The following is a 54662-nucleotide window of genomic DNA, read 5'->3' on the forward strand; positions in this document are numbered from 1 at the left end:
AACTATGGCTGCGTACCCTCGAAATCGCTGCTGGCTGCGGGGCACTACGCCAGCGCCTGGAAGGGCAGCGCGCGGTTCGGTGTCGAGATGGGTGAGCCGAAGGTCGATTTTGCCCGCGTCAACGACCACGTTCGGGACGTGATCGCCGGGATCGAGCCCCACGACAGCCAGGAGCGGTTCGAGGGCTTTGGCGTGAAGGTCTTCCGCGACAAGGCGCGCTTCGTGTCCGCCAACGAAGTCCAGACCGGCGACACCGTCATCAAGGCGCGCCGCATCGTGGTTGCGACAGGCTCCTCGCCCGTCGCCCCGGCGATCCCCGGGCTGGACCAGGTCGATTATCTGACCAACGAAACCCTGTTCGACAACCGCGAACTGCCCGGTCACCTGATCATCATCGGCGGCGGCCCGATCGGCATGGAAATGGCTCAGGCACACGCAAACCTGGGCGCGCGGGTCACGGTTCTGGAAGCCCGCAAGGCCTTTAGCAAGGACGACCCCGAGCTGGCATCCATCGCCCTGGATGGCGTACGCGAAAGCGGTGTCGTCATCCGCGAAGGCGTTTCCATCGCGCGGGTCGAACCCGGTCCCGCCGTCGTGCTCGAAGACGCGGGCGGCACCGAGGAGCGCATCGAAGGCACGCACCTGCTGGTCGCCGCCGGTCGCAAGGCGAACGTGGAAGGCCTGGATCTGGCGAAGGCCGGAATTGATTTCACCGACCGCGGCATCAAGGTGGACAAGGGCCTGCGCACGACGAACCGGAAGGTCTATGCCATCGGCGATGTCGCGGGCGGGCTGCAGTTCACCCATGTCGCGGGCTATCACGCCGGACTGGTGATCCGCAGCGCCCTGTTCCGCCTGCCGGTCAGCAACGACACCAGCGCCACCCCGTGGGTCACCTACACCGATCCCGAACTGGCGTGGGTCGGAATGCAGGAAGACGACGCCCGCAAGCAACATGGCGACAGCATCGAGACCCTGACATGGGGCTTCGACGAGAACGACCGCGCGCGCGCCGAACGCCGCACCGAGGGCCGCGTGAAGGTCGTCGTCCACAAGGGCAAGCCGATCGGCGCAGGCATCGTCGGCGTACATGCGGGCGAACTGATCGGCCCCTGGGTGCTGGCCATCAGCAAGGGGCTGAAGCTGTCGGACATGGCCGGGTTCATCGCCCCCTACCCCACGCTGGGCGAGGTCAACAAGCGCGCCGCCGGGAGCTACTACACACCGAAACTGTTCTCCGACCGCACCCGCATGGTCGTCAAGTTCCTGCGCATGTTTGGCTAGCCGGTGGCGGTGGCCTATTCTGCCCGAAAGGGGAGACTGAAGCATGGCACTGTCACAGGAACACATCAGCTATGAGACGGAAGACGGGCGGGCGCGGATCACGCTGAACCGGCCCGAGAAACGCAATGCCCTGTCGATCGCGCTGCTGAAGGAGATGCATGACGCGCTCTGGGAAGCCGACAACGACAAGGACGTGCACTGCGTGATCCTGCGCGGGGCGGGCAAGTCTTTCTCCGCCGGCTACGACCTGACGCCCGGGTACAACGCCACGGCTGCGGGCGCGGACGAGGGCAAGACCTATCGCAACGGCGGGATCTATGCGAACCCGACCATCGACGACGACATCTGGCGGCTGGAACAGGGCCAGCGGCTGCGCATGGCGCTGTTCGACATGCACAAGCCGTCCATCGCCCAGGTCCACGGATACTGCCTGGCAGGCGGCACCGACATCGCCCTGCTCTGCGACATGGTGATCGCCGCCGACGACGCGACCATCGGCTTTCCGCCCGCCCGCGACCTAGGCTCCCTGCCCAACCAGATGTGGCTCTACAACTGTGGGCCCCAGTGGGCCAAGCGCCTGCTGCTGACGGGCGACACGGTGACCGGCGAGGAAGCCGCCCTGATCGGACTGGTGCTGAAATCGGTGCCTGCCGACCTGCTGGAGGCAGAGGTCGAGGGACTGGCGACACGCATGTCGAAGATCGATCCGGACCTGCTGGCCGCCAACAAGCGCATCGTCAACCTGGGGATCGAACTGATGGGCGGACGCACCCTGCAGCGCATCGCCGCCGAGAACGATGCACGCGGGCACCTGGCGCCCGGCACGCTGGCGTTCCGCAAGAATGCCCAGGAAAAGGGTCTGAAGGCGGCCCTGAAGGAACGCGATGGCGACTTCGGCGACGGCCGTGCCCGTGTCCGCGGCCCAGAAACCCGCGATGAGAACGGCAAGCTGATCTAGACGCTCCCGGCGAACGGTGCCATGCGGACCGGCCGATGAGGCCCATGGACCGCAGCAACTGTTTGAGCGGTCCCGCATCTGATCGAAACGACCAGACGCACAGAGAGTCACCCCCGCCGTGCGGGGGCAGCGGACGACCCGGCGAACGGCGCGCGGGCCGAATACGCAGCAAGGCCCCGGGATAAACCGGGGGTGACGGTCCGGGAGTCGGCGATTCAGTCAGGGAAGAGGCTGCTCCAGTACGGCGGGCATGGTCAAAGCCGATCAGGCCCGGTTGAGCAGCAGGCTGGTTTCGCTGTTCAGCACGCCGGGCGTATCCCTGATCTGGCGCAGCACGCGGTCGAACGCGGGCAGTGAATCCGCACTGATCTCGGCAACCAGATCCCAGGATCCGTTGGTCGCGTAGAGCTGCTCGATTTCGGGAATGGCCTGCAGGGCGCGCGTCACCTGCCGGGACATGGAACCCTGCAATTCGATGGTCGAGATCGCGCGGATCGACTGCCGGTCTTCCAGATCGGTTTCGATGGTGAAGCGCCGGATGGTTCCGCTCTCGACCAGACGTTCCAGCCGCGCTTTGGCCGTGGCTCTGGATACGCCGACGGCAGCAGCGAGTTCCGTGATCGACGCGCGGGCATTGTGCTTCAGTTCCGCCAGCAGCTTCCGGTCTGTCTGTGTCAGTTCGATTCCCGCATCCCTCAAATTGCTTTCTTGATTGATCAAAATGATAAGTGATCTGACGAGTTTGCACAATATTACCCCTCCCACGGATCAGGAAAAGGCCCGACATTGAACGACAGATACATGGGAGCGCATCAGATGAGTCGAACCTGTCACCTTCTCGGTGCCCCGGTCCAGTCCGGGGCCGGCCTGCCGGGCTGCCAGATGGGGCCGGAAGCCCTGCGGACGGCCGGGCTTGAGGAAGTCCTGCAGCAGCTGGAATGGGAGGTCACCGATCTGGGGGACATCGGTCCCGACCGCGGACCGGAACCCAGCAGCCCGAACCCGGTGCTGCACAACCTCGCCGAGACCGTGGACTGGATCAGGACCCTGTCGGAGGCGGCCTATCGTGTCGGCAGCAATTGCGACGTGCCGATCTTTCTGGGCGGCGATCACAGCCTGTCGGGCGGCACCGTGCCGGCCATGGCGCGACGTGCGGCGGACAATGGCCAGCCCCTGTTCGTGCTCTGGCTGGACGCGCACCCCGACCTGCACACGCTGGGATCGACCACCAGCGGCAACCTGCACGGCACCCCCGTTGCCTATTTCACCGGCGCCGAAGGCTTCGAATCCTTCCCGCCCCTGACGGCAACCGTCGATCCGAAACACATCATGATGATGGGCATCCGTTCGGTCGATCCGGCGGAGTCCCGGCGCATTCAGGAACTGGGCATGGATGTGATCGACATGCGTGCCATCGATGAACGGGGCGTCGTCGCGCCGTTGCGCCACTTCCTCGAACGGGTTGCCGCGGAGAACGGCCAGCTTCACGTCAGCTTCGACGTGGACTTCCTGGACCCCGCCATCGCCCCCGCCGTGGGCACGACCGTGCCCGGCGGACCGACCTTCCGCGAGGCGCATCTGATTACCGAGATGCTGGCCGACAGCGGCCTTGTCACCTCCCTCGATCTGGTTGAACTGAATCCGTTCCTGGACGAGCGCGGACGCACGGCGATGCTGATGACCGACCTGACCGCCAGCCTGTTCGGGCGGCGCATTCTGGATGGCCGCAGCCGCGATCTCACTTTCCGCCCTGAATACGGGAGCCACCGCTGATGTCCCATCCTGCCCCCTCCGATCTCGCCTTCGTGCCCTTCGTGTCGGTCGACAACATGATGCGGCTGGTCAACACGCTGGGCATCGAGAACGTCATTCGCGACCTGGCCAGTTACATCGAGGCCGATTTCCTGCGCTGGGAGGAGTTCGACAAGACGCCCCGCGTCGCCTCCCATTCCGCCGAGGGCGTGATCGAACTGATGCCGACGGCAGACGCCGAGCGCTATGGTTTCAAGTACGTGAACGGTCATCCGAAGAACACCAGGCAGGGCTTCCAGACCGTGACGGCGTTTGGCGTGCTGGCCGATGTAGGCAACGGCTATCCGCTGCTGCTGACCGAGATGACGGTGCTGACGGCGCTCAGGACCGCCGCGACCTCGGCACTGGTCGGGAAATATCTGGCACCGCAGAACGCGCGCGCCATGGCCATGATCGGCAACGGTGCGCAGTGCGAATTCCAGGCCCTCGCCTTCAAGGCGATCTGTGGGATCGAGAACGTCCGCCTGTACGACGTCGATCCGGCGGCCACCGCGAAAGCCGTCAGGAACCTCAGGTCGAGCGGCCTGAAGGTGACGGCCTGCGATTCATCCATGGAATGCGTGGAAGGCGCGCAGATCATCACCACCTGTACCGCCGACAAGCAGTACGCCACGATCCTGACCGACAACATGGTCGGCAGCGGGATCCATATCAACGCCATCGGCGGCGACTGCCCAGGGAAGACGGAACTGCACCGTGATATCCTGTCGCGTTCGGACGTCTTCGTGGAATACCCGCCCCAGACCCGCATCGAGGGCGAGATCCAGCAGATGCCGGACGATTTCGCCGTGACGGAACTCTGGCAGGTGATGCGCGGCGAGGCACATGGCCGACGGTCGGACGATCAGATCACCCTGTTCGACAGCGTCGGATTCGCCATCGAGGATTTCTCGGCGCTGCGCTTCATCCACAACACGATCGCCCGGCATCCTGCCTTCAGCGAACAGCTGGACATGCTGGCCGACCCGGACGATCCGCGCGACCTGTTCGGCATGGTGGAGCGCCGGCGCGTCGGCGAGGCCGCCTGATCAGGGCAGCCCGGCCCCGGCGACATCCACCTCGACGACCTCGATCGCACCGACACCGGCATCGGCTGCGGCCTGACCGCTGTCGATGTTGGTGATGATGAACAGGTGTTTCCGGTCCGGGCCGCCCAGCATGCAGGCATAGGCACCCCGGTCACCGAAGCCGATCTCGTCGGTAACGCGACCGCCTTCCAGAAGCCGCACCACCCGGTTGCCGCGCGGGTCCGCGACCCAGATCGCGCCTTCGGCGTCCAGACAGATTCCGTCGGGCACGCCGCCCTCCATTTCAGCCCAGAGACGCCGGTTCGACAGGCTGCCGTCCCCGGCAATATCGAAGGCCGTCAGCCGCGCGGCGAAGGTCTCGCCGACGACCAGCGCCCTTCCGTCCGGCGTGATCACGGTGCCGTTCGGGAACATCAGATCGTCGGCAGCACGGTGCACCGCGCCGTCCGGATCGACCCGCCACATGCTGGTGGTTTTCGGATCCTGGCCCTTGTGCCGCTCGAACCCGAAATTGCCGATATATGCCCGCCCCTTGGCGTCCACGACCATGTCGTTGCAGGGCGCCGAGACCCGGTCGGACAGATCAGCAACCTCGCTCAGGCTTCCATCGTCGAAACGGAGCAGCCGCCGGTCCAGCATGGACACGATCAGCAGCCGTCCCTCCGCATCCCAGCCCAGTCCGGATGGCTGGCCGGGTACCTCGACAATCGTTTCGACGGCCCCGTCAAGATCGACGGCGCGCACGTGATGGGCATAGAAGTCCGAATACCAGAGCCGGCCGTCACGCCAGCGTGGCCCTTCCCCGAACTTCAGACCTTCGACCAGCGTTTCCGGCTTGCGTTGCATGATGTTCCCGCCCTCCCTATTGCCGGGTCATGGCGGCGCGCGCCTGGGCCCTGATATCGGCTTTCCGATCCTTCTTCGTCGCAACCTCCGGCAACTGGAAGACGACCCGCGCGATCTCGCCCGAATAGATGAACGGTGCCTGATAGTCGTCCGTGACCGGCGCGTTGGACCGTCCAAAATCCATGCCCGTCGAGGAGATGATCCTGAGCAGCAGCGGAACGTGCGCGGTTCCCGCCGGCGCCCCGTCGATCTTCATCTCGACGTCGGCGGACTGGTCCTGATTGCGGGTGACCTCGACCAGAATTTCCCGGCGACCTGACGGCAACGCCCCTGACGCCTCGATCCGGCTGTGACTGCGGAAACAGTTGTAGTCGAAGACCAGTCGGCCATCCTTCACGAACAGCGCGAAGCCGGAGTTCGGGGTGCCGCGCGCAAGAATCGCTCCGTCGTTTCCATCGTGGACGATTTCCGCGGTGATCGTGAAGCTGCGCGCCGGGCTGGGACAGGCGTCGGCGACGATGTGCGCGATGGGCGGCAGATATTCATAGCGGCGGCGCGCCGTCGGCGAACCCGGCAGGCGCGAGGCCCGGAACAGCATTCCGGCGCCCCGGTCGTCGAGCGGCAGCGCACCGTGTTTCTCCGCCTCTTCCCACCAGAGTGCCTTCATCTCCGCCAGCTTCTCCGGCATCTCAGCGGCCAGATCGGTACATTCGGAGAAATCCTCGCTGAGATGATAGAGTTCCCATACGTCGTCATCGAAAGGTGTGCCGCGACGGTGCCGTGTGACCGCCTTCCAGCCATCCTTCCAGATCCCGCGATGGCCCAGCATTTCGAAATACTGTACCGAGCGCGCTGGGGAGGCGTCGGCATCGGTGAACGTCTCCGCGATGCTGCTGCCGTGCAGCGGCATCTGATCGACGCCATTGACCTGTTCGGGCATGCCGACGCCGGCGACGTCGAGAATGGTCGCCGCGATGTCTGTGGCATAACAGAACGGTCGGCGGATCCCGCCCTCCTGCCCCTTCAGGTGGTCTGGCCAATGTACGATCAGCGGGTCGCGCACACCGCCGCCGTGGGTGTTCTGCTTGTACCATTTCAGCGGCGTGTTTCCGACCTGCGCCCAGCCCCAGGGAATGTTGGAATGGCTCTTCGGACCGCCGATCAGATGCAGGTGGTCCATCACCTCATCGACGTTCTCGGGCAGCGCATTGAAATGCCGCATCTCGTCGAAAACGCCGGTCGACTGTCCTTCCTGGCTCGCGCCATTGTCCGACATCACGATCAGCAGCGTGTTGTCCAGCTTGCCGATCTGCCTCAGGAATTCGACAAACCGCCCGATCTGGACGTCGGTGTGATCCAGCATCCCCGCAAAGGCTTCCTGCAGCCGGTTGGCGAAAGCCTTGTGATTGTCGGACAGATCGTTCCAGGGCTCCACGCCGGGATTGCGCGGTGCAAGCTGCGTATCTTTCGGCACGACCCCGCTTTCAAGCTGACGGGCAAACCATGCCTCGCGCACGTCGTCCCAGCCATCGTCGAAGCGCCCACGGTACTTGTCCAGATAGTCCTGCGGCGCGTGATGCGGCGAATGGGTCGAACCGAACGCCATGTACATGAAGAAGGGACGTTCCGGCACCAGACTGTGCAGGTTGCGGATCATGCCGATCGACTGATCGACCATGTCTTCCGAGAAGTGATAGCCGTCCTGCGGCGTGCCCGGCGGATTGATGATCTGGTTGTCGCAGGTGATCTCGGGGCTGAAGTGGTCGGTCTCGCCCTGCATGAAGCCGTAATAACGGTCGAAGCCCTTCTGCAGCGGCCAGTTGTGATAGGGTCCGGCGGCCGAACACTGGCTCATCGGAGCCAGATGCCATTTACCCGTGCAGAAGGTCGCATAGCCGCTCTCCCGCAGGACCTCGGCCACGGTCGCGGCCGATCGCGGCAGCGCGCCGCGCATGTTCGGATAGCCCGAGTCCATGTTGGAGATCGCGCGCATCCGCACCGCGTGATGGTTCCGCCCCGTCATGATACAGGCGCGGGTGGGCGAGCAGAGCGCCGTCGTGTGGAAGCTGGAATAGCGCAATCCGTTGGCCGCCAGCGCATCCGTCACCGGGGTCTCGATGGTCGAACCGTAGCTTCCGAAGTGAGAGAAGCCCGTGTCGTCGAGACAGATCAGAACGACGTTGGGCTTGCCTTCCGGCAGCACCGGGTCGGGCCACCACGGCTTTGAATCGGCCTCGAACTTCTCGATAGTGCCACCGAAATCGGGCTCTGCCGGATGTTTGTAGGTCATGCACAATCCTCCCCAGAACGCATGCCGGGTCGATTGTGCAGGCTCGGTCGCGGAACCGCAAAGGTCTTGTCAGCCGCTCTCGTCCGTCGGCCGGTTCGTGCGTGCCTCGACGAAGGCCTCAAGGTCTTTCTGGGCCACACGCCAGTCGCGCCCGAACTTGACCGCGCGCAGGGATCCATCATTGATCCAGCCGCGCACGGTCGTTTCCTTCATTTTCAGAAGGTCCGCCACCTCATGGACGGTGAGCATGGGTCGGGACAGCATTTGTCACTCCTTCATGGAGATCGTTTGTTTTTGTCATCTGATATAATTTAATATCAGTTTATTGATGTTTTCAAGCTTATTACTATGTAACTGCGAATATAAATTGTTTCTGAGGGTTTTGAGATGGTTGCGCGCACTCTGGAGAGGTTCATAAATCACGAGGCGTCCAGCGGCATATTCCTGCTGATCGCCGCCGCTCTTGCGCTGATGCTGGACAATTCTCCGCTGGCCTGGCTCTACGATTCGCTTCTGACGACGCCGCTGGCCGTTCAGGTCGGAAGCTTCGCCATCGACAAGCCGCTGCTCCTCTGGATCAACGACGGCCTGATGGCTGTATTCTTCTTTCTGGTGGGGCTGGAGATCAAGCGCGAAGTCATGCGCGGCGAGCTTTCCAGCCGTGACCGCATCGCCCTGCCCGGCGTCGCCGCGCTGGGCGGCATGGTCGTGCCCGCCCTGATCTACATCCTGCTGACCCGGAACAATCCCGAGCTTCTGAACGGCTGGGCGATCCCGGCGGCGACCGACATCGCCTTCGCGCTCGGCATTCTGGCACTGCTGGGATCGCGTGTGCCGATCGCGCTGAAGATATTCCTGCTCGCCCTCGCGATCATCGACGATCTGGGTGCGATCGTGATCATCGCCCTCTTCTATACGGCAGACCTCTCCACCTCCATGCTGCTGGGCGGCGGCCTCGCGCTGGCTGGCCTCGTGATCCTGAACCTGATCGGCGTGAAGAAGACCGCGCCCTACATCCTGATCGGCATCATCATGTGGGTGTTCGTGCTGAAGTCCGGCGTTCACGCCACGCTTGCCGGCGTCGCCCTCGCGCTGACGATACCGATGGGCGACGACAGGGATCACTCACCGCTGGAGCACCTTGAGCATGGCCTGCAGCCATGGGTTGCCTTCATGGTGATGCCGATCTTCGCCTTCGCCAATGCCGGGGTCTCACTGGCGGGCCTGAACATCGACATGCTGCTGCAGCCGCTGACGCTGGGCATCGCGCTCGGCCTGTGCATCGGCAAGCCCGTCGGTATCTTCGCCTTTGTCTGGGTTGCCGTGAAAGCCCGGATCACCCGGCTGCCCGATGGCGTGACCTGGGCGCAGATATTCGGTGTCTCGGCTCTGGCCGGCATCGGCTTCACCATGAGCCTGTTCATCGGCACGCTGGCGTTCGAGGAAGATCCCGCCGCCGCTGCCGGGGTCCGGCTCGGGGTGCTCGGCGGCTCGTTCATCTCCGCGATCGTCGGGCTGGCGATTCTCTGGCGGGCGATCCCGGGAAAGCTTGTCCCGCCGCCAAGTCCGGTCAATTCCTCGACCTGAGGGCATCGAAGATCTGAGCCTTGCGAACGTGGCCAAATCCGCTTCCCTCTGTCAGAAACGTTACGACTGACAGAGGGGAGTTTCGCGCATGAAGATCGCAGTCATCGGGACAGGGGCCATGGGCTCGGTATACGCAGCCCTGCTGGCGGATGCCGGCAACGACGTCCGGGCAATTGACGTCTGGCAGGCGCATGTCGATGCCATCAATGCCGACGGGCTGACCGTCGGAGGCGCGAGCGGTTCACGCACGGTCAGGACGGTTTCGGCATCGACCGACATTGCGGACGCCGGGCAGTGCGATCTCTACATCATCGCGACCAAGGCGTCGGGAGTCGGCGATGCGGCCAGATCGGTTGCCGGCGTCATGGGACCGGACTCCATCGTGCTCACCATCCAGAACGGTCTGGGTGCCGGTGAGCGTATCGCGCGGTACATGCCGACGGACCGGGTGCTGCTGGGCGTCGCCGCAGGTTTCGGCGCATCCATGAAGGGACCCGGTCACGCACATCACAACGCCATGAGCCTGATCCGCATCGGCGAGATCAATGGCGGGCTGTCGGAGCGGGTCGAGAAAATCGCGTCCGTCTGGCGGGACGCGGGATTCAACGTGAAGGCCTATGCCGATATCGAACAGCTCGTCTGGGAGAAATACATCTGCAACAGCACCTTCAGCGCGCCCTGCACGGTTTTCGACTGCACCATCGGCGAACTGATGGCCGCGCCGGACCTCTGGGCCATCGGGAAAGGCTGCGCGCTGGAGATCCACGCGCTGGGTCTGGCGAAAGGCGTGAACTTCAGCTTCGACGATCCCATCGCCTATGTGACCGCCTTCGGCGAAAACATGCCCGATGCCCGTCCATCGATGCTGCTGGATCATCATGCACGGCGGCCGTCGGAAATCGACGCGATCAACGGCATGGCCGAAGTGCTGGGCGCACAGTTCGATATCGCGACGCCCTTCAATCAGGCGATGACCGCCGTGGTTCGCCATCGCGAGAAGGCATTCCGGACGCCCTGAGCGATCAGTCGCCAAAGCACTCGAACGTACGGCGCATGGCGTCTGCATCGGGGCTGAGGCCTGTGAAATGCTCGAAGGCGCGCGCGGCCTGAAGCACGGCCATGCCGGACCCGTTCGATGCGCGGCAGCCCATCGCGCGCGCGGCGCGGAGGAACTCGGTTTCCATCGGGAAGTAGATGATGTCGACGACCCAGTGCGCCGGTTTCAGCCATCGGACCGGGATCGGCGTGCCGGGCAGCTTCGCCATGCCGACCGGCGTCGCGTTGACGATGCCGTCCGCGCACGCCGCAGCCTCTTCGACGTCTGCCGCGTCCAGAACCTGACGGCCCGGGAAACGTGCGTTGAGCGTGTCGGCAAGGGCACGGGCGCGAGCTGCGTCAGTGTCGGCGAGCATCAGCCGCTGAACGCCGACGTCCAGCAGCGCCTGCGCCACGGCCGCACCCGCCCCGCCTGCGCCGATCAGCAGCACATTCTCCCTCAGTTCGCCGCGCATCCCGACCTGAAAGCTTTCGCGAAAACCCCAGTAGTCGGTGTTGTAGCCGGCCAGCCGTCCACCCTTCATGACCACGGTATTGACGGCCCCGAGCGTGCGCGCGATGTCGGAAAGCTCATCGAGCAGCGGCACAACGGCCTGCTTGAACGGATAGGTGATGTTCAGGCCCGCATATCCAAGATGCCGGGCGTATTCCAGCAGATCGGCGAGTTCGGGCGCACGCGGTGTCATCCGTGCCGTATCGAGCAGCTTGTAGACCAGGGTCTGTCCCTGCCGGGCCGCTTCAGCCTCATGCATGGCGGGTGTCCGCGACAGCGCGATGCCTTCGCCGATCAGCCCGACCAGTATCGATCCCTGCCCTGGAGGCATTGCGGAATTCCGTTTGCTGTTCATGCCATTGAGCATGTGACCACGACGATGGTGCCTGTCTATAGTGCTCTGCATCAACTCGGGAGGAGCACCACATGGATCTGGGTCTTGAAGGCAAGGTCGCCATCGTCACCGGCGGCAGCGACGGACTGGGCCGCGCGACCGCGCACCGGCTGGCCACGGAAGGCGCAAAGGTCGTCATCTGCGGACGGCGCGAGGATCACCTGAAGCAGGTCGCCGCCGATCTGGAGAAGGACACCGGCGGCACGGTCGTTGCCGTCCGGGCGGACGTCTCGGATGCCGGCGACTGCGAGAACCTGGTCAAGGCGACCGTCGAGAAATTCGGCGGCATCGATATTCTGGTCAACAATGCCGGTGCGTCAGCCGCCGCCAGCTTCGAGACCGTCTCCGACGAGGCCTGGCAGGCCGACTTCAACCTGAAGGTCATGGGCGCGGTGCGTGTCACCCGCGCGGCCCTGCCCCACATCAAGAAGCGCGGCGGCGGTTCGATCGTCAATGCCGCCATTTCCGGCGGCAAGGCACCGCTGGCGAAATCGCTGCCGACCACCCTGTCACGGGCAGCCGGACTGAACCTGACGAAATCGCTGGCCAATGAATACGCCGCCGACAACATCCGCGTGAACGCGATCTGCATCGGGCTGATCAAGTCGGCGCAGTGGGACCGGCGCGCGACCGACAAGCCCGTCGACGAACTCTACACCGACATGGGACCGCGCATCCCCCTCGGACGTGTCGGCGAAGCCGAGGATTACGGCGATCTGGTCGCCTTCCTGTGCTCCGAACGCGCCACCTACATCACCGGCACGGCGATCAATCTGGACGGCGGCATGTGCGCGGTCCTCTGACCCGATGACAACCGCGATCAGTCCACCGTGTGACGAGACGCCCACGAACACCGGCGAGACAGTGCCGTGCCGAAGCAGGCGCGGCACCCTGATCGCAACCGTTCTGGGATCCAGTCTCGCCTTCGTGGTCGGCTCCATTGTGAATGTCGCCCTGCCCGCCATGCAACGGGGTCTGGAAACCGACGCCGCAGGGGCGCAATGGATTATCAACGCCTACCTTCTGCCGGTCGGCGCGCTGGTCCTGATCGGCGGGGCGCTGGGGGATCGCTACGGGCGCAAGCGCATTTTCTCGCTGGGGCTGATCATCTTTGCGCTCGCAACGGCGGCCTGCGCGGCCGCGCCCGACATGACATGGCTGCTGACTGCACGCGCCACGCAGGGCGTCGGAGCTGCGCTGCTCGCACCGAACAGCCTCGCCATTCTCTCGGCGACATTCTCGGGGGAAGAACGCGGCCGGGCCATTGGCACCTGGGCGGCCAGCGGCGCGATCGCGGGCGCCATTGCGCCGGTGCTGGGCGGTTGGCTGGTAGATATAGCCGGGTGGCGATGGGCATTCATCGTCGTCGCACCGCCGGCGATCGGTACCCTGTTGCTGGCGCGCTGGGCCATGGCGGAGAGCCGCGATACGCAGGATGCAGCACCGCTCGACTGGAAGGGCGCAGGTCTGATCACCCTTTCACTGTCCGCACTGGTCTGGGGTCTGATCGCCCTGCCGGAGCGCAGCCTGACCGACCCCTTCGTATTACTGGCCGGGTCGGGCGCACTTGGCCTGATGATCCTGTTTCTGATCGTGGAGAAGCGGCGCGGTGACGCGGCAATGATGCCGCTGGACCTTTTCGGCACCGCAAGCTTTACCGGCGTGTCTCTGCTGACCCTGTGCCTCTATGCGGCCATGGGCGGGCTGCTGGTGCTGCTGCCCTATACGCTGATCCAGTCGGCCGGTTACAGCGCGACCGCGGCAGGCGCGGCCATGCTGCCGATACCCATTCTGATCTCGCTTCTGTCCCGGACCACAGGCGGACTGGCCGAGCGCATCGGACCGCGCATCGTGTTGACAATCGGGCCTCTGATCGTGGCCGTCGGGTTTCTGCTGCTGACCCGTATCGGCCCCGGCAACACGGCCTACTGGCCGGACATCTTTCCGGGACTGGCTGCGATCGCAGTCGGCATGGCCATCAGTGTGGCCCCGCTGACCACGACAGTGATGAACAGCGTCGACGAGGACCATGCCGGCGTCGCCTCTGGCGTCAACAATGCCATCTCGCGCGGGGCAGGACTGATCGCAACTGCCATGCTGGGTTTTGTCCTGCTGGACGGGGTGGCATCGGGCGGACCGGTGGACCGGTTCTGGGCGGCAGCGCTGGCCGGCGCTGCTCTGGCGGCCCTGAGCGCGGTCGCCGCCGCCATCCTGATCCGTGTCACGGTCGCCGATGTAACCGAGAAATAACGCAAGACCGGCGTCGGTCGGGAAAGGAGTATGGAATGCAACTGGACGGCAAGGTCGCGTTGATCGTGGGCGCGGGACAGACGAGCGGCGACGGGATTGGCAACGGACGTGCGACCGCGCTGGCCTTCGCGCGGGAAGGCGCCCGCCTGATGCTGGCCAGCCGCTCGACAGGATCACTGGAGGAAACCCGCGACATGGTCCGGGCCGAAGGCTTCGAGGCCGAGATGATCGCCGCGGACATCACCGACATGGATGCCTGCCACGCCATGGTGAAGGCCACGACGGACGCATACGGACGCGTCGATGTCATGCACAACAATGCCGCCGTGGGATCGCACGAGGGCGACAGCGCGAACATCGATCCCGGTCAGTGGCGCGAGGTCATGGACATCAATCTGAACGGGGCGGTGTTTGCCAGCAAGGCTGTGCTGCCTGCCATGCGCGCGCAGAATTCGGGATGTATCACGCACGTCGGATCCATCGCCGCCGTCGCGAGCTATCCGATCATCGCCTACAAGGCGTCAAAGGCGGCACTGAACGAGTTCACACGCTGGCTGGCCTTCGAGAACGCGAAGTACAACATTCGCTGCAACGTGCTGCAGCTCGGCCTGATGGACACGCCGCTCGCCATCGAGGGGTATCACAGGGCCAGCGGCACGGATCGCGGCGTCCTGCGCGAGCAGCGCGCGGCCCAGGTGCCGATGGGACGGATGGGAACCGCATGGGAAGCCGCGTCGGCCGCCGTGTTTCTGGCATCCGACGCGGCATCCTATGTCAGTGGTGCCATCCTGCCGGTCGATGGCGCGATTGCGACAAGGATCGGCTGAGGCAGGCTCGGACGGCTATGCCGCCCGGCGCTGGCCGCCACGGCCTGAACGACCGCTGCCCTCGGAGGAGCGTTTGCCGCCGCCGTTGCCCTTGAAGCCGGGCTTGCCGCGGTGCGGCTTGTTCTGGGGCCGTCCGCCGCCGCCGTTCGGCTTGCGCTGACGCGGGGCGTCCATGCCGGGCAGACCGAAGGACTTGCCGATGGTGCGTTCGATATCGCGCAGCAGCGGCTTTTCATCCGGCGCACAGAGCGAAATCGCGACGCCGGACTTGCCGGCGCGCGCCGTCCGTCCAATGCGATGCACATAGGATTCGGGCACGTTCGGCAGCTCGAAATTGAACACATGGCTGACATCGGGAATATCGATGCCGCGTGCGGCGACATCGGTCGCTACCAGGATCTGGACCTTGCCTTCCTTGAAGCCGTTCAGCGTCCGCTGACGCTGGTTCTGGCTCTTGTTGCCATGGATGGCTTCGGCCTTCAGGCCCGCCTGCACCAGATGTTTGGTCACACGGTCGGCCCCGTGCTTGGTGCGCGTGAAGACAATCGCGCGATCCACGCTGTCATCCTCGACGATCAGCTTGGTCAGCACGTGACGCTTGTCGGCCATGGCAACCGCCATGACCTTCTGTTCGATCAGTTCGATCGGAGTGGCCGTCGGCGCAACTGAAATCTCGACCGGATCGGTCAGGAAGTCGGCGGCCAGTGCCCGGATCGGCTTCGGCATGGTGGCCGACAGCAGCGCCGTCTGGCGGTCTTTCGGCACCTTCGCCATGATCTTCCGGATCGCGGGAATGAAGCCCATGTCCAGCATCTGGTCGGCCTCGTCCAGGATCACAATCCCGGTCGATGACAGGTTCAGCGCGCCCGTGCTCATGTGGTCGAGCAGACGGCCCGGTGTCGCCACCAGGATATCGACACCGCGCGACAGGCCCTTGATCTGCGGGCCGGGCTTCACACCGCCCATGACGACGGTGCAGGAGATGCGCATGTGCTTCGAATACTTGCGGACGTTGTCGGCGATCTGCACGGCCAGTTCGCGGGTCGGCGCGACGATCAGGCTGCGGCAGGTCTTCGGGGCCGGACGGCCGCCTTCCTGCGCGAGATAATTCAGGATCGGCAGCACGAAGGCGGCCGTCTTGCCGGTGCCCGTCTGGGCGATGCCGACGATGTCGTGTCCGTCCAGCATGGCAGGAATGACCTGCGTCTGGATCGGTGTGGGTTCGGTGTATTTCTGGTCGGTCAGAGCACGGAGAATAGGCTCGGCCAGACCGAGTTCATTGAACTGTTTCAAGTGATATCTTTCATTGGCCGTCCGCCACGGGAACGCATCCGGTGTGGCGCGGCTGTCTTTCAGTTTTGGAGGCTTGCGCAGAACAGCGCCCCATGGGTTCAGCGATGCACCCCAATAGTCCGGTGCATCAGGTTCCGGCAGCGGTCCGAAGTTTCGTCTGGAAACCCTGTCGCGGAACTGCCCATCTGCATGCCCGCCAACGACCGTTTGGAAGCGGCGTGTTTCCTACGCGCGGGCTGCGATGTCCCCTAGATAAACGGAAATACTTGAAACGCAAGCACTTTGTGCAGCGCACAACATCTGATCGTACCAATACAGATGTTTTGATGGATCTTACATTGATCCAGAATATCCCTTATATTCCGGATCAGGAGCATATGACGATGAAAACCATGAACCTGTCTGTTCGACTGACCGCACCGCTGACAGCATTCGTCAGCCAGAGGGTCGGCGTCGAGGGCGACTATGACAACGCGTCCGAATATGTTCGGGATCTGATACGTCGGGACCGTGACCGGACTGAGGAGGTCGCTTTTCGGCGTCTGAAATCCACTCTGCGCGACGCCCATGCTGCCCCCGATGCCGACTATGTTCAGGTGTCCGCTGCGGAGGTTGTTGCACGAAACCGTTCGGAATGACCGACTACGCGCTCGGCCCTCATGCAAATGCGGCGCTGGACGACATCTTTCTGTACACGCGCGAACATTGGGGAGAGGCGCGGGCCGAACGATATATCGACGGCCTGTTCGGCAAATTCGAAGACATTGCCAACAATCGCATCATTTCTCAGAAGGTGCCGGAGGAGCTTGTGCCGGACTCATGGCGTTGCCGACACGAGCGCCATGTCATCTACTGGAAGCACCTGGCCGATGGCCGCGTGGGCATTTTCGCAATTCTGCATGAACGCATGCATCAGGCCGAACGTCTCGCCAAAAGCTTGTAGACTCCGTACCTGCGCTACTTGCGTTGCGGTCCCCGGACCAGCGCACCGGGCATCGCACCCGTCGGCTCGCCGCTCTCGAAGATCGGCTGGCCGGACTTGATGGTCATGCGGTAGCCGGTCGCCTTCTGGATCAGGCGGCGTGCGCCGGTGGGCAGGTCGAAAGCCATGCGCGGCGCGTCGATCCCCAGCGCGTCATAGTCGATCAGGTTGATATCGGCCCTGTAGCCCGGCGCGATGACGCCCCGATCGTTCAGACCGTGCAGTTGCGCGGTGCCCTGTGTCTGCTTGTGGACCAGCCATTCCAATGGCATCAGCCCGCCCTTCTTCCGGTCACGGCCCCAGTACGCCATGTTGAATGTCGGCAGGCTGACGTCGCAGATCACGCCGCAATGCGCGCCGCCGTCGGAGCCGCTGAAATGCGTGTGCGGCGCTTCCAGCATCTCGCGGATGGCGTCAAAGCCGTAGTCCGCGTAGTTCAGCAACGGGAAATAGATCAGCCCCCGCCCGTCGAATTCCAGCAGCGTGTCGTAGGCGATGTCCTCGGGCCGGCGGTTCTCGGTCTTCGCCCGTTCGGCGAAACATTCGGACCGGTCCGGCTCATAGCTCGGCGGATCGCCGAGGCGGAACATCTTGTGCCAGCCCTTCAGGAAGAAATCGGCCATCTCGCCGCCCTTGCCACCGGACTCCTCGGTGATGATCGCCTCGCGCACCGCCGGATCCTTCATGCGCGCGATGCGTTCCTCGCGGGACAGGTTCCGCAGCGCCCGGAACGAAGGCTTGCCCTGGAACGGATGCAGGCTGCCGTCCAGGCACAGCAGCAGCCCCGCCGTACGGCCCGAAACCTGCGCATAGACCTTGCCGCCGTCGGCGTTGGCGTCGGCGATGCCCTTCAGAAGCTCGCGGTACTTGCCCGGCGCCTCATCGTTCTGGAACAGCAGCAGGCTGACCGGCACGCCATAGCGGATCGACAACTCCCGGATCCAGCCCAGGTCCGGCTCCCCTTCCTTCAGGGCGAGGTCGGTCGCCATTTCCAGCACGCCGTGCCCGGCCCTGCGCATGCCGTCGGCTATGCCAAACATCTCGGCGGCGCCCGCCCACGTGCCGGGCACATATTCGCCCGTATTGGTCTTGTGAAAGATCGTCCGAGAGGTCGAGAATCCGAGCGCGCCCGCCTCCAGCCCTTCCTGCACGATGTCCACCATCTTCCGGATGTCTTCGTCGTTGGCGGTTTCCTCGGCGATGCAGCGGTCGCCCATGACATAGGCCCGCACCGCGCAGTGCGGCACCTGCGTGCCGATGTCGATCGCGCGCGCCTTCCGGTCCAGCGCATTCAGATAGCCGGGGAAGCTTTCCCACTCCCATTCGATACCGTCAGCCAGCGCAGCGCCGGGAATGTCCTCGACCGATTCCATCAGACCGATCAGCCAGTCTTCCTGATTGGGACGCACGGGCGCGAAGCCGACACCGCAATTGCCCATGACGACGGTCGTGCAGCCATGCCAGGACGAGGGCGTCAGATAGGGATCCCACAGTGCCTGACCGTCATAGTGCGTGTGGATGTCGACCCAGCCGGGCGCGACCATCAGGCCGTCGGCGTCGATCTCCCGCCGCGCAGGACCCTCGACCCGGCCGACCTCGACGATCCGGTCGCCTTCGATGGCGATATCGCCTGTGAAAGCTTCCGAGCCGGTGCCATCGTGGATCCGACCGCCGCGAATGATGATGTCATGCATGTGCTGCCTCCCCAGACAGAAGGGTGCAAAGGTATCATGCCGGTCGGCAAACGGTCCAGTTGCGCGGCGGCAGACCTGCCCCGCTTCGCCGGGCAGCCGCATTGCGCTAGACTGTCCGCAACCGCACCATCCGAGGGGGAGCAAGCCGATGGAACCCGTGAAATATGTCGACCGCCTGAACGAGAAATATCAGTCGCTCGGCTTCCCGCCGTATGAATGGACCGTTCTTGACGATGCACCGCTGACGCCGCTGACGAAGCCGCTCAGCGCATGCCGCGTGTCGATGCTGACGACCTCGGGCGCGTCCTGCCGCGGCGTGCCGGGGTTCGATCCGGACGCGCGCAACGACCTGAGGCTGGACGCGATCGCCAGCGACTGGCCGGAGGACGGCTTCGAGATCAACGACAACTATTACGATCACGCGGATGCCAGCGCCGACATCAACTGCCAGTTCCCGATTGCCCGGCTGCGTGAACTGGCCGCCGACGGGGTGATCGGAAGCGTCGCACCGCGTCTGTGGAGCGGCTTCATGGGCCGGATCTACAAGCGAACGGCAACGCTGGAGAAGGCAGCCGAGTTCGCTGCGGAACTGAAGAAGGATGGTGTGGACCTGCTGGTCCTCGTGCCGGCCTGCCCGCTGGATCACCAGACCGCCGGTCTGGTCGCGCGCACCGTCGAGGAGGCCGGCATTCCGACCGTGCTGGTCTCGACCGGACGCGATCTGTCGGCGCAGGTAAAGCCGCCGCGCACAGTCTTCGTCAACTTTCCCATGGGCAATGCCTTCGGGCGTCCCGACGACGCGGTCCAGCAGCGGCAGATACTGGAAGATGCCCTGAACCTGGCCGCCAACGGCACCACGCCCGGTGAACTGGTCGACCTGCCCTACGACTGGGGCGAGGAGGTCCGGGTCTTCTTCAAGCAGACCACCCGGGACTACCAGCTGAAGAAATAGCGTCCACCAGACTTTGTGCGGAACTCAGGGCTTCCCGGTTTCCTCTTCACCTTCCCGGACCGGCAGTCTCTCCGCGAGGCGTGCAACGTCCGCACGAAGGCCGACGAGTTCATCCAGCATGCGTGCACGCTCATCGTGGGCCACGGTTTCAGCTTCGCGGATGTCCGCTTCGTGCTGCGATTGCATGGCGTTGACGATCACTGCGATGAAAAGGTTCAGCACCGTAAAGCTGGTGAGCAGGATGAAGGTCACGAAGAAGATCCACGCGAACGGATAGACGTCCATCACGGGGCGCACGATGCCCATCGACCAGCTTTCCAGTGTCATGATCTGGAAGAGGCTGTAGGCGGACTCGCCAAGATTGCCGAACCAGTTCGGGAAGCTTTCCTTGAACAGTTTGGTGGCAATCACAGCGCAGATATAGAAAACCAGCGCCAGCAGCGCGATGATCGATCCCATGCCCGGTATCGCCTTCAACAGGCCGTGCACCACCTTGCGCATGCTTTCGACGCCAGAGATCAGGCGCAGCGCGCGGAGGATGCGCAGCGCCCGGAGCACCGACAGTCCGCCCTCGGACGGCAACAGGGCCACAGCAACGATGGCGAAGTCGAAGACATTCCAGCCGCTGCGGAAAAAGCCGCGCCCGTAGGCAAGAAGTTTCAGCGCAATCTCGATCACGAAGATCGCAAGCGCGGCCCTGTCCAGCATAAGGATGAGCGGCCCCGCAGCCGCCATCGCGGTCGACGAGGTCTCCAGACCGAGCGTCACCGCGTTCAGACAGATGACGGCCAGGATGGCACGTTCGAACGTCTTGTGTTCGACCAGCGCCTTGACCTTCATGCGTATGCGGGACAGACCGCCAGGCTCTGCGGCGCGCTGATCTTCAACGCTCATGATTGCTCCTCTGAGCACAGATTCGATGAAACTCCAGAATAGCTGGCTGCACCCGATGCACCAGCGGTTCGCAGAGCAACGGCCCATGCGGCTATTGCCGGGCCAGCACACCGTCAAGAAACGTATCGGCCGCCTGTTGAGCGTACAGATCGGGACCGACCGGACCATCGGGATCATACCAGACATAGGTGTAGTTGAGCATGCCGACGCACATCATGGTGCGGGCTGTCAGTTCATCGTCCGACACACCGGCCCCCATCAGATCCGCGATCAGGTTCCGCAGGATCTGCAGGATCTTGCGCTGCTTGGTGATGATAACGCGGCGACGGTCGGCATCCAGGTTCTGCAGATCGTGCAGCAGGACAATCTGCAGCGACTGGGACCTGGCATTGATGCGGACGAACTCGGTCACCGTGTTGCGGAAGCGTGCCTCGACGTCGCTGTCGATCGCCGCCGCCGCCCGCACGGACGCGGCCATCATGTCCAGATGCGCATTCAGCATCTCGTCCAGCAGCGCATCCTTGGAAGCGAAGTAATGGTACAGCAGGCCGCGCGAGATACCGTTCGCCTTTGCCAGGTCGCCGATAGAGGTGCTCGCGAAGCCCTGTGTCGCGAAAAGGTCGGCAGACCGGGTCAGGATGGCCTGCCGTACTTCGTCGTAATTCTTCGCCTGCGTGCGTGCCATGTGCTCCCGGTCTGCTCCTGCTCTATTCGTCGCGCACCAGTACCCGCTGCGCCTTGGCCTCGTAGCGGGGCAGCGTGCCTTCCGGATGGCATTCCACCGGCACCTTCAGCCCCAGCCGGCTGGTCAGGCTGCGCCCGACGGTCTCGGCGAGATCATCCGGTTTGCCGTTGTAGCCCTTCTCGTGCTCGATCGCGACCGTGAGGTGCTTCGGTGAACTGCCAGGCTGGTCGACATAGATCTGCCACGCCTCCTTCACGGTACCCGGCGTCGCGGCAACGACGTCTTCTACCTGTGACGGATAGACGATGACGCCACGTACCTTCAGCATGTCATCCGAACGTCCGATGATCCGCCCGATGGTCGGCAGGCCCCTGCGTCCGCACGGACAGTCATAGGGGTGCGCGGCCATGCGCACCAGGTCGCGGGTCCGCCAGCGCACGACCGGTGAGGCCTGCTTGTCCAGCGTCGTGACCACGATCTCGCCGATCTCCCCCGGGCCGACCGGCTTGAAGGTCTCCGGATCAAGAATTTCGGTCAGCACGGTGTCTTCGTTCAGCAGATGCATCTCGTCGCGGGCGTGGCTTTGGGGACAACTTGCGGCGATGATCGGCCCGCCCGCCTCGGTCGTGCCATAGGTGTTGAAGGTCATGAATCCCTCCGGCAGATCGGCTTCCAGTTCATCGCGGAAGGCGCGGCTGACCGACTGCCCGCCGATGACGGCGTGCTTCAGCTTCCAGTCCCGTTTCGGATCGATGCCCCTGTCGCGGGCCGTGCGGATCAGCGTCGCCAGAAAGACCGGCGAGACCGTCGCCAGCGTCCATGCCATGTCGCGCATCCATTCGACCACCAGATCGCTGCGCCCCGGCCCCACCGGGAAGTTGGTCATGCCCAGTTCCGCCATACCCAGGTCATAGGCCAGCCCCCCGACCCACAGGCCGAACCCGAAACCGTTGTAGCCCCGGTCGCCGGGCCGGACACCATGGCAGTGCAACTGCCGCGCAACCTGCCGCGCGAGCAGCCTGTGCAGATCGTCCGCCGTATAGCCGAACAGGACCGGCAGGCCGGTCGTCCCGGACGTCGCGCAGAATTTCTCGACCTGCGCCGCCTCGGTGCCCAACATCGGGAACGGATAGCGCTCCCGCAACTGGCTCTTCTCCAGAAACGGCAGACTGTCGAGCGCCTGCCTGTCAGCAAGGTCAGCGGGCTGCATGCCCGCCTGTCGGAAGTGCTCGACCCATTCCGCAGAACCGCCGAGCCGTTTGCCCAGCGCCGCCAGCTTTCGGTTCTGCAAGGCGATCAGGTCGTCGCGATCAAGTTGCTCGATTTCCGGATGCAGCATGTCTTCGGTCATTCTGATCTTCTCCCGTTGCGTCATGGGATCTCTCGTATTATAAACCGGACGATCATTCAATTATTAATCCTGTGAGTGAGCCATGACCATCGCCGCGCCCCGGACATCGATACCGGCATCGACCCAGACCGACTTCGGCAACCTGATCCGTGACGATCACGTGCATGGATCGCTCTATACGGATGTCGCGATCTTTCGGGAGGAACTAGCGAAAATCTGGTACCGGACCTGGGTCTATGTCGGGCATGAAAGCGAAGTGCCGGACCCGCATGACTTCGTGATGAAGGCCATCGGACCGCAGCCGGTGATCATGACCCGCGACTCGGACGGGAAGGTTCACCTGATCCAGAACCGCTGCCCCCACCGCGGCAATCAGGTCTGCACGCAAGCACGGGGCAACGCGCGCAGCTTCACCTGCCCGTTCCACAACTGGACGTTCGGCATAGACGGCGCGTTGCAGGCGTTTGCCTTCGCCGACGGTTATGAAACATCACAGATGGAAGGGTTGGGCATGGCCCCGGTTCCCCGTGTGGCAAGCTATCGCGGGTTTGTCTTCGGCTCCTTCGCCGCGGACGGACCCAGTCTGGAGGAACATCTGGGCGGCGCGGCGCAGACGCTCGACCGACTGTGCGATCACTCCCCCGAGGGCGAGGTCGAGATCACCGCCGGATTCCTGCAGCATCGCGTGAAGGCGAACTGGAAGTTCGTGCTTGAGAACGAAACCGATGGCTATCACCCCGCCTTCGTCCACGCCTCCATCTTCAAGGTCGCCGAAAGCGGCATCGGCAATCTGTACGGCTCTAGATCCACGGCCCTGACCCGCGATTTCGGTGGCGGACATACGGAACTGGACCTCAGACCCGAGTTCCGCAAGCTGGACCGGCCCATGGGCTGGTTCGGCACGACGCCCGAACGACTGCCCGAATACACGGCGGCCATGAACGGCAGCTACGGTGAGGCAAAGGCGCGGGAGATCATGGTGGACGGCACCCCGCACGTGATGATCTTTCCCAACCTGTTCGTGGCCGAAATCCAGATCTTCGTGCTGCAGCCCCGCGCCGTCGATGACACGATCCAGCATGTGACCGCCCTGCAGTTCAAGGGCGCGAAGGAGCTGAACCGGCGGTTGCGGCAGCAGACCATGGGCTCGGTCGGGCCCGCCGGGTTCCTGCTGGCCGACGATTCCGAGATGTACGAACGCACCCACCGCGGTGTGCAGTCGCTCGATCCGGAGTGGCTGTTCCTGGGTCGGGGCCGCCACCGCGAACGCCGCGATGACGACGGCTACATGGTCGGTCATGCAACCGACGAGGTGCCGTCGCGCGGGATCTGGCAGCATTATCGGTCGCTGATGGAGGCCGGGTGATGGACGACCGTCTGCTGCGTCGCGTGGAGCAGTTCATCTATGCGGAAGCCCGGCTTCAAGACGAACACGACTATGAAGCCTGGGAAGCGCTCTGGACCGACGACGCGATCTACTGGGTGCCGGCCAACGGCGGCGACATCGATCCGGAAGCGCAGATGTCGATCATCTACGACAACCGCAGCCGCATCGGCGTGCGTGTGCGGCAACTGATGACCGGCAAGCGCTACACACAGGAGCCGAAGTCCAACATTCGTCACTTCATCACCAATATCGAACTGCTCGACCCCGCGGACGATGATCTCACCGTTGGCTGCAACGTGATGGTCTACGAATCGAGCCTGCGCGGCGAGACCGTCTGGGCGGCCCGCACCACCTATCGGCTGCGCGACGAAGACGGGCACCTGCGCATGGCCCGCAAGAAGGTCGCGCTGGTCAACAGTGACCAGCCGCTCTTCACCCTGTCCTTCCTGATCTGACCGGAGACCGAACGATGTCCGAACCGAACGTCCTGCTGACCATCGAAGACCGCATCGCCCACATCCGGATGAACCGCCCGAAGGCGGCCAACGGCATGTCGGTGGAGATGCTGCGCGACTTCTACAATGCGGTCATGACCGTCCACGGCAGCGACGATGTCCGGGCCGTGGTCATCACCGGCGCGGGAAAGAATTTCTCAGCGGGCGGCGACATCCATGCCTTCCATTCGAAAGGCAAGGATCTGCCGGCCTATATCCGGCAGGCGACGGCCTATCTGCAGGACGCCATGCAGGCGCTGATGCGGCTGGATGCGCCGGTCATTGCCGCCGTGCAGGGCTATGCCACTGGCGGCGGCGGGTTCGGTATGGTGTGCGCGGTCGACATCGTCATCGCGGCCGACAGCGCCAGGTTCCTCGCGGGAGCCACCAAGGTCGGCATGGCCCCGGACGCGGGCACCACGGCCACCCTGCCCGCCATCGTCGGCCAGCGCCGCGCGATGGAGATCCTGCTGCTGAATCCGACCATGTCGGCAGCCGAGGCGAAGGACATCGGGATCGTCAATCAGGTGGTCGCCGAAGATGCGCTGCTCGATACGGCGATGACCCTCGCCCGCACCCTGGCGGACGGCCCGCCGCTGGCCCAGGCGGCGGTGAAGCGCGAGGTCCGCAACCATGCGAAACTGCCCGTCGAGGCCGTCTTGACCGAGGAGGCCCGCACGGTTTCGGAACTCTCCGGCACCGATGATGCGCTGGAAGGGCTGGCCTCCATGATCGAACGACGCCCGCCAGCGTTCACCGGCAGATAGCCGTCGTCTCCGTACGCCGGACTGGCGAGACATCGGCCGCCGTGCGAGGCTGATCGTCGTGCATCGGGAGGTTCAAATGAGCATTCGGAAGACCCTGATCCTGACCGAACGGGTTCTGGCCGAGGGTGGCATGGTGGCGGCCGCGCCGGTCACCCGTGTGGCCGGTATTGCGATCATCGCCAATCCTTTCGCCGGTGAGCCCGTCGAGGATCTGTCCAGCCTGTTCGATCTGGGCCACGATCTCGCCGGGCATCTGATGACCATGATGCTGCCGGCGCTGCCCGGTCCGGCCGTCAGCTACGGCAAGGCGGCGCTGGTCGGCGTGCATGGCGATATCGAGCACGGCCATGCGATGCTGCACCCGAAGCTCGGCAGGGCCATGCGGGAACCGATCGGTGGCGGCGAGGCCCTGATACCTTCGTCAGCGAAGGTCGGCGCGGCAGGTGCGACGCTGGATGTGCCGCTTGGCCACAAGGACGACGCCTGGTCGCGCGATCATTTCGACGCCATGCCGGTCTGCGTGCCGGACAGCCCGCGTCCCGACGAAATCATGCTGGTCATCGTGATCGCCGACGGCGGACGTCCCGCCCCGCGGACGGGTACCACAAGATAGCCGCCGATCAGGAAGCCGATGCGAGACGCGCTTCGGTCAGATTCATCGCCTTCCGGCACCGCACGAACCTGTCTTCGGGAAAGCGGACCTCGACTGTCGTGCCGACGCCGGGCTGGCTCTGCAGGTCCAGGCTACCGTCGTGCAGTTCGGCCATGCGGATGCACAACGGCAGTCCGAGGCCGGTGCCTTCATGTTCCCGGCTGAGCGAGTTGTCGACCTGACCGAAGACCTCCGTCGCCAGGGCGATGTTCTCAGGTTCGATCCCGACACCGGTATCGGCCACGCGAATGACAAAACCATCGCTGTTGACCAGCGCGCTCAGTGTCACACTTCCTCCCGGCCTGGTGAACTTGATCGCGTTGGAAACCAGGTTCAGCACGATCTGCCGCATCTTCGAGCGGTCGGCCCGCAGCAACGGCAGGCCGGCCTCGAAATCCGACTGCAACGTCAGGTCATTGTTGCTCGCCTGCTGATCCATCATGCGGCAGCATTCGGCGAGAAGCTCGGCGACGTCGATTTCCTCGTCATCGATCTTCATCTGTCCGGCTTCGATCTTCGAGAAATCCAGCACCGCGTTGATCAGCTGTAGCAGGTGCTTGCCGCTGTTCAGGATATCGGACAGGTATTCGTTGTAACTGGGATGGCCCAGCGGTCCCTTCGGCTCCATCTGCATCAGTTCGCTGAAACCGATGATCGCATTCAACGGCGTGCGCAACTCGTGCGACATGATTGCGAGAAACTGCGATTTGGACTGGCTGAGCGCCGCCGTTTCATCAAGCGCCTTGCGCAGGTCGCTGGACCGGGCCTCAAGCGCAGCCTGTGTCGTCTCCAGTTCCTCGACATAATGCCTCAGCCGGTCCTGTTCGCGCTGGTCGCGCAGATTGGCGAACTGGTCGATGAAGGCGAGCATCAGTGCGATGCAAAGCGTGACCGACGTCAGCGCGGCCACCGCAACCGCGAAGACAGTCCGTTCCAGTGTGGCCCAGCCCTGCAGGTCGGCCAGGGGATTGATCCTGATCTCGACGGCCGCCATGGCGATGAAATGCAGCGCACAGATGGCAAGCACCATCAGCCCGGTGAAGGCGGTCTCGTCGCGCCAGCCGGAACTCTTGCCCGCCAGGAAAAACGCGACAACCGACAACGAGATGCCAAGCACCAGGGCAGCGACGATATAGTTGGAATCCCAGACGATATGCACAGGTCCCTGCAGCGCATACATGCCGACGAAATGCATCGAAGTCACCGCGAGGCCCGCCGTCAGCCCCGCGAACAGAGGCTCGCCCTGTCTCAACAGCCAGAGCGCCGACGCGATGAAGACGATCGCAATCAGCGCGGACAGCAGGGTGACAGGCAGGTCGAACCCGATGGGAAGCGACGACCGGTAGGCCAGCATGCCGATGAAGTGCGTGGCCCAGACACCGACGCCGAGCGATACGGCAGCCGCGAGGAGCCAGAGATTGCTCCGGAAGCCGGCACCTCCGATTCGTCCGAAGAGGCGATATCCGGTATAGCAGGCGAGCAGACAGACCGTGGCGGCCAGCGCGACCAGAGCCAGATCATGCTCCACTGTCAAACATTCGATGATCCTGTTCATGGGCCGAACGTCCCACAGTCAGACTAATACGAGGTTAATCCGAACGCAGCGCCCGCCGGTTGCATCAGACACCAACCGCGGAACGTCACCCCCGGTTTATCCGGGGGCCGTCCTGAATATCCGATCCGCGCGGCGTTCGTTCACTCGTCCGCTGGCCCTCGCACGGAGGCGCAGCGAAATCCTGTGCGTTGGCCGTTTCAATCAAAGACCGGGACGCTTCAGTTGATCGCGCTCAGGGGTTTTTCACGCAGCCGTTCCCGGTATGACGCCATGAAGGCCTCGAAGCGGTCGACCTGCGCGATCTCGGCGGCGAGGTTGCGGAACTCCGCCGTATCCCGCTGATCTTCCGCCGTCACGATCTTGAAGGCCGGCCATTCGGGTTGGCCCTCCATGCGCTCGGCGAAGTCCTCTCTCAGGTTGCCCAGCGCCGCGCGGTCATCGGCCAGCGAACTGGCGATGGCGAATCTGAGAATATCGCGGCGCTGTTCCTTGGCGAGCGGGCGGGAACTGCCGCGGATATCGACCAGACGGGCGCTGAGGGAAGCGGCAGCGCGCTGCCATTTGCGTGCGCGCCAGAGAATCTCGGTGCGCACGTCGCCAACATCGGCTCCTTCCAGCCCGTTCAACAGCATCAGGGCACGATCGTAATTGCCGAGTTCGGTGAGTCCCCGGGCCTCCAGCAGGCGGCGCTCTCGCACCAGTTCCTCGGGGATCGACAGATCGCGGGAGCGCCTGAGCGCGTTGATGGCTTCGCGCGGCTTGCCGTCCAGCAGGTACAGGACCGAAAGCCGGGTTGCGACGCGCGAGCGCTCAATGCCTTTCAGACGGTGACTGACCTGATGTTCCAACAACTTCGCCGCCTCGTCGAGCAGTTCCACCGCCGCCAGCCGGTCGGCAAGACGCCGGATCATGCGGTCGCCGCGGTCCCCCTCCGGCGTCAGCTCGCGAAAATCGTAATACAGCCCCATGGCCGTCACCGGCGACATCTTCTCGGCATAGGTGCCCTCGAACAGGCGGGCGAACACGTCGTTCATGTCCGCCGCCAGCCGCTGCGCCTCCGGCAGGTCGGGAAAATCGTCCACCGTACGGCGCATCGTGACCATGCCGTCGCGATAGGCACCCGTCTCGATGTACAGCTCACCCAGTCGCTTCAGCAGATCGAACTCGAACACGTCACCGCGCCAGGCGAACCGGAGCCGCTCCAGACGCTCGATGGCCTCCTCGGCGGTGATGCGGTCCTCGCGCAGCAGCAGGTTGGTTTCGGCAAAGGTCGCGCGGGCGCGCACGTCGCGATGCGTACTCCGGCTCAGCGATCCGAACGCCACCTCGGCCTCCTCCACATCCCCGATCAGATCGTGAATACGGGCTGCGATCAGCGCGGCGTCCTCCTTTCGTTGATCGGCTCCGCCGAACTGGACGAGTTTCGAGACCTGTTCCTGGGCGGCCTTGGGATCGTTCAGTTCCAGGGCCGTATTCGCCATCGCAATCCGGAACATGGGGTGCATTTCGACCGGTAATTGGTCCAGGGCCTGCCAGCCGGCGCGCAGTTCCCGCCGCGCTTCGCCGAACTCGCGTCGCTTGAACGCCAGAAGACCGCGGAAAAGCGCAACATCGCCGGCGTCCAGAACGCTCGGGTGTTTCAGGTCGGCATTGGCGTCACCCAGTTGTCCAGTCATCAGACGCGAAATCCCCCGGATCGCCCGAAAGCCGGGATCAAGGTCCGCGCGACGATCCTCCTCCTCGATCCGTGCCATCACGCCCAGGGCCTCGGCCCCCAGTCCGTGCGCCACCAGGAAGCGCGCATAGGCCTTTCGCTCGGCATTGCGCGCCGCCGGCTTGGCCAGCGCGATCCGCTGCAGATGACGCTGACGGTTCGTGGTCATGTCGCCCTCGCCCTGCCATTCCTTCAGGTCCAGCAGGGTCCGGCCCGTCGCCGCCAGCGACGTACCGGAAAGCGCCGGAAGCGCGTCGTCGGATGCAACGGCATCATCAGCCTCGGCGGTCAGATGAAGCGTTTTGGGACCCGAGATCGACAGGCCCGTATCGTCCGCAGTCACCCGCAGGTCGAGTGACTTGAAGCGTATGGCCACGCCCTGCGGCGTCTCCGGCAGATCCAGTTTCACGAATTCCCGTGCCGGTCGCACGCCGACACCGGCATCCATCAGCGGCACCAGCACGATGCGGTCGCCGATCTGAGGGTCATCGACGATCACAGGCTCCGAGTGAGCGGCGATTGCGCCGAAAATCCTGGGACCGCCCTGCGCGTCCGCCTGGCTCTCGAAGTCAATGGCCGTTTCTGCCCGGCCACGCGCGCCGCCGACATCGATGATCCAGTCATCGCCATCCAGCGTGACGTCCAGCGGGACGCCCGTCGCGACATCGATCCTGACCAGCGTTCCGGACGATGCAAACTCGCGAACCACACGTTCGACTGGCCCCAGGGCCTCCGCGGGCTGATCGCCGAAACTCAGTTCCGCATCGCCGCCGAACGCGAGCCAGATGTGCTCACCGCGATGCAGCACCGCCGCAGCCGTCGGTTCCGGCCAGTCAAAACGCAGGATCGTGCGACCGGGCCGCAATTCGTAGGTGACCGGGATGAAATTCCCGTCGCCCGCTACCGTCCGGGCTGCCGGTTCCGGTGACTTGTGCGCGACCGGCTTCTTCGCCTTTGCGACCGGCGCAGTGGCCTTGGCCTTGGCCCGCACCGGCTGGGGGGCGGCAGGAGCGATGGTCTTCTGCGGCTTGCCGGCTGGTTTCGGGCTGCTGGCGGAACCGGATTTCGCACGCGGATCGACCGCCACGTCGATCACGATCCTGCTGCCGATCCGGAATTTCTTGAGCACGGACCCGGACGGCGCGGAAAGCTGCACCGTGCGGCCCTGGTCCAGCACCCGGACCGCAGAGATCGCGCGCGGTCCCCGTGCCTTGAAGTTCGACAGATCGAATTCCGCCGGTCGATCGAAATGAATCAGAATGCCGTCCGGCTTTTCTTCCAGACGGAACCCCACCTGATCGGGCCAGTCGAAGACCGCGCGGCTGAAACCCTTGTGGTCCCCGAACCGGACATCCACGGTTTCGGCTGCGGATGCTCCGATGCCCGCGCTCAGAACCAGCGCAAGTGCGGTTGCCATCATGACAAGGAAAGAACGCGGCATCACTGGCCCTCCTGGCCCGCATCAAGCAGGATCTCGATGGTCATTGGCGACCGGTCGCCGGAAAATCTTGTGGAAACGGGCACTTCATCGGCCACGCCCAGCATCACCAGCCGGTCCGCCAGTGCCTGTGCCGCGCGCAGCCCGTCATCGAACGCACCGACCGACCGCGCGCGCTGAGCGCCATCGCCGCCGATCAGGGCGGATACGCGGATCGGATAACCTGCCGACCGCAGATAGCTGGCCATCTCGTCGGGGATACGCGCACCGCCGGGTTGCAGGGTCTGGTGCAGGGCCACACCGTCGGCCTGGCGCTGCACGGTCCAGGGCCAGTCGCCGCGCCGCAGCCGTCCCTCGACGACCGTTGCCAGATAGTCATGCGCCTGCTCCCCATCCACCGCCGTGCGTCTTACAGCGCCAACCGGCTGAACGGCCTCGGGACGCTGCCGTGCCCATTCACCCTCGTTCTTGCCGAACACGGTCGCGATGCGGTCCAGCGCCGGGGCGTCGAAGTCCGACATGGCCAGCATCAGCACGAAGAACGCGCACAGGACGGCGCTGAGATCGGCAAACGCGATGAGCCAGGAACTGCGCGGCATCTCAGGACCCTTCCGCTGCGGCGGGCATCAGATGCATCACGACGTCATCATCCGCGCCCCGTTTGATCACCAGTCTGAAGCGTTCATGCGAGATACCGTTGCGCACCAGGTCACGCGCCAGCGCCGCGGCGCGGCGTCGTGCCAGAGCCCGATCATGTTCGAAGAACAGGGTCAGCGACAGGTTCAGATCGTTCGACTTCTGGGCTTCGCCCAGCAGCGCCGAAAGTCTCTGCACCATCGAAATCCGGCCCGGCTGAAGCACGGCGCTGTCTTCGGTAAAGGCACGGCGTTGCGGCATCCTGACGATCACGGTGCCCTCGCGCGTTTCCAGCTGCCAGCCGCCGTCCGGCAGTTCGTGCCGGAACAGGTCGGCCAGCCGCTGCTCCAGCGGATCGGCGACCAGCGCCATCGCGCCCTCAGGCTGAGGCACGGGCGGGACAAAATCCAGCCGCAGGCCGTCCACCATGGCACGGGTCTTGGCTTCGGAAAGCGAGGCGTGTGCGTTCAACAGGATGAAGAACCCGAGCAGGATCAGATAGAGCGCCAGGAAAACCGTCGAATTCGCGAGGCCGCCCTCGTCGGGCGCGTCGGTTTCTTCTTCCGGATCAGCGGTATGATGCAGGTCTGCCAACATGGGCCGATCATGCCGTCATGTTGGTTAAGACCGCGTAAACCCGCGCCCGGGAAAGCGCCTGAATCACCCGGGACATCCCGGCATCTGATCGAAGAAGACGGAACTGCCCTAGGGTTTGATGCGGCTTTCCAGATCGTCGCGGGTCGCCAGGGCGATCGTGAGCTCCTGCGCGCGCTGCGGGCTCATTTCGGCCAGCACCTCGGCGACCTTGGATTCCTTCATGCGCGCGGTCACGTCCAGCAGGATATCCAGCTCGATCTCCTCAAAGATCCGGGCGGCGTCCTTGGCCTTCATCTTCTCGTAGACGGTGACCAGCCGGGCCATCCGCTTTTCCTCGGCCTCGTCATGCTGCTCGACCAGCGTGTCGATGCGCTGCTCCAGAGCCTTCAGCGTATCGATCTTTTCGTCGATCCGGCTTTCCGTCGCTGCCAGCAGGTTCTCGCGGACGTCGAGGGCGCTCGCACGTTTCTCGATTTCGTCGCGGCGTCGCGCCAGATTCTCCAGCAACGCAATCTCGGAAGGCGAGAAGGTCGTGGGATCGCGACCGGCCAGAGTCCCGGTCACGGCCTCCGTTTTCTCTGCCGCGGCAAGCTTCTCCACCTCGGTGCCATCTGCTTCAGCGCGCGCGTCGGCTTCATCCGGTTCGGTTTCGGCGGCGGCGAACGCCTGCGGCACGGCGACAAGTCCCGGACCGTCCTGTTCAAAAATTGTCGTCAGACTGGAGACCCGCACGCCAAGAACCATCACCAGGGCAAGCAGGGTTACCGGCAGCAGCCGTATCTGGAAAATCTTCAACTCAACGCACCTTTCTCAGGGCCTGAAGCAGGTCGCGTTCGGCATGCGAACGGCCTTCCGTCTGTGTCTCTGGGGCCGCTGCCGACCGTTGGTCCTGTACGGGGCGTGCGTGCTCGACGCCCTTCTCGATCCGGTCGGCAACGCGGCTGGCGCTGCTGGTCACCAGATCCAGTTCTTCCAGCATCTCGCGGCTGCGGGAAAGCTGTTCCTGAAGGTCGCGGCCGATGGCGTCGGACGCCTGTTTCAGTTCGGCAACGCTGCCGCGTGCGGCTTCGGTCGCCTGATGGAACGACCGTACCATCTCGGCCATGTCGCCCTTGGCATTGCGCAGTCGCGACAGACGCCGGTTCAGCACGAAACAATAGACCAGCGTCGCCAGCAGCAGTCCGGCCAGCAGGATGTCGAGCAACAGATCAACGCGCATGTCCATCAGCTACTCCCCAGCTTGCGGTAGGTCTTGTCGATCCGCACCGCGATGTTCTGTCCGCGCCGGCCCATGCGCCCCGAGCCCATCGGAATGCCGCCACAGTTCAGTTCGATCGTGCTCTCGGGCGATGCGTTCAGCAGCAGGGTCTCGCCCTCCTGCATCTGCATGACCTTGCTGAGCGGCATGGTCTGTTCGTCCAGCACCGCCACCAGATCGACGTCGGTCTGCCACAGTTCCGTTGCCAGATGGTTTTCCCAGATCGAGTCACGGCCGAATTTCTCGCCCATGAACATCTGCAGCAGCAGTTCCCGGATCGGTTCCAGCGTCGCATAGGGCAGCAGCACATCCAGCCGCCCGCCGCGATCTTCCATATCGATCCGCAGCTTGATCAGGATGGCGGCATTTGCAGGCCGGGCGATCGTGGCAAAACGCGGGTTGGTCTCGACACGGTCGAAGTTGAAGGAGACCGGCGAAAGCGGCTCGAACGCGGCGGCCATGTCGGCCAGCACGACGGCGACCATGCGCTCGACGAGATTGCGTTCGATGGTGGTGTACGGGCGGCCCTCGATCCGCATGGCCGCCGTGCCACGGCGCCCGCCCAGCAGGACATCCACGATCGAATAGATCAGCGACGAATCCACCGTGATGAGGCCGAAATTGTCCCATTCGACGGCACGGAATACCGACAGGATCGCGGGCAGCGGGATCGAGTTCAGATAGTCGCCGAACCGTATCGAGGTGATGTTGTCCAGCGTCACCTCGACATTATCCGAGGTGAAGTTGCGCAGCGACGTCGTCATCATCCGGACCAGCCGGTCGAAGACGACTTCCAGCATCGGCAGACGTTCATAGTTGACCAGCGCCGAGTTGATGATGGCCTTGATGCCTGACCGGTCGGCGTCTTCTTCCTCGCTGGCGTCAAAGCCGAGGAGATTGTCGATTTCGTCCTGATTCAGGATGCGATTGGTCTGGCCACCGCCGGATTCGCCGGTCAGCTGGTCCCAGGCCTCGGTCATGTCCTCGTCGCCGGCACCCTTCTTGGCGGCATCGGCCTCGTTCGCGTCGGACCACTCCTCGGCAAGCTTCTCCTGATCGACCGAATCGCTCATGAGCGGGTCCTCACTTCAAAATCGCGGCGCATCACTGGACCAGCATTTCCTTGAACAACACGTCGCGGATTCGCGAGGGCTGCACGGACTGGTTCACACGGATCATCAGCTCTTCCTTCAGGCGGTACATGCCGGCCGAGCCACGCAGGTCCTCGCGCCGCAGCTCGCGCAGATAGACCTGAAAGTGGTCGATGATCCGGGGCATGATCCGGCGGACCTTGCCCACGATCTCCTCGTCGCCGAACTCCAGCGCCACCTTGATCTTGAGAAAGCGCGGCTGGCTGCCGGACGTGTTCAAGTTCACCAGCATGTCAGGCAGCTCGAAGAAGATGAGGTCCGAGCCCGCGTACTTGACGGTGCCGACCAGCGCCGGATCGCCGCCACCGTGATCGCCTCCACCGCCGCCATGACCGTCATCCTTGCCGCCACCATGACCGTCATCGTCCGCCTTCTTCTCAGATGCGTGACTGTCACCGTCACCGGAGTCTTTTCCGTGATCATCGGAAGCTGCCGCGGCGGCCTGGGCCGATCCGTCTCCGCCGCCGGACATCATGAAGAAGGCCGCGCCGCCGCCGCCGATCAGCAGCAGCGGCAGGGCGACAAACAGCACGAGAACCTTGCCGCTGAGTTTCTTCTTTGGCTGCTCGGTCGCTTCACCTTCAGCCTCGGGTACTGTTTCTTCTTCGGCCATGACTGTTGCACCTTGGATCGCCGGAACGGGTTGAGCGGCAGCATCGAAGGTTTCGGTTAATAAAGCGTTCCGACAGCCCCCTCGCCCGGCAGAAAATGCCCAGTAACGGACCCTGCAGGCAGTTCCTGATCGGCAGAGAACGTTTGTATCGAAATTTATTTCATATTTTTCAATTAGTTACATCTGGCACGCCGGATGCGTATCCCCATCCCAAGCAAACCGCTCGACGAATTCGAGGTGATCATGGGTATCGAGAACGCGATCCTTATTGGCCTGTCCCGGCAGGTGGCGCTGCGCAACCAGATGGATCTGGTGGCGAACAACATCGCCAACGTCAACACGACGGGCTACAAATCCCAGGAACTGCTGTTCCGGGAATTTCTGGTCAAGACAGACGAAGGCGACTCGATGTCGTACGTGGAAAGCTACGGCAGCATCCGCGACACCAGCGACGGCCCGATGAAACCGACCGAGAACCCGCTGGATCTGGCGATCTCCGGACAGGGGTATTTCACCGTCGGGACCGATGACGGACCCCAGTACACCCGCAACGGCCACTTCCGCCTGAACGAGGATGGACAGCTGGTGACGCAGGACGGCGATCCCGTTCTGGACGTCGACGGGAAGGAAATCGAATTCGCCGATCCGGGCAATCCGGTCCAGATCGCCCGGGACGGGACGGTGACAGCCGGTCCGGGCGAACAGTTCCGCATCGCCGTCGTCAACTTTGACAATCAGCAGGCACTGGAAGGTGTCGAGGGCGGACTGTTCAAGACCGATCAGCCCGCCAACCCGGTCGAGGCCCCCTCGGTGATCCAGGGCATGCTGGAAGGATCGAACGTCCAGGCCATCGTCCAGATGACACGCATGATCGATGTGCAGCGGGCCTACGAGTCCATGCAGAAGATGATCAGCACCGAAAGTGAAATCCAGACCGACGCCATCGAGCGCCTCGGCGCCATCGCGTAAGCGGGAGTATCAGAAAAATGCGCAGTCTTTCCATCGCCTCCACCGGCATGCTGGCCCAGCAGCTGAATGTCGAGGTCATCTCGAACAACATCGCCAACCTGAACACCACCGGCTTCAAGCGCCAGCGGGCGGCCTTTCAGGACCTGCTCTATCAGAACGTCCGGCGGATCGGCTCAAACTCGTCGGATGCAGGCACCATCGTGCCGTCGGGTGTGCAGATCGGCGTCGGCGTGAAAGCCGGATCGGTCTACCGGATCGTCGAGCAGGGCGATCTGGCGATCACCGAGAACCCGCTGGACCTGGCCATCAACGGCCGCGGCTTCTTCCGGGTCACCCTGCCGACGGGCGAGGACGCCTACACCCGCGCCGGCACCTTCTCCATCGCACCGGACGGCCAGATCGTGACGCAGGAAGGCTTTATCGTGGCCCCCGGCATCGCGGTGCCGAACAACACGCTGGACCTGTCGATCAACGCGAACGGTGAGGTCGCCGCCAAGATTTCCGGCCAGACGCAGTTGCAGAACCTGGGGCAGCTTGAACTGGCAACCTTCTTCAACGACGCAGGCCTGGAAGCCATCGGCGACAACCTGTTCCTGGAAACGCCGTCATCGGGCGCATCGACCGTGGGCATTCCCGGTCAGGCCGGTTTCGGCACCATCCAGCAGGGCTTTCTGGAAACCTCCAACGTCAATCCGGTGCAGGAGATCACGCATCTGATCACGGCCCAGCGTGCCTATGAAATGAACTCCAAGGTAATCACCGCATCAGACGAAATGATGTCGGCGATCAACACCCTGAGGTGATCGGAATGAAACGTCTTGCCCTTCTCCTGACCCTGCTGCTGGCCTTTCCGGTCGCGCTGCAGGCCGCATCCCGGCCGATCGAGGACGCGACGCTCCGCTATGACATCATGGTCGACGATCAGGTGATCCGCCTGTCGGACATTCTGGAAGGCAGCCCGCGCGCCGAAACGATCTCGGTGGCACGCGCGCCCCGTCCCGGCGATGCGCTGGCTCTCAATCCCGTCGCCATCCTGCGTCTGGCGGCACGGCACCGCATCCGCTGGAGCGCGCCGGTCGGGCTGAAACGGATCGTCGTGCGCCGCGCCAGCACCGTGATCGACGCCACCCTCCTGCAGTCCGAGATCGAGATGGCCCTGGCCGACGCCGCACCGGACGAGGATCTGGACATCCAGTTCGCCGGACGTCGCGCGGAGATCCATGTCGGCTCGGATCAGGAACCGACCATCCGGATCGAAAGCCTGGACTACGACAGCCGCAGCGGGCGCTTCACCGCTCTGGTTGCCGCCCCCGCCAACGATCCCACAGCCCAGCGTCACCGGGTTACCGGTCGCGCCTGGCGTATGGTCGAGATTCCCGTGCTGTCCGCGCGGGTGAAGGCCGGATCCGAGATCGAACCGCATCATGTCGGCTGGCAGCGCGTGCGCGCGGACCGCGTCCGCCGCCAGACGATCCAGGATATCGGTGAACTGATCGGCATGGCGCCCAAGCGCAACATCGCCCTGAACCGCCCGATCCGGCAGAACGACCTCCGCCGCCCCGTGATGGTCGGCAAGGGCGACATCGTCACCATGCTGTTCCGCTCGGGCGGCATGACCCTGACGGCCTCGGGTCGCGCCATCGAGGACGGCGGACGAAACGCCATCATCCGCGTCATCAACGAGCGCAGCCGCATGACCGTCGAAGGCCGCATCGACGCGCCGGGCCGGGTCATTGTCGGCGAGACCTTCCAGCAGCTTTCCAGCCTGAGCAACTGAACCGATGCTCTTTCACACCTCTTCTGCACAAGGCAGCGAACCCATGATCAAGCACAGCAGATTTCCCGCCCTCCTCCTTCTGGCCGCCGCGCTTTCGGCATGCGGGGCCGTCGACCGGGTCGCCAACATCGGCAAGGCCCCTGACCTCGCCCCGATCGAGGACCCCAGGACGGAAGAGAAATTCCGCACTGTCAGCCTGCCGATGCCCAGGCCCGAGCCGGTGATCCATCAGGCGAACTCGCTGTGGCGCCCCGGTGCGCGGGCCTTCTTCAAGGACCAGCGCGCCGCCCAGGTCGGCGACATACTGACCGTGATCGTGGCGATCCAGGATCAGGCCGAACTGAACAACTCGACCACCCGCAACCGCACCGCATCCGAAGACGCCGACGTCACCCAGCTGTTCGGACTGCAGGGCAACTTCGCCAACTTCCTGCCCGACGCCGTCGATCCGGCCAGCCTGCTGAGCGTCGGCAACACCAGCGCACACAACGGCGTGGGTACGGTGGACCGGGAGGAAACCATCAACCTGCAGGTCGCGGCATTGGTCGTCGATACGCTGCCGAACGGCAATTTGGTGATCGCCGGACGTCAGGAAGTGCGCGTGAACTTCGAACTGCGCGACCTTCGCGTCTCGGGCGTCGTGCGTCCGCAGGACATCACCAACACGAACACGATCCAGCACAGCCAGATCGCCGAGGCGCGCATCTCCTACGGCGGCCGCGGTCAGCTCACCGACGTCCAGCAGCCCCGCTACGGCCAGCAGCTCGTCGATGTGCTGATGCCCTTCTGATCGGACAGACGGCAATCACGACGAAAGGGCTGGTTCCGAGGGGGAGCCGGCCCTTTTCTTTTCTCCAGAGTTCAACTTGATGGTGTTTCTCGAAGTCCTTCGATCAGGTGCCCGTCGCGGTCGCATCGGTGGTCGTGAAACTTACTTCACGCTGACCAATCGTCCCGTCGAACCGGGTTTCCCGAATGGCGGACTGGACTTCGTAGCTGCCCGAGCCTTCGACGCCCTTGAAACATTTGATGGCCCAGCTACCGCCGGTCTTGCCACGTGGCGACATATCGAAACTGCAGTTTTCGAAGCTGCCCGCGACGGACATCCGCAATGTGCCCCGGTCGGCGACCAGCGTGCCGGAGCGGCCATCTTCGAACGTCACCGGCCATGTACCGTTGAAATAGGTGGCCTGACTGTTCTTCGACGGACGCAGGTAAACCGGCCCTTTCCAGACAATGCGGTCGTTGACGACCAGCAACCTGCAGCCGGTTCCCTTTCCGGCGTTGCAGCGATGGACTGTAGAGCCAGGGCTTTCGCCGCCAGCACAGTCAAGAGGTGCCGCCCGACACTTCGACCACGCCCCGCGACCACGGGCGGGATCTACGGCAAGTGTCATGCCCGCCAGTCGGCCGGAGTGAAAATCCGGACCGAGTTGCCGCATGGTTTTCGAGGTAAGGATCAGTCGACCCTCTCCGGCCAACTCGTCGTTCTGGACACACGCGGTCAATGACCACGAGATACCGACCAGCAACAGAATCCTGACGATCAACGCATTTCTCCCCCAACACCATTCACCTTGCCAAGGCTGCCATGATCCTGAGCCGGAGGGAAGCGTGCACATACAACCGGAGGCCGAACATCCGGTCGGAGGAACTACTCGTCGCGGTAGGATTTCTCCCGGCGCTCGTGGCGTTCCTGTGCTTCCAGCGACAGGGTTGCAATGGGACGGGCCTCCAGCCGGCTGAGGCTGATGGGATCGCCGGTATCCTCGCAATAGCCGTAGGTGTCCTCGTCGATCCGCTTCATGGCAGCGTCGATCTTCGAGATCAGCTTGCGCTGGCGATCGCGGGTCCGCAGTTCCAGCGTCCGGTCGGATTCGGTTGACGCCCGGTCGGCAAGGTCGGCGAGCGGTTCGGTTTCGGACTGCATCACACGGATCGTTTCCTGGGAATCTCTCAGGAGTTCGTCACGCCAGCGCTGCAGTTTCTTACGAAAATATTCCTTCTGAACCGGATTCATGAAAGGTTCGTCGTTGCTCGGTCGATAGCTGTCACTCAGTTGGATACCCATCGTCACCCTCAATGAAACGCGTCGTCTTGCCGCGCGTTATAGTGAGCAAGGGGGCTGCTTCACAAGCCCCAATTTTCCGAAGATGAGTCAGGAATTCTCGGTTTAAAAGACTGACCTAGCTGTGGTATTTCGCCAGTTCGACCGCAACGCGCAGATCAATGGCGTCCAGCGTCTCCTGCAGGGCCGGCTGTTCGGTACCGTCCAGCCGCATGGTCAGCGCCCGTTTCAGGTTTTCCAGCTTTCCCGTATCGATCCGTCCCGCAAGCAGGGAAAGACGGATTTCATCAAGCCTGTCCAGCAGGTCGTCCGCCCGCCGTACGCGTCGCTGCTGACGCTGCGCGGGCGTGTCTTCCTCCTGGGCCAGCAGCACGGCCCCGATCGCTGAGGCACCCGACAGTCCGGTCAGCCTCGCCGGCTCCGATCCCGCATCCGTCGAATCGAGCGCAAAGGCGGAGTCTTCGCGACCGTCACGCTTGGTCGTACGGCGCACCGGTGCCGCTGCATTCAGTCTCTGTGACTCGATTTTCATGCTGCCCAGCCTGACACCGCATCGTTAACAAAGCCTTTCAGATGGGCAGAAAATGCCCACCACCCGGCAAGGATGACCCCAGCGGCGCTTCCCGAAACCGCGCCAACATACTGATCTGAAAGAGATAAATTCCGGCACGGTTTTCGCTTTCACGATCGCAGACACCAAAACCGCATCTGAGGTCCCTTGCCATGTTCCGTACCGCCACAACGCTGCTGACCGCCTTCCTGCTCCTGCTGCAGGTGACAGCCGCCCAGGGCGCGACGGTCCGTCTGAAGGACATCATCGAATTCGAAGGCATTCGCGACAACCCGCTGGTCGGCTACGGTCTGGTGGTCGGCCTGCAGGGCACGGGCGACACGTTGAACAATTCCCCGTTCACCCAGCAGAGCCTGGAAGCCATGCTGGAACGCCTGGGCGTCAACACCCGCGATCAGAACATCAATACCGAAAACGTCGCCGCCGTGATGGTGACCGCCGACCTGCCCGCCTTCGCGCGGCAGGGTTCGCAGATCGACGTGGTGGTGAACTCGCTGGGCGACGCGGAAAGCCTGCTGGGCGGCACGCTGCTGGTGACTCCGCTGGTCGGTGCCGATGGCGAGGTCTATGCCGTTTCGCAGGGCCCGATCATCGTCGGCGGCTTCAGTGCGACCGGCAACGCGCAGACCGTCACCAAGAACATCCCGACGGTCGGCCGCATCTCCAACGGTGCCACGGTCGAGCGCGAGACGGGGTTCGAGTTGGAACGCATGCGCCAGATGCGCCTGAGCCTGCGCAATCCCGACCTGACCACGGCCCTCCGCGTCGAGAAGGCCATCAACGAGCGTATGGGCCAGCGCATTTCGAAGGCGATTGATCCGACGACCGTGCTCCTCGCCATCCCGGAATCGCATCGCACCGAAATGGTCACCCTGCTGGCCGAGATCGAGCAGGTCTCCATCCAGACCGATCAGATCGCCCGCATCGTCATCGACGAGAAGGCCGGCGTGATCGTCATGGGGCGTGATGTGCGGGTCGACGAGATCGCCATCGCGCAGGGCAACCTGACGGTGACCGTCACCGAGACACCGCAGGTCAGCCAGCCGAATGCGTTTGCCGCACAGGGCGACACCGAAGTGGTGGACCGTACGGCGATCCAGATTGATGAGGGCGAGGACCGCAAGCTGACCGTACTCAATGAAGGTGTGAGCCTGCAGGAACTGGTCGACGGCCTGAACGCGCTTGGCGTCGGGCCGCGCGACATGATCTCCATCCTGCAGACCATCAAGGCCGCCGGTGCCCTGCAGGCCGAAATCGAGGTGATGTGATGAGCGACTTCCAGTCCCTGACCAATGTCCCGCGCAATGTGGTGCCCGCCGCGCCCGACAAGCCCTCCAACGCCAATGAGCGGCGTGCACGCGAAACAGCGGAGGATTTCGAGGCCGTGTTCCTGTCGCAGATGCTCAACCACATGAACCTGGGCATCGATCCCGACGGCGCCTTCGGCGGCGGCAAGGGCGAAGAGGCCTATCAGTCGATGGTTGCCGAGAAATACGGCGAGGCCATCACCGAGATGGGCGGAATCGGGATCGCCGATTCCATCTACAAGGAAATCCTGCGGCTTCAGGAGGTCGGAAAATGACGACTCCCGGTTCCCCGAAGATGATTGTGGAGAATGCGGAGCGGCTGCTCGGGCTGATCGAGGCCGAAAACCGCCTGCTGGATGAACGCAGTCCCGAGAAGCTGTCCGAAACCCGCGACCGCAAGCAGGTGCTGGTCGAGAACCACCGGAATGCGGTCAACCTGATCCGAACCGGCAAGATGCAGATCTCCCGACCCGAGCGCGAAATCCTGATCAGGACGGGCGAAAAACTGGAAACGGCGATGCTCGGTCATGCGCGGCGCGTCGCCCGCATGAAATCCATCACGGAAGGGTTGATGCACGTCATCGCCAATGAGGCCGAGAAGAAGAACGGGCCCGCCGAAGGCTATGGCTATTCAGGCCAGACGCAGGCCGCGACGCTGGCGCGCAATGCCTATCGCCGCCCGACGGCACTCTCCGTCAACCGGGTGATCTGACCGTCAATCCGGTCAGTTGGCCAACATGCTGTTGGGGACATAGCGTCCGTTGTGAATGGTGGAGAAAAAGTCATCCACCTGCGGATGCGCCACCGGGTCGCCGGTCTCGTCCCAAAGCAGGTTCTGTTCCGAGACATAGGCGATGTAGGTCGTCTCGGCATTCTCGGCCAGCAGGTGGTAGAATGGCTGATCCTTCCGCGGGCGCATGTTCGCCGGGATGGACTGCCACCATTCTTCGGTATTGTTGAATTCCGGATCAACGTCATAGATCACGCCCCGGAACGGAAAGAGCCGATGCCGGACAATGTCTCCGATGCTGAATTTCGCCAACGCCATCATCTGCGTCACTTGGGGTGCCTCCTGTTCCGGCTGACATCCTGTGTCATGCCGACTTCCATACATGCCCATCGCCGACGGTGAGGTCAATGTTCCGGCGCGCTTTCTGGTGCGGCGGTCCGGAACGGCAGACGCCGCCAGGGAGGGGATCCGGCGGCGTCCAGACTGTTGACGAGGAGGGAGAAAGTGCGTCTTTCCATTGTCTCGCCGTGTACTCCTGATCTGGTATCCGGCGGGCCAGCATTCAAGTGATCGAAGTCACAGCCCGGCATGGGGCGGGGGCGCGGCAGCCCGCTACGCGGCGGGTGCGGCGAGGGGTTTCAGGCGCTGGGGCAGAAACTGGAGGTATTTGGGTTCGAAGAAACCGATGACATTGCCGGCATTGTAGGTCTTCCGTGCCGGATCGCCGGTCGCCCCGGGCCCCAGCGGGTGAATGACAGCATCGATATCGAAATAGCGAACCCTGTCCGAATAGCCATCCACCAGCCCCTCCGCGGTCACCGTCCGGAACTGGAACCTGCTCTCGCCCGATCTTCGGGTGATGATGGCCGCGGCAAGCAGCAAGACCTCCTGCGCTTCTGTCTGTGCCAGTTGATCGGTCGAGAACGAAAGGGTCAGGAAACCCGGCCCTTCCTCGCCAATGCTCTTCACCTTGATGGAAGGTGTGCCCGGGGGTGTCACACAGGCCATCAGGAAAATCCCGCACGAAACGGCGATCCCGACAGCGCGCCTCACGATTCGATCCCCTTCAGGGAAGACCGTGAGGGGTCGAGATGGATCAGCGGCACGTCGGAACCGGTCTGTTCCTTCATGACCTCGGCGGCCGCCTTGTCGTCGCGGCTGATCCGGTCGATCTGCGGCGCCTTGCCGTCGTAGTCTATGATGAAATTTCCGGCGTAATAGACTCCGCCGGGGGCGAGCAGCAGTTTGGGCACGTCTGCCATCTCAAGCGCAGCGGGCAGCGTGTTGTGGAAGATCAGATGACCCGGCGGATAGAAATAGTCGGTGGTCGCCGTATCCCCCCTGATCAGGTCGCTGTCGGACACGGTGATCGAACGCAGCACATAGACACCCGCCGGAACTTCATAGGCATTGTACTGGATCTGCTGATCCCGCGCCGGGCAGGAGGCGCGGGCCAGCGCCAGCGGATTGCAGTATTCGCGACGCACAACCAGCGATGGTGTCGTCCGGTCTACCTCGACACGGCGGATGTCGATCGGTGCCCACAGCATCTCGATGACCGGCACGTTCGAGAACAGGCTGCTGACGCCCGAAGGGTGAGCCGTTCCGACCCCGATGATCAACACGGCGGAGGCGTCCGGATCGGTGGACTGGGCGTTTGCCGACGCCATCTGACCGAACAGGATGATCGTCAGAATGGAAAGAAGCAGGCGCATCAGGAAACACTCGCCTTTCTCGACAGTTCCCGGTCGATTCTAGGCCACGGCTGACGCAGGGGCAACGCATTCACACGAATCAGCGGTCACGTTTGCGCGCCCGCCGTTGCCGCGCGAGATCGATGACGCGGCGGGTCTCGGGCCAGAGCTCCAGCGCATCGATCTCCGACGCGGTCATCCAGCACGCCGCAGCGGCATCGTCGCCTGCCACCGGGTCGCCGGAAACCCATTCGCCCCAGAAGTCGATCAACGTGTAGTGGTAGGCGATGCCCGTGTCGGTCAGCGGCCCGATGCCATCGACCACATCCAGCAGTTCCTCGATCCGGCAGGCGATCGCGGTTTCCTCGCGCACTTCACGGGCGGCCCCCTCCGCCGTGGTCTCGCCCCACTCCTGATGCCCGCCGGGCAGAGACCATTGTCCCTCGCGCGGCGGCTTGCCGCGCTTGATCATCAGCACGTCGTCGCCCTTGAAGATGACCGAACCAATCCCGACCACCGGCCGCTTTCGCGCCATCTCTCTTCCCCCCTCAAAAGCCGACAGTGCCACCATCGGTCAGGCTCGCCAAGCGGCGGTTGCTGGGCTAAGAGTCGGAGGTCGGTATCGGGGAGGAGACCAGACAGATGACAACAGCTTTCAATCCGAACGCGCCTGAGACGATCGTGAACCCCTATCCGGGGCTGGCGGAACTGCGCGAGCGCGAGCCGATGCACTGGAACCCGGTCAGCCGGGCCTGGTTCATCACGCGCTACGACGATATCCGTGCCGCATTCCGCGACAAGCGGCTGTCCGCAGACCGCATCATGCCCTTCGTCGAGGCTCAGAAGCATGGCAAGGACGGTGACGAGATCGCCTATCTGGGCGAACACATCAGCCTCTGGGCGGTCTTCAACGATCCGCCGCGGCATACGCATCTGCGCGGCCTCATGAACAAGGCCTTCACCACCCGACGCGTCGAACAGCTGCGCGCGGATGTCGCCGGTATTGTCGAGGACCTGGTCAGGGACTGGGAGGACGGCCAGGAGATCGATTTCCACAAGGCCTTCGCCTATCCGCTGCCCGCGACCGTGATCGCGCTGCTGCTGGGTGTTCCACAGCAGGACGTCGAGCATCTGAAGCGCTGGTCGGATGCGCTGGCGCAGTTCGTGCTGACGTCGAAGACCAACGAGGACAAATATCGCGTGGCCGCCGGCGCGCTGAGGGAAATGAACGACTACTTCGGCGACTTTCTGGCGGCGCGGCGCAGGAACCCGGGCGAGCTTGTGACCGACGGGCTGATCAGCGCCTCCGATGAAGGTGACAGGCTGACGGCGGAGGAACTGACCGCGAGCTGTATCCTGCTGCTGTTTGCCGGCCACGAGACGACGACCCAGTTGCTCGCCAACGGCCTGAATTCCCTGATCGCACACCCCGACCAGATGGAGGACTTCCGCGCCAACCGCGACGACCGGAAATTCGTCGACAACGCCGTCGAGGAACTGCTGCGGTTCGACGGCCCGTCGCTCACCAGTCCGCGCATTGCGGCCGATGACTTCGAACTTCACGGGCAGACGGCCAGGGCCGGACAGCGGTTGTGGCTGTGGAACTGCGCGGCGAACCGGGACCCGAGTGTCTTCGAGAACCCCGACAGGCTTGATCTGCGCCGCAGCAATGCCGACCGGCACGTGACCTTCGGGTTCGGCGTGCACTTCTGCATCGGTGCGCCGCTGGCGCGGCTGGAAGCGCAGGTCGCCTTCCCGATCCTGCTGAAACATTTCAGCGGCTTCGAGCGGCTGAACGAAACCCAGGCCTGGTCGGATTCCTATGTGTCGCGCGGCATGACGACCATGCCGATCCGCCTACACCGCTGAGCGTTCCGCCGGAAACAGGAACCGCGCCACCAGCCAGGCCAGCACGGCCCCGATGAACTGGGCCGCGATGAAGCCCGGCGCGTCCCAGGGATTGATGCCCGCGAACGTGCCGGTGAAGGATCGCGCAACGGTCACCGCCGGATTGGCGAAGCTGGTCGATGCGGTGAACCAGTAGCCGGCGGTGATATAGAGGCCGACCGCATAGGGCACGGCCTCGATCCGGTGTTTCACGCAGCCCAGGATGGTGAGCAGCAGGCCGAACGTCGCCACGCCTTCCGAGAACCACTGCGCAGGTCCGGTGCGGGGCCGGGTGAATTCGCTGGTCAGGGCGACGTCGAACATGCCGTGGGCCACCAGCACCCCGATCACGCCGCCGGCCACCTGGACCAGCAGGTAGAGAGCGGCATCCGGCAGCCGGAGTTCACGCCGGATCAGGAAGATCAATGTCACCGCCGGATTGAAATGCGCGCCGGAAACCGGGCCGAAGATCAGGATCAGCACGACCAGTATCGCGCCTGTGGCGATGGTGTTGCCCAGCAGCGCGATGGCCAGATTGCCGCTGGCCAGCGTCTCGCCCATGATGCCGGAACCGACCACGGTCGCCAGCAGCAGCGCCGTTCCCAGTCCCTCGGCCAGCAGCCGCCTGCCCCGGGATCCGTCCATCAGGTTGCCGCCCTGGCTTTGCCGACATCGTCCAGACGCTTCTGCAGGACGAGCCTGTCCAGCGATTCCAGCGGCAGATTGGCGAAGATCGAGATCCGGTTCAGCATCATGCGATAGGTATCCGCGAACGCCTGCCGTTTCACCGCTTCGGTGCCTGTCACCGCAGCCGGATCGGGCACGCCCCAGTGGGCGCTTATCGGCTGGCCCGGCCAGACGGGACAGACCTCGTTGGCCGCGTTGTCACAGACGGTAAAGACGAAATCCATCTCGGGTGCACCTTCGACGGCGAATTCGTCCCAGTTCTTCGAGCGGAAGGTGGCAACATCGTGGTTCAGGTTGCGCAGCAGGTCGAGCGCATAGGGGTGAACCGTGCCAGCCGGATTGCTGCCGGCCGAGAACGAGCGGAACCGGCCCTGCCCTTCGCGCGCCATGACCGCCTCGGCGATGATGCTGCGCGCCGAATTGCCGGTACACAGAAACAGAACGTTGTAGGGGCGCTCGGTCATCGGGCCTTCCTCCTTCAGATCAGATGTATTGTCGAATCCGGGCCCGCAGAGTTCCGGCCTGCCGCCGCAGCAGTCTTCAGCCAGAAATCCCAGCAGACCGCGAACCTGTGGCGGCTGGACGACGTAATGCACGTTGCGGCCATTCTGGTAAGCCGACACCAGACCCGCCGCCTGCAGGTGCGCCAGATGAAAGGACATGCCGGAAGGCGCGATACCCATGCGTTCCGACAGGCCGCCCGCCGTCAGCCCGTCGGGCACCGCCTGAAGCAGCGTCCGGAAGATCATCAGGCGATGGCGATGTCCCAGCGCCTTGAAGGCGTCGATGGCGGCGTTCATTTCCATATTTCAATATTTATTGAAATATATCTCGGACGTAAACCCGTATTGACCGTGTTTCATCGAAAGCGCGATGGTGCCCGCATGCAGACCGGGTTGATTCGCAGGAACCGAAACGATGGATGACTGGATCGCCATCGGAGAGGCGGTGCTGCCGATCTTCGCCCTGATCGCCCTGGGCGGTGTCCTGAAGTACCTGCCCCTGCTCGACGCCAAGGGCTGGGCCGCGATGGACCGGGTGGTGTACTGGGTGTTATTCCCCGCCCTGCTGTTCGCATCGGTCGCCCGCGCGGATCTGGCCGGCGTCAGTCTGGGTTTCATGGCGGGCGGCATGATCGCGACCGTCCTTGTGATGACGTTCCTGCTGTTTCTGATCGCGCGCGCGATGAAGACCGCCCGTCCCGCCCGTTCGTCGCTGGTGATGGGTGGCATTCGCTTCAACACATTCCTCGGCGTCGCGATTGCCGAGCAGGCCCTCGGGGAGACCGGCATCACGCTGGCCGCGATCTGCATCGCCATCATGGTGCCGACCGTGAACGTGATCAGCGTCTGGACCCTGCAGCGCGGCACGCCGGGCGGCGGCCTGCTGCGCACGGTGGGTGCCCTGCTGCAGAATCCGCTGATCCTGGCCTGCGTCTTCGGTGCCGTCGTCAACCTGTCCGGCGTCGAGCCGGAACCCGTGCTGATGACCGGCGTCGACCTGCTGGGTCAGGCTGCCCTGCCCCTGGGGCTGATCGCCGTCGGTGCCGGTCTGGCGTTCGAGACGTTGCGCAGGCATCGCGACCTGCTGCTGGTCGGGATCACGGCGAAGATGCTGGTCCAGCCCACCCTGGGGTTCGCACTGCTCTATCTGACCGGACTGGATGACGCGGCCCTGGTGGTCGCCGTGCTCTGGCTCGCGTTGCCTGCGGCACCATCATCGTACGTCATGGCCCGCACTCTGGGCGGGGATGCGCCGCTGATGGCTGCGCTGCTGACCAGCCAGGTCATCGTATCGGTGATCACACTACCGCTGCTGCTCGGACTGCTGAGCTGAAAACTTTGTCGAGCGTGACGACCCGCCGCTATCGCTCAGTCTGGAATTTGTCTATTTTGCAAATTCTTCGAGCGGGCACGGTTTTAGATGAGCATCTGGGGCAAATTGATTGGCGGCGGCATCGGGTTCGCCTTCGGGGGACCGATCGGTGCCCTGATCGGCGGACTGGCCGGACATGCGGTCGATCGCGTTCGCGAAAGCGATGACGAACTCGGCGATCCCGCGCTTGAAGACGGCCGGCCCGCGGGCACCAAACAGATTGCCTTCACCATCGGCGTCATCGTGCTGGGCGCCAAGATGGCCAAGGCCGACGGGGTCGTCACATCCGACGAGATTGCCGCATTCCGTGAAGTCTTCCAGGTTCCCGAAGACGAACTGAAGAATGTCGCGCGGGTCTTCAATCAGGCCAAGCGCGATGCCACGGGCTTCGAGCCCTACGCGCGGCAGATCGCGGACATGTTCAAGGACGATCCGGAAGTTCTGGAAGACCTGATGGCCGGGCTGATGCACATCGCCCGCGCAGACAATGTCATTCATCCGAACGAGGTCAGCTTCCTGAAATCGGTGGCCGATATCTTCGGCATCAGCGACCAGGACTACCGGCGGCTCCATGCCACCTACCTCGGACCGGACAAGGACGATCCCTACGCGGTGCTGGGCATCGAGGCCTCGGCGACGGATGCCGAGGTGAAATCCGCCTACCGGGAACTGATCAAGAAGAACCACCCCGATCGTGCCATGGCGCAGGGCATGCCCGAGGAGTTCATCGCGGTCGCCAACGAGAAACTGGCCAAGATCAATGCGGCCTATGACCAGATTTCGCGATCCCGCGGCATCAACTGACGTCCGGTGAACATCAGACAGCAGCCCTCACCGAACTTCGATGACCGGCGCGGGTTCGGCGTCAGCATGATCGTGCTGCATTACACCGGCATGCATTCGGCCGGGGCCGCGTTGCAGCGCATGTGCGATCCCGCCGCCAAGGTGTCCGCGCATTATCTGATCGATGAGGCGGGAACCGTCACGCAGATGATCGATGAAGCCGACCGCGCGTGGCATGCTGGGGTCGCCTGCTGGCACGGCGAGACCGACATCAATTCGATGTCGGTCGGGATCGAACTGCAGAACCCCGGACACGAGCATGGCTATCGCCCCTTCCCGGATGCCCAGATCAGGGCGCTCTCCGCGCTGATGACCGGGATCCGGTCACGTCACGACGTACCGGACCATCGCATCGTCGGTCATTCGGACGTCGCCCCGTCACGCAAGCAGGATCCGGGAGAATTGTTTCCCTGGCAACGGCTGTCGGCGGAGGGACATGGTACCTGGCCGCTTCCCGGCGGCCCGGTGCAGCGGATCGACGATGCCCGCACCGCTCTCGCCCGGATCGGCTACGCAACAGACGCCAACGACCTGCCCCAGGTGATCACGGCGTTCCAGCGCCGCTTCCTGCCGACCCATCTGACCGGAAAAGCAGACGCCGACACGATTTCTCGCATCGGCGAAGTGCTCACGGTTCTGGGATGAAGTCAGATCAGGCAAACAGACCCCGGATCGAGTTTCTGATCGCCCGGAGACCGTTCAGGGTCACCCTGGCGCGTTCGGACTTGCCGCGGCGGATGTAGTAATCCATGTTGGCCATTGCCGCGTCGACCTGCGCCTGATCCTCAATGACCGTCTGGTTCAGGGCATTGATTTCGTTGATCTCGATTGAGCGATAATCCATTTATCTTCTCCTTCTGTGGACCCGCCCCCAGAGCGCCGGCAGCGGTGTCCGTGTGTTTCTGGAAATGAATATGGTCGGGGCGCTGCGATTTGACAAAGGACGAATTTTCATCAGATTGATGAATTGAATTCATTGATTGAGCAATTTTTGCACCTGCGAAAGGATCGAAGATGCCGCGACGTTTGCCGCCCCTGAACGCCCTGCGCGCCTTTGAAGCCGCGGCGCGCCACCTCAGTTTCGCGCGCGCGGCGGAGGAACTGTTCCTCACGCCTTCGGCGATCAGCCATCAGATCAAGTCACTGGAAGAGCAGCTTGGGGTGAAGCTGTTTCAACGCAGCGGCCGGAAGGTGACCCTGACGGACGCGGGCGGTCGTTACTATCCGGCCCTGCGTCAGGCCTTCGACCGGATGAACGAGGCAACCGAGGATCTGCGGCAGGCAGATCAGCTCGGCAGCCTGACGATCAACGTGCTGCCGACCTTCGCGATCCGCTGGCTGCTGCCGCAGATCAGCGACTTTCAGGCCCGCCATCCCGATATCGAGGTGCGCATTACCACGCATGTCGAGATGATCGACTTCAACCGGACCCAGGCCGACGCCGCAGTGCGCTTCGGCTCCGGATCGTGGCCGGGCCTGACGGCGCGCCTGCTGATGACCGAGGAGATCGTACCCGTCTGCAGCCCGGCCCTGCTGAAGAAGGGACCGCCACTCAACACGCCCGCCGACCTGAGACATTATCAGTTGCTGCACGATATCAACCGACCCGACACATGGCGGCGCTGGCTGCTGGCTGTGGATGAAACCGGCATCGACCCCGAACGCGGCCTGAAGCTGGAAACCACCAATCTGGCCATTCAGGGCGCGATCCAGGGTCTGGGGATCATTCCGGTCAACCCCTACATGGTGCGGACCGAGCTGGAGAACGGCACGCTGATCGAACCCTTCACGTTCCACCTGCCGGTCGAGAACGGCTATTACCTGGTCTACCCGACCGGCCGTGAGGACTGGCCGCGCCTGAAGGCGTTCGAGGCATGGCTGACCGAGATGGCACAGCGCATCGCCGGCGAGATGGAATCGCATGTTTGACCTGGACCCTGTTGGCATCTAATCAGCGTACCGGTCAGGTGGCTGGATGGCCGCTGCCGGTGTCAGAGCCGGTGGAGGAAAGTCCGGGCTCCACGGAAACACGGTGCCGGGTAACGCCCGGCGGGGGCAACCCCAGGGAAAGTGCCACAGAGAGCAGACCGCCGGTCCTCGGAACGGCAAGGGTGAAAGGGTGCGGTAAGAGCGCACCGCGCCGCTGGCGACAGTGGCGGCATGGTAAACCCCACCGGGAGCAAGATCGAATAGGGACGGCATCTTCGTTCGTCGGAGAAGGGGCGTTTCCGCCTCGCTGTCCGGGTTGATTGCACGAGGCGCCGGGCAACCGGCGTCCCAGATGAATGGTCATCCATCGCGCGCGACCTTATGGTCGCCTGCGAAGACAGAACCCGGCTTACAGGCCACCTGACATATTCTCGGCTGATCACGCGACGGTCGACTGCATTCCGTTGAGAGCCATCCATGATCAGCCTCTGGATACCTGTGACCATCGCTGCGGCCTTCCTGCAGAACCTGCGCTCGGCCATGCAGAAGGCCATCAAGGGACGCCTGTCGACAACCGGCGCAGCCTACTCACGCTTCCTGTACGCCATGCCGCTGGCCGTTCTCTACGCCTGGGGCCTTTCGGCCGTTGGTGGATACCCCCTGCCCGAACCGAATGCCCTCTTCCTTCTGTACTGCGCCCTGGGCGGGCTGTCGCAGATCCTGTTCACGGTCGTCCTTCTATGGATGTTTTCGTTCCGCAGCTTTGCCGTCGGGACCACCTTCTCGAAACTGGAGGTCATCCTCGTCGCGATCCTGGGCGCGGTCCTGCTGGGTGACACGGTTGGCCCCGTTGCGGTCGTGGCCATTGTGCTCGGCGCGGCAGGCACTGTCATCCTGTCGCTGACCGAGACGAAGCTGACGTTCGGCGGCCTGAGACGCGGACTGACCGAGAAGGCCACAGCCATCGGTGTGCTCTGCGCCATGCTGCTGGGCGCTTCATCGGTGTTCTATCGCGGTGCCATACTGGCGCTGGATTCAGCGGACTTCCTGATGGCCGCATCCTATGCCCTGGCTGTCGCCCTGATCATGCAGACCGTCATGATGGGGGCATGGTTCCTGCTGCGCGACCGTGACGAGTTGCGCCGCGTCGTGAAGGAGTGGCGGCGGGCCGCGCCCGTCGGCGTGGTCGGCATGGCCTGCTCGGTCTGCTGGTTCACGGCCTTCACCCTTCAGAACGCGGCCTATGTGAGGGCGCTCGGCCAGATCGAACTGGTCTTCACCTTCATCGCAGGCGTGTTCTACTTCCGGGAGAAAATCGTTGCATCCGAACTGGCGGGCGTCATCCTGATCGTCAGCGCCGTCGTTCTGCTGGCCGTGAACGGATAAGAAGACCGATGAAACCTGTTCGATATGCATTTGACAGTGCCGAGGTGGAAAGCCGGTTCGCCGCGTTCCCCGAGAGTGCGCGCGCGGGGCTACTGAAACTGCGCGCGCTGATCTTCGAGACGGCTGCGGCCACGCCAGGTGTCGGTGCAGTTCAGGAAACACTGAAATGGGGACAGCCGGCCTATCTGACGCCGGAGACGAAATCCGGATCGACCATTCGCCTTGGGCTGCCGAAACAGGGCGGTTTCGCGATCTTCACCCATTGCCAGACCACGCTCATCCCGGACTTCCGCAGCCTGTTTCCCGATGATTTTACCTATGAAGGCAATCGCGCGATCCACTTCAGGGACGGCGAAGATCCTGAGGCGGAGAAGGTCGGACTGCTTATCCACAGCGCCCTGACCTATCACCTGAAAAAACGCGCCTGATCCGTTCACGCCCCACACAGACGAAAAGGGCCCCCGACGAAGCGGAGGCCCTGATCGCATGTTTCTGTCAGCCGGCTATTTCGGCCGCTGCCCGCCACATTCGGGACGATTGGGTGGGCACTGCGACGGGAACGCGGCTTTCGCCGTGTCCAGCCGGGTGATCGTGGGGACGGCGTAGATTGCAGCCGCCCCAAGACCGAGCCGTGTCAGTGCCGCACGGCGCGAGAGGCCGGGCTTCTGTTCAGCTTGTTCGGTCATGAAAACCTCCATTTCTCACCACTGTATGTAGTGAACCATCAAATCGTAAACAAGAGATTGTCCTGGTCATCGATCACACCGAGACCCGAAACATCCTGCGCGAAACCAAGGCCCTGGCTGACGGAAGCCCCCAGGCTGTCGAGAAGGTTCAGTTCCGTCACCGCACTGCTGTCGAAGGTGATGGAACCGCTGCCGTCCAGGAAGGATACCTGCACCAGACCATCGCCCAGATCCGCAAAACCCAGTTCGGAGATCGCATCGACACCCAGGATGTCGAGAACATTGCCCGCGCCCGAGTCGATGATGACATCATCATTGGCTTCCAGATTGGTCCGGCGTGCGAACTGGTAGAAATCCTTCTGGTTGGCCCCGCCCAGCATGGTGTCGGAGCCATTGCCGCCGAACAGCGTGTCGAAGCCGACATTGCCGCGCAGGTCGTCGTTGCCGTCGCCGCCCCGCAGGATGTCGTTACCTTCGTCACCGATGACCAGATCATCGCCTTCGCCGCCATCGAGTTCGTCGGCACCGGCCTGACCGCGCAGTTTGTCATTGCCTGCACCGCCCAGAATGGTGTCGTCACCGCCGGCACCGAACAGATCGTCGATCCCGTCGCCGCCATCGACAAAGTCGGCACCGCCGTCGGCGTTGATGAAGTCATCGCCTTCACCACCGAACAGCCGGTCGGCATCCAGACCGCCGCGCAACTGGTCGTTGCCCGCGCCGCCTTCGATGGTGTCCGCGCCGTCGTTGCCGCGCAGCACATCGTTGCCGAGGCCGCCGAAGACCGCGTCATCGCCGTCCTCACCGTCGGCGAAATCGTCGCCGTCGCCGCCGTTCAGCACATCGTTGCCGACATTGCCGCGCAGATTGTCTGCACCGTCGCCGCCGTTCAGCGTGTCGTCACCACCGGCGCCGCGCAGGCTGTCATCGCCTTCGTCGCCATTGACGACGTCGTCGCCCGCGTCCGAGACGAGAAAGTCATTGCCAAGGCCACCGAACAGGGCATCGCCCAGATCGCCGCCACGCAGCACATCCGCGCCGTCGCCGCCGAACAGTTCATCGATGCCGCCGTCACCGCGCAGGGTGTCTTCGCCCGCTTCGCCGAGGATACGGTCATCGTCGGACCCGCCTTCGACAAAATCATTGCCAAGACCGCCGAGAATGGTGTCGAGGCCCGAGTTGCCGCGGATGGTGTCGTTGCCTTCACCACCGTCGAGGCTGTCGTTACCCGCGTTGCCTTCCAGGCGGTCGTTGCCCGCGTCGCCCGAGACACTGTCGTCGCCGTCACCGCCACCGACAAAGTCGTTGCCGTTGC

The 54662-nt window shown here is 63.7% G+C and carries 60 protein-coding genes and 1 other RNA gene (2 of these 61 running past the window's edge); 31 read left to right on the forward strand and 30 right to left on the reverse strand.

The genetic code is table 11. The features are described 5' to 3' along the window. Positions 1-1284: the 3' portion of a dihydrolipoyl dehydrogenase family protein gene (locus ACN0X7_RS10540; RefSeq protein WP_417516922.1), read on the forward strand. Its footprint begins 135 nt before the window's first position; only the last 1284 of its 1419 coding nucleotides appear in the window; the start codon falls outside the window, past its left edge; the stop codon is at positions 1282-1284. Between the two features lie 43 nt (positions 1285-1327). Next, the gene (locus tag ACN0X7_RS10545; RefSeq protein ID WP_417516924.1) at positions 1328-2242 is read left to right on the forward strand and encodes a crotonase/enoyl-CoA hydratase family protein; all 915 of its coding nucleotides are present in this window, start codon (positions 1328-1330) and stop codon (positions 2240-2242) included. A 264-nt stretch (positions 2243-2506) separates the two neighbouring features. Here the strand turns inward: ACN0X7_RS10545 and ACN0X7_RS10550 are convergent, their stop codons facing one another. Beyond that, a complete protein-coding gene (locus tag ACN0X7_RS10550; protein WP_417516926.1) occupies positions 2507-2941 on the reverse strand; it encodes an Lrp/AsnC family transcriptional regulator in 435 nt (144 codons plus the stop codon). A 117-nt stretch (positions 2942-3058) separates the two neighbouring features. Here ACN0X7_RS10550 and rocF point away from each other — a divergent pair, with 117 nt between their 5' ends. Both rocF and ACN0X7_RS10560 read left to right on the forward strand, forming a co-directional pair. Next, positions 3059-4015 carry an arginase gene (gene rocF / locus ACN0X7_RS10555; RefSeq protein WP_417516928.1) on the forward strand — a complete coding sequence of 319 codons (957 nt, stop codon included), beginning with the start codon at positions 3059-3061 and terminating at the stop codon, positions 4013-4015. After that, positions 4015-5082 (forward strand): ornithine cyclodeaminase, encoded by a 1068-nt coding sequence (locus ACN0X7_RS10560; protein ID WP_417516930.1) that lies wholly within the window; start codon positions 4015-4017, stop codon positions 5080-5082. The genes rocF and ACN0X7_RS10560 overlap by 1 nt, the downstream gene beginning before the upstream one ends. Here the strand turns inward: ACN0X7_RS10560 and ACN0X7_RS10565 are convergent, their stop codons facing one another. The 3 genes from ACN0X7_RS10565 to ACN0X7_RS10575 all read right to left on the reverse strand — a co-directional run bounded on the left by ACN0X7_RS10565 (position 5083) and on the right by ACN0X7_RS10575 (position 8482). Beyond that, a complete protein-coding gene (locus tag ACN0X7_RS10565) occupies positions 5083-5931 on the reverse strand; it encodes an SMP-30/gluconolactonase/LRE family protein (protein ID WP_417517212.1) in 849 nt (282 codons plus the stop codon). 13 nt (positions 5932-5944) lie between these two features. Continuing rightward, complete coding sequence (locus tag ACN0X7_RS10570) at positions 5945-8218, reverse strand: arylsulfatase (RefSeq protein ID WP_417516932.1); 2274 nt, start codon at positions 8216-8218, stop codon at positions 5945-5947. Positions 8219-8287: 69 nt separating this feature from the next. Continuing rightward, positions 8288-8482 carry a helix-turn-helix domain-containing protein gene (locus ACN0X7_RS10575; RefSeq protein WP_417516934.1) on the reverse strand — a complete coding sequence of 65 codons (195 nt, stop codon included), beginning with the start codon at positions 8480-8482 and terminating at the stop codon, positions 8288-8290. 123 nt (positions 8483-8605) lie between these two features. Here ACN0X7_RS10575 and nhaA point away from each other — a divergent pair, with 123 nt between their 5' ends. Next, the gene (gene nhaA, locus ACN0X7_RS10580; protein ID WP_417516936.1) at positions 8606-9805 is read left to right on the forward strand and encodes a Na+/H+ antiporter NhaA; all 1200 of its coding nucleotides are present in this window, start codon (positions 8606-8608) and stop codon (positions 9803-9805) included. A gap of 88 nt (positions 9806-9893) precedes the next feature. Then, positions 9894-10823 carry a ketopantoate reductase family protein gene (locus ACN0X7_RS10585; protein WP_417516938.1) on the forward strand — a complete coding sequence of 310 codons (930 nt, stop codon included), beginning with the start codon at positions 9894-9896 and terminating at the stop codon, positions 10821-10823. A gap of 4 nt (positions 10824-10827) precedes the next feature. Here ACN0X7_RS10585 and ACN0X7_RS10590 read toward each other — a convergent pair whose 3' ends face one another. Beyond that, complete coding sequence (locus ACN0X7_RS10590; protein ID WP_417516940.1) at positions 10828-11685, reverse strand: shikimate dehydrogenase; 858 nt, start codon at positions 11683-11685, stop codon at positions 10828-10830. Positions 11686-11780: 95 nt separating this feature from the next. Between ACN0X7_RS10590 and ACN0X7_RS10595 the strand changes: the two genes are divergently transcribed. The 3 genes from ACN0X7_RS10595 to ACN0X7_RS10605 are packed head-to-tail and all read left to right on the forward strand — an operon-like array spanning position 11781 to position 14825. Then, a complete protein-coding gene (locus tag ACN0X7_RS10595; RefSeq protein ID WP_417516942.1) occupies positions 11781-12551 on the forward strand; it encodes an SDR family NAD(P)-dependent oxidoreductase in 771 nt (256 codons plus the stop codon). 4 nt (positions 12552-12555) lie between these two features. Then, a complete protein-coding gene (locus ACN0X7_RS10600; RefSeq protein ID WP_417516944.1) occupies positions 12556-13998 on the forward strand; it encodes an MFS transporter in 1443 nt (480 codons plus the stop codon). 35 nt (positions 13999-14033) lie between these two features. Then, complete coding sequence (locus tag ACN0X7_RS10605; RefSeq protein ID WP_417516946.1) at positions 14034-14825, forward strand: SDR family NAD(P)-dependent oxidoreductase; 792 nt, start codon at positions 14034-14036, stop codon at positions 14823-14825. A 15-nt stretch (positions 14826-14840) separates the two neighbouring features. On the opposite strand, the gene ACN0X7_RS10610 is transcribed toward ACN0X7_RS10605, so the two are convergent. Next, positions 14841-16118, reverse strand: coding sequence for a DEAD/DEAH box helicase (locus tag ACN0X7_RS10610; RefSeq protein ID WP_417516948.1), 1278 nt, complete (start codon positions 16116-16118; stop codon positions 14841-14843). 266 nt (positions 16119-16384) lie between these two features. Here ACN0X7_RS10610 and ACN0X7_RS10615 point away from each other — a divergent pair, with 266 nt between their 5' ends. Next, positions 16385-16756: a hypothetical protein gene (locus ACN0X7_RS10615; protein ID WP_417516950.1), complete on the forward strand. Its 372-nt coding sequence runs from the start codon at positions 16385-16387 to the stop codon at positions 16754-16756. Further along, positions 16753-17061 carry a type II toxin-antitoxin system RelE/ParE family toxin gene (locus ACN0X7_RS10620; RefSeq protein WP_417516952.1) on the forward strand — a complete coding sequence of 103 codons (309 nt, stop codon included), beginning with the start codon at positions 16753-16755 and terminating at the stop codon, positions 17059-17061. The genes ACN0X7_RS10615 and ACN0X7_RS10620 overlap by 4 nt, the downstream gene beginning before the upstream one ends. A 14-nt stretch (positions 17062-17075) precedes the next feature. Here ACN0X7_RS10620 and ACN0X7_RS10625 read toward each other — a convergent pair whose 3' ends face one another. Then, positions 17076-18794: an N-acyl-D-amino-acid deacylase family protein gene (locus ACN0X7_RS10625; protein ID WP_417516954.1), complete on the reverse strand. Its 1719-nt coding sequence runs from the start codon at positions 18792-18794 to the stop codon at positions 17076-17078. Between the two features lie 148 nt (positions 18795-18942). Between ACN0X7_RS10625 and ACN0X7_RS10630 the strand changes: the two genes are divergently transcribed. Continuing rightward, positions 18943-19746 carry a glycine/sarcosine/betaine reductase selenoprotein B family protein gene (locus ACN0X7_RS10630; RefSeq protein ID WP_417516956.1) on the forward strand — a complete coding sequence of 268 codons (804 nt, stop codon included), beginning with the start codon at positions 18943-18945 and terminating at the stop codon, positions 19744-19746. Between the two features lie 24 nt (positions 19747-19770). On the opposite strand, the gene ACN0X7_RS10635 is transcribed toward ACN0X7_RS10630, so the two are convergent. The 3 genes from ACN0X7_RS10635 to ACN0X7_RS10645 all read right to left on the reverse strand — a co-directional run bounded on the left by ACN0X7_RS10635 (position 19771) and on the right by ACN0X7_RS10645 (position 22676). Continuing rightward, on the reverse strand, positions 19771-20640 hold the full coding sequence (locus tag ACN0X7_RS10635; RefSeq protein WP_417516958.1) for an ion transporter: 870 nt from the start codon (positions 20638-20640) through the stop codon (positions 19771-19773). A gap of 91 nt (positions 20641-20731) precedes the next feature. Continuing rightward, the gene (locus ACN0X7_RS10640) at positions 20732-21325 is read right to left on the reverse strand and encodes a TetR/AcrR family transcriptional regulator (RefSeq protein WP_417516960.1); all 594 of its coding nucleotides are present in this window, start codon (positions 21323-21325) and stop codon (positions 20732-20734) included. 22 nt (positions 21326-21347) lie between these two features. Beyond that, a complete protein-coding gene (locus tag ACN0X7_RS10645; protein WP_417516961.1) occupies positions 21348-22676 on the reverse strand; it encodes a phenylacetate--CoA ligase family protein in 1329 nt (442 codons plus the stop codon). 82 nt (positions 22677-22758) lie between these two features. Between ACN0X7_RS10645 and ACN0X7_RS10650 the strand changes: the two genes are divergently transcribed. The 4 genes from ACN0X7_RS10650 to ACN0X7_RS10665 all read left to right on the forward strand — a co-directional run bounded on the left by ACN0X7_RS10650 (position 22759) and on the right by ACN0X7_RS10665 (position 25937). Continuing rightward, positions 22759-24042 (forward strand): aromatic ring-hydroxylating oxygenase subunit alpha, encoded by a 1284-nt coding sequence (locus ACN0X7_RS10650; RefSeq protein ID WP_417516963.1) that lies wholly within the window; start codon positions 22759-22761, stop codon positions 24040-24042. Next, on the forward strand, positions 24042-24518 hold the full coding sequence (locus ACN0X7_RS10655) for an aromatic-ring-hydroxylating dioxygenase subunit beta (RefSeq protein ID WP_417516965.1): 477 nt from the start codon (positions 24042-24044) through the stop codon (positions 24516-24518). The genes ACN0X7_RS10650 and ACN0X7_RS10655 overlap by 1 nt, the downstream gene beginning before the upstream one ends. Before the next feature lie 14 nt (positions 24519-24532). Continuing rightward, the gene (locus tag ACN0X7_RS10660; protein ID WP_417516967.1) at positions 24533-25324 is read left to right on the forward strand and encodes an enoyl-CoA hydratase/isomerase family protein; all 792 of its coding nucleotides are present in this window, start codon (positions 24533-24535) and stop codon (positions 25322-25324) included. A 76-nt stretch (positions 25325-25400) separates the two neighbouring features. After that, complete coding sequence (locus tag ACN0X7_RS10665; RefSeq protein ID WP_417516969.1) at positions 25401-25937, forward strand: amino acid synthesis family protein; 537 nt, start codon at positions 25401-25403, stop codon at positions 25935-25937. Between the two features lie 7 nt (positions 25938-25944). Here ACN0X7_RS10665 and ACN0X7_RS10670 read toward each other — a convergent pair whose 3' ends face one another. The 8 genes from ACN0X7_RS10670 to ACN0X7_RS10705 form a co-directional block, all read right to left on the reverse strand. Next, the gene (locus ACN0X7_RS10670) at positions 25945-27531 is read right to left on the reverse strand and encodes an MHYT domain-containing protein (protein WP_417516971.1); all 1587 of its coding nucleotides are present in this window, start codon (positions 27529-27531) and stop codon (positions 25945-25947) included. 218 nt (positions 27532-27749) lie between these two features. Continuing rightward, entirely contained in the window at positions 27750-30686 is a 2937-nt protein-coding gene (locus ACN0X7_RS10675; RefSeq protein WP_417516973.1) for a hypothetical protein, read from the reverse strand. After that, positions 30686-31282 carry a flagellar motor protein MotB gene (locus tag ACN0X7_RS10680; protein ID WP_417516975.1) on the reverse strand — a complete coding sequence of 199 codons (597 nt, stop codon included), beginning with the start codon at positions 31280-31282 and terminating at the stop codon, positions 30686-30688. The genes ACN0X7_RS10675 and ACN0X7_RS10680 overlap by 1 nt, the downstream gene beginning before the upstream one ends. A gap of 1 nt (position 31283) precedes the next feature. Next, the gene (locus ACN0X7_RS10685; protein ID WP_417516977.1) at positions 31284-31916 is read right to left on the reverse strand and encodes a hypothetical protein; all 633 of its coding nucleotides are present in this window, start codon (positions 31914-31916) and stop codon (positions 31284-31286) included. A 108-nt stretch (positions 31917-32024) separates the two neighbouring features. Further along, positions 32025-32711, reverse strand: a complete 687-nt coding sequence (locus ACN0X7_RS10690) for a MotE family protein (protein WP_417516979.1) — start codon at positions 32709-32711, stop codon at positions 32025-32027. A gap of 1 nt (position 32712) precedes the next feature. Next, positions 32713-33141 carry a DUF6468 domain-containing protein gene (locus ACN0X7_RS10695; RefSeq protein WP_417516981.1) on the reverse strand — a complete coding sequence of 143 codons (429 nt, stop codon included), beginning with the start codon at positions 33139-33141 and terminating at the stop codon, positions 32713-32715. Beyond that, positions 33141-34247, reverse strand: coding sequence for a flagellar motor switch protein FliM (gene fliM / locus ACN0X7_RS10700; protein ID WP_417516983.1), 1107 nt, complete (start codon positions 34245-34247; stop codon positions 33141-33143). The genes ACN0X7_RS10695 and fliM overlap by 1 nt, the downstream gene beginning before the upstream one ends. A gap of 31 nt (positions 34248-34278) precedes the next feature. Continuing rightward, on the reverse strand, positions 34279-34938 hold the full coding sequence (locus ACN0X7_RS10705) for a flagellar basal body-associated FliL family protein (RefSeq protein ID WP_417516985.1): 660 nt from the start codon (positions 34936-34938) through the stop codon (positions 34279-34281). A gap of 195 nt (positions 34939-35133) precedes the next feature. Here ACN0X7_RS10705 and flgF point away from each other — a divergent pair, with 195 nt between their 5' ends. From flgF to flgH, 4 genes are read left to right on the forward strand one after another with little or no spacing between them, the layout of a single operon-like run. Then, positions 35134-35907 (forward strand): flagellar basal-body rod protein FlgF, encoded by a 774-nt coding sequence (flgF, locus tag ACN0X7_RS10710; protein ID WP_417516987.1) that lies wholly within the window; start codon positions 35134-35136, stop codon positions 35905-35907. Between the two features lie 17 nt (positions 35908-35924). After that, positions 35925-36710 (forward strand): flagellar basal-body rod protein FlgG, encoded by a 786-nt coding sequence (gene flgG, locus ACN0X7_RS10715; RefSeq protein ID WP_417516989.1) that lies wholly within the window; start codon positions 35925-35927, stop codon positions 36708-36710. A 5-nt stretch (positions 36711-36715) separates the two neighbouring features. Further along, positions 36716-37684, forward strand: a complete 969-nt coding sequence (flgA, locus tag ACN0X7_RS10720) for a flagellar basal body P-ring formation chaperone FlgA (RefSeq protein WP_417516991.1) — start codon at positions 36716-36718, stop codon at positions 37682-37684. A gap of 43 nt (positions 37685-37727) precedes the next feature. After that, positions 37728-38474 carry a flagellar basal body L-ring protein FlgH gene (gene flgH, locus ACN0X7_RS10725; RefSeq protein WP_417516993.1) on the forward strand — a complete coding sequence of 249 codons (747 nt, stop codon included), beginning with the start codon at positions 37728-37730 and terminating at the stop codon, positions 38472-38474. Between the two features lie 103 nt (positions 38475-38577). On the opposite strand, the gene ACN0X7_RS10730 is transcribed toward flgH, so the two are convergent. From ACN0X7_RS10730 to ACN0X7_RS10740, 3 genes are all read right to left on the reverse strand, one after another. Continuing rightward, positions 38578-39234: a hypothetical protein gene (locus ACN0X7_RS10730; RefSeq protein WP_417516995.1), complete on the reverse strand. Its 657-nt coding sequence runs from the start codon at positions 39232-39234 to the stop codon at positions 38578-38580. Positions 39235-39338: 104 nt separating this feature from the next. After that, positions 39339-39755, reverse strand: a complete 417-nt coding sequence (gene dksA / locus ACN0X7_RS10735) for an RNA polymerase-binding protein DksA (protein ID WP_417516997.1) — start codon at positions 39753-39755, stop codon at positions 39339-39341. Between the two features lie 115 nt (positions 39756-39870). After that, positions 39871-40284: a flagellar assembly protein FliX gene (locus tag ACN0X7_RS10740; RefSeq protein ID WP_417516999.1), complete on the reverse strand. Its 414-nt coding sequence runs from the start codon at positions 40282-40284 to the stop codon at positions 39871-39873. Between the two features lie 191 nt (positions 40285-40475). Between ACN0X7_RS10740 and ACN0X7_RS10745 the strand changes: the two genes are divergently transcribed. The 3 genes from ACN0X7_RS10745 to ACN0X7_RS10755 are packed head-to-tail and all read left to right on the forward strand — an operon-like array spanning position 40476 to position 42342. Further along, positions 40476-41591 carry a flagellar basal body P-ring protein FlgI gene (locus ACN0X7_RS10745; protein ID WP_417517001.1) on the forward strand — a complete coding sequence of 372 codons (1116 nt, stop codon included), beginning with the start codon at positions 40476-40478 and terminating at the stop codon, positions 41589-41591. Then, the gene (locus ACN0X7_RS10750; protein ID WP_417517003.1) at positions 41591-41905 is read left to right on the forward strand and encodes a rod-binding protein; all 315 of its coding nucleotides are present in this window, start codon (positions 41591-41593) and stop codon (positions 41903-41905) included. The genes ACN0X7_RS10745 and ACN0X7_RS10750 overlap by 1 nt, the downstream gene beginning before the upstream one ends. Next, positions 41902-42342 carry a hypothetical protein gene (locus tag ACN0X7_RS10755; protein ID WP_417517005.1) on the forward strand — a complete coding sequence of 147 codons (441 nt, stop codon included), beginning with the start codon at positions 41902-41904 and terminating at the stop codon, positions 42340-42342. The genes ACN0X7_RS10750 and ACN0X7_RS10755 overlap by 4 nt, the downstream gene beginning before the upstream one ends. Positions 42343-42354: 12 nt before the next feature. On the opposite strand, the gene hspQ is transcribed toward ACN0X7_RS10755, so the two are convergent. The 4 genes from hspQ to ACN0X7_RS10775 all read right to left on the reverse strand — a co-directional run bounded on the left by hspQ (position 42355) and on the right by ACN0X7_RS10775 (position 44589). Then, entirely contained in the window at positions 42355-42678 is a 324-nt protein-coding gene (gene hspQ, locus ACN0X7_RS10760) for a heat shock protein HspQ (protein ID WP_417517214.1), read from the reverse strand. 294 nt (positions 42679-42972) lie between these two features. Then, on the reverse strand, positions 42973-43413 hold the full coding sequence (locus tag ACN0X7_RS10765; RefSeq protein WP_417517007.1) for a hypothetical protein: 441 nt from the start codon (positions 43411-43413) through the stop codon (positions 42973-42975). After that, on the reverse strand, positions 43410-44075 hold the full coding sequence (locus ACN0X7_RS10770) for a hypothetical protein (protein ID WP_417517009.1): 666 nt from the start codon (positions 44073-44075) through the stop codon (positions 43410-43412). Before ACN0X7_RS10770 ends, ACN0X7_RS10765 begins: the two co-directional genes overlap by 4 nt. A 79-nt stretch (positions 44076-44154) precedes the next feature. Next, positions 44155-44589 (reverse strand): NUDIX hydrolase, encoded by a 435-nt coding sequence (locus ACN0X7_RS10775; protein ID WP_417517011.1) that lies wholly within the window; start codon positions 44587-44589, stop codon positions 44155-44157. Between the two features lie 107 nt (positions 44590-44696). Here ACN0X7_RS10775 and ACN0X7_RS10780 point away from each other — a divergent pair, with 107 nt between their 5' ends. Further along, on the forward strand, positions 44697-45923 hold the full coding sequence (locus ACN0X7_RS10780) for a cytochrome P450 (protein ID WP_417517013.1): 1227 nt from the start codon (positions 44697-44699) through the stop codon (positions 45921-45923). Here ACN0X7_RS10780 and ACN0X7_RS10785 read toward each other — a convergent pair. Both ACN0X7_RS10785 and ACN0X7_RS10790 read right to left on the reverse strand, forming a co-directional pair. Continuing rightward, positions 45912-46586: an aquaporin gene (locus ACN0X7_RS10785; protein WP_417517015.1), complete on the reverse strand. Its 675-nt coding sequence runs from the start codon at positions 46584-46586 to the stop codon at positions 45912-45914. The genes ACN0X7_RS10780 and ACN0X7_RS10785 overlap by 12 nt on opposite strands. After that, positions 46586-47428 carry a metalloregulator ArsR/SmtB family transcription factor gene (locus ACN0X7_RS10790; RefSeq protein WP_417517017.1) on the reverse strand — a complete coding sequence of 281 codons (843 nt, stop codon included), beginning with the start codon at positions 47426-47428 and terminating at the stop codon, positions 46586-46588. The genes ACN0X7_RS10785 and ACN0X7_RS10790 overlap by 1 nt, the downstream gene beginning before the upstream one ends. A 118-nt stretch (positions 47429-47546) precedes the next feature. On the opposite strand from ACN0X7_RS10790, the gene ACN0X7_RS10795 reads away from it, so the two are divergent. From ACN0X7_RS10795 to ACN0X7_RS10805, 3 genes are all read left to right on the forward strand, one after another. Beyond that, a complete protein-coding gene (locus tag ACN0X7_RS10795) occupies positions 47547-48464 on the forward strand; it encodes an AEC family transporter (protein WP_417517019.1) in 918 nt (305 codons plus the stop codon). Between the two features lie 87 nt (positions 48465-48551). After that, positions 48552-49307 carry a TerB family tellurite resistance protein gene (locus tag ACN0X7_RS10800; protein WP_417517021.1) on the forward strand — a complete coding sequence of 252 codons (756 nt, stop codon included), beginning with the start codon at positions 48552-48554 and terminating at the stop codon, positions 49305-49307. A 6-nt stretch (positions 49308-49313) separates the two neighbouring features. Next, positions 49314-49991, forward strand: coding sequence for an N-acetylmuramoyl-L-alanine amidase (locus tag ACN0X7_RS10805; RefSeq protein WP_417517023.1), 678 nt, complete (start codon positions 49314-49316; stop codon positions 49989-49991). A gap of 7 nt (positions 49992-49998) precedes the next feature. Here ACN0X7_RS10805 and ACN0X7_RS10810 read toward each other — a convergent pair whose 3' ends face one another. Next, a complete protein-coding gene (locus tag ACN0X7_RS10810) occupies positions 49999-50190 on the reverse strand; it encodes a hypothetical protein (protein WP_417517025.1) in 192 nt (63 codons plus the stop codon). A gap of 170 nt (positions 50191-50360) precedes the next feature. Between ACN0X7_RS10810 and ACN0X7_RS10815 the strand changes: the two genes are divergently transcribed. From ACN0X7_RS10815 to ACN0X7_RS10830, 4 genes are all read left to right on the forward strand, one after another. Continuing rightward, positions 50361-51275, forward strand: coding sequence for a transcriptional regulator GcvA (locus ACN0X7_RS10815; RefSeq protein WP_417517027.1), 915 nt, complete (start codon positions 50361-50363; stop codon positions 51273-51275). A gap of 34 nt (positions 51276-51309) precedes the next feature. After that, an RNA gene (gene rnpB, locus ACN0X7_RS10820) (RNase P RNA component class A) lies at positions 51310-51703 on the forward strand. 49 nt (positions 51704-51752) lie between these two features. Then, positions 51753-52661, forward strand: a complete 909-nt coding sequence (locus ACN0X7_RS10825; protein WP_417517029.1) for an EamA family transporter — start codon at positions 51753-51755, stop codon at positions 52659-52661. Between the two features lie 8 nt (positions 52662-52669). Further along, the gene (locus ACN0X7_RS10830) at positions 52670-53089 is read left to right on the forward strand and encodes a DUF1801 domain-containing protein (RefSeq protein ID WP_417517031.1); all 420 of its coding nucleotides are present in this window, start codon (positions 52670-52672) and stop codon (positions 53087-53089) included. A 75-nt stretch (positions 53090-53164) separates the two neighbouring features. Here the strand turns inward: ACN0X7_RS10830 and ACN0X7_RS10835 are convergent, their stop codons facing one another. Together ACN0X7_RS10835 and ACN0X7_RS10840 are read right to left on the reverse strand one after the other, a co-directional pair. Beyond that, positions 53165-53347, reverse strand: a complete 183-nt coding sequence (locus ACN0X7_RS10835) for a hypothetical protein (protein WP_417517033.1) — start codon at positions 53345-53347, stop codon at positions 53165-53167. A gap of 38 nt (positions 53348-53385) precedes the next feature. Next, positions 53386-54662 carry the 3' end of a calcium-binding protein gene (locus ACN0X7_RS10840; RefSeq protein ID WP_417517035.1) on the reverse strand. The gene runs 4252 nt beyond the window's last position, so 1277 of the gene's 5529 nt are visible here — the last part of the coding sequence; its start codon lies beyond the right edge, outside the window; it ends in the stop codon at positions 53386-53388.

Origin of the sequence: Minwuia sp., assembly GCF_048263705.1 — a bacterium.
GTDB lineage: Bacteria > Pseudomonadota > Alphaproteobacteria > Minwuiales > Minwuiaceae > Minwuia.

Coding starts and splice junctions, on each gene's coding strand:
- ACN0X7_RS10600 (WP_417516944.1), top strand. CDS start 12,556: ATGACAACCGCGATCAGTCCACCGTGTGACGAGACGCCCACGAACACC.
- flgH (WP_417516993.1), top strand. CDS start 37,728: ATGATCAAGCACAGCAGATTTCCCGCCCTCCTCCTTCTGGCCGCCGCG.
- ACN0X7_RS10560 (WP_417516930.1), top strand. CDS start 4,015: ATGTCCCATCCTGCCCCCTCCGATCTCGCCTTCGTGCCCTTCGTGTCG.
- ACN0X7_RS10545 (WP_417516924.1), top strand. CDS start 1,328: ATGGCACTGTCACAGGAACACATCAGCTATGAGACGGAAGACGGGCGG.
- nhaA (WP_417516936.1), top strand. CDS start 8,606: ATGGTTGCGCGCACTCTGGAGAGGTTCATAAATCACGAGGCGTCCAGC.
- ACN0X7_RS10570 (WP_417516932.1), bottom strand. CDS start 8,218: ATGACCTACAAACATCCGGCAGAGCCCGATTTCGGTGGCACTATCGAG.
- dksA (WP_417516997.1), bottom strand. CDS start 39,755: ATGGGTATCCAACTGAGTGACAGCTATCGACCGAGCAACGACGAACCT.
- ACN0X7_RS10630 (WP_417516956.1), top strand. CDS start 18,943: ATGGAACCCGTGAAATATGTCGACCGCCTGAACGAGAAATATCAGTCG.
- rocF (WP_417516928.1), top strand. CDS start 3,059: ATGAGTCGAACCTGTCACCTTCTCGGTGCCCCGGTCCAGTCCGGGGCC.
- ACN0X7_RS10750 (WP_417517003.1), top strand. CDS start 41,591: ATGAGCGACTTCCAGTCCCTGACCAATGTCCCGCGCAATGTGGTGCCC.
- ACN0X7_RS10585 (WP_417516938.1), top strand. CDS start 9,894: ATGAAGATCGCAGTCATCGGGACAGGGGCCATGGGCTCGGTATACGCA.
- ACN0X7_RS10595 (WP_417516942.1), top strand. CDS start 11,781: ATGGATCTGGGTCTTGAAGGCAAGGTCGCCATCGTCACCGGCGGCAGC.
- ACN0X7_RS10665 (WP_417516969.1), top strand. CDS start 25,401: ATGAGCATTCGGAAGACCCTGATCCTGACCGAACGGGTTCTGGCCGAG.
- ACN0X7_RS10825 (WP_417517029.1), top strand. CDS start 51,753: ATGATCAGCCTCTGGATACCTGTGACCATCGCTGCGGCCTTCCTGCAG.
- flgA (WP_417516991.1), top strand. CDS start 36,716: ATGAAACGTCTTGCCCTTCTCCTGACCCTGCTGCTGGCCTTTCCGGTC.
- ACN0X7_RS10650 (WP_417516963.1), top strand. CDS start 22,759: ATGACCATCGCCGCGCCCCGGACATCGATACCGGCATCGACCCAGACC.
- ACN0X7_RS10670 (WP_417516971.1), bottom strand. CDS start 27,531: ATGAACAGGATCATCGAATGTTTGACAGTGGAGCATGATCTGGCTCTG.
- ACN0X7_RS10680 (WP_417516975.1), bottom strand. CDS start 31,282: ATGCCGCGCAGTTCCTGGCTCATCGCGTTTGCCGATCTCAGCGCCGTC.
- ACN0X7_RS10795 (WP_417517019.1), top strand. CDS start 47,547: ATGGATGACTGGATCGCCATCGGAGAGGCGGTGCTGCCGATCTTCGCC.
- ACN0X7_RS10605 (WP_417516946.1), top strand. CDS start 14,034: ATGCAACTGGACGGCAAGGTCGCGTTGATCGTGGGCGCGGGACAGACG.
- ACN0X7_RS10800 (WP_417517021.1), top strand. CDS start 48,552: ATGAGCATCTGGGGCAAATTGATTGGCGGCGGCATCGGGTTCGCCTTC.
- ACN0X7_RS10810 (WP_417517025.1), bottom strand. CDS start 50,190: ATGGATTATCGCTCAATCGAGATCAACGAAATCAATGCCCTGAACCAG.
- ACN0X7_RS10655 (WP_417516965.1), top strand. CDS start 24,042: ATGGACGACCGTCTGCTGCGTCGCGTGGAGCAGTTCATCTATGCGGAA.
- fliM (WP_417516983.1), bottom strand. CDS start 34,247: ATGAGCGATTCGGTCGATCAGGAGAAGCTTGCCGAGGAGTGGTCCGAC.
- ACN0X7_RS10755 (WP_417517005.1), top strand. CDS start 41,902: ATGACGACTCCCGGTTCCCCGAAGATGATTGTGGAGAATGCGGAGCGG.
- ACN0X7_RS10835 (WP_417517033.1), bottom strand. CDS start 53,347: ATGACCGAACAAGCTGAACAGAAGCCCGGCCTCTCGCGCCGTGCGGCA.
- ACN0X7_RS10640 (WP_417516960.1), bottom strand. CDS start 21,325: ATGGCACGCACGCAGGCGAAGAATTACGACGAAGTACGGCAGGCCATC.
- ACN0X7_RS10790 (WP_417517017.1), bottom strand. CDS start 47,428: ATGAACGCCGCCATCGACGCCTTCAAGGCGCTGGGACATCGCCATCGC.
- ACN0X7_RS10785 (WP_417517015.1), bottom strand. CDS start 46,586: ATGGACGGATCCCGGGGCAGGCGGCTGCTGGCCGAGGGACTGGGAACG.
- flgF (WP_417516987.1), top strand. CDS start 35,134: ATGCGTATCCCCATCCCAAGCAAACCGCTCGACGAATTCGAGGTGATC.
- ACN0X7_RS10635 (WP_417516958.1), bottom strand. CDS start 20,640: ATGAGCGTTGAAGATCAGCGCGCCGCAGAGCCTGGCGGTCTGTCCCGC.
- hspQ (WP_417517214.1), bottom strand. CDS start 42,678: ATGGCGTTGGCGAAATTCAGCATCGGAGACATTGTCCGGCATCGGCTC.
- ACN0X7_RS10645 (WP_417516961.1), bottom strand. CDS start 22,676: ATGACCGAAGACATGCTGCATCCGGAAATCGAGCAACTTGATCGCGAC.
- ACN0X7_RS10775 (WP_417517011.1), bottom strand. CDS start 44,589: ATGGCGCGAAAGCGGCCGGTGGTCGGGATTGGTTCGGTCATCTTCAAG.
- ACN0X7_RS10830 (WP_417517031.1), top strand. CDS start 52,670: ATGAAACCTGTTCGATATGCATTTGACAGTGCCGAGGTGGAAAGCCGG.
- ACN0X7_RS10620 (WP_417516952.1), top strand. CDS start 16,753: ATGACCGACTACGCGCTCGGCCCTCATGCAAATGCGGCGCTGGACGAC.
- ACN0X7_RS10625 (WP_417516954.1), bottom strand. CDS start 18,794: ATGCATGACATCATCATTCGCGGCGGTCGGATCCACGATGGCACCGGC.
- ACN0X7_RS10770 (WP_417517009.1), bottom strand. CDS start 44,075: ATGCGCCTGCTTCTTTCCATTCTGACGATCATCCTGTTCGGTCAGATG.
- ACN0X7_RS10590 (WP_417516940.1), bottom strand. CDS start 11,685: ATGCCTCCAGGGCAGGGATCGATACTGGTCGGGCTGATCGGCGAAGGC.
- ACN0X7_RS10745 (WP_417517001.1), top strand. CDS start 40,476: ATGTTCCGTACCGCCACAACGCTGCTGACCGCCTTCCTGCTCCTGCTG.
- ACN0X7_RS10705 (WP_417516985.1), bottom strand. CDS start 34,938: ATGGCCGAAGAAGAAACAGTACCCGAGGCTGAAGGTGAAGCGACCGAG.
- ACN0X7_RS10660 (WP_417516967.1), top strand. CDS start 24,533: ATGTCCGAACCGAACGTCCTGCTGACCATCGAAGACCGCATCGCCCAC.
- ACN0X7_RS10695 (WP_417516981.1), bottom strand. CDS start 33,141: ATGGACATGCGCGTTGATCTGTTGCTCGACATCCTGCTGGCCGGACTG.
- ACN0X7_RS10685 (WP_417516977.1), bottom strand. CDS start 31,916: ATGTTGGCAGACCTGCATCATACCGCTGATCCGGAAGAAGAAACCGAC.
- ACN0X7_RS10740 (WP_417516999.1), bottom strand. CDS start 40,284: ATGAAAATCGAGTCACAGAGACTGAATGCAGCGGCACCGGTGCGCCGT.
- ACN0X7_RS10815 (WP_417517027.1), top strand. CDS start 50,361: ATGCCGCGACGTTTGCCGCCCCTGAACGCCCTGCGCGCCTTTGAAGCC.
- flgG (WP_417516989.1), top strand. CDS start 35,925: ATGCGCAGTCTTTCCATCGCCTCCACCGGCATGCTGGCCCAGCAGCTG.
- ACN0X7_RS10780 (WP_417517013.1), top strand. CDS start 44,697: ATGACAACAGCTTTCAATCCGAACGCGCCTGAGACGATCGTGAACCCC.
- ACN0X7_RS10675 (WP_417516973.1), bottom strand. CDS start 30,686: ATGCCGCGTTCTTTCCTTGTCATGATGGCAACCGCACTTGCGCTGGTT.
- ACN0X7_RS10575 (WP_417516934.1), bottom strand. CDS start 8,482: ATGCTGTCCCGACCCATGCTCACCGTCCATGAGGTGGCGGACCTTCTG.